This is a genomic window from Lysinibacillus mangiferihumi, assembly GCF_003049665.1.
In the GTDB taxonomy this organism is placed as follows: domain Bacteria; phylum Bacillota; class Bacilli; order Bacillales_A; family Planococcaceae; genus Lysinibacillus; species Lysinibacillus mangiferihumi.
Genome location: NZ_PYWM01000001.1, coordinates 230,687 through 288,357 on the forward strand (window position 1 = coordinate 230,687; position 57,671 = coordinate 288,357).

The 57,671-nt window shown below is 37.1% G+C and carries 57 protein-coding genes, 1 pseudogene and 1 other annotated feature (2 of these 59 running past the window's edge); of the genes and pseudogenes, 34 read left to right on the top strand and 24 right to left on the bottom strand.

Annotation, left to right across the window (positions count from 1 at the left end; all coding sequences use genetic code 11):
* The 5 genes from C9J37_RS01305 to C9J37_RS01325 form a co-directional block, all read right to left on the bottom strand.
* Nucleotides 1–885, bottom strand: the 5' portion of a protein-coding gene (locus C9J37_RS01305) for a glycine--tRNA ligase (protein WP_024363023.1). The gene continues 501 nt to the left of window position 1, outside the view; 885 of the gene's 1,386 nt are visible here — the first part of the coding sequence; the start codon lies at nt 883–885; its stop codon lies off the left edge, out of view.
* A gap of 166 nt (nt 886–1,051) precedes the next feature.
* Nucleotides 1,052–1,228, bottom strand: a binding site (T-box leader).
* 381 nt (nt 1,229–1,609) lie between these two features.
* Complete coding sequence (locus C9J37_RS01310) at nt 1,610–3,316, bottom strand: methyl-accepting chemotaxis protein (RefSeq protein ID WP_107893907.1); 1,707 nt, start codon at nt 3,314–3,316, stop codon at nt 1,610–1,612.
* A 432-nt stretch (nt 3,317–3,748) separates the two neighbouring features.
* Nucleotides 3,749–3,949 (bottom strand): helix-turn-helix domain-containing protein, encoded by a 201-nt coding sequence (locus C9J37_RS29600; protein WP_107893908.1) that lies wholly within the window; start codon nt 3,947–3,949, stop codon nt 3,749–3,751.
* Between the two features lie 259 nt (nt 3,950–4,208).
* On the bottom strand, nt 4,209–4,661 hold the full coding sequence (locus C9J37_RS01320) for a hypothetical protein (protein WP_107893909.1): 453 nt from the start codon (nt 4,659–4,661) through the stop codon (nt 4,209–4,211).
* A 184-nt stretch (nt 4,662–4,845) separates the two neighbouring features.
* Nucleotides 4,846–5,442 carry a hypothetical protein gene (locus tag C9J37_RS01325; protein WP_107893910.1) on the bottom strand — a complete coding sequence of 199 codons (597 nt, stop codon included), beginning with the start codon at nt 5,440–5,442 and terminating at the stop codon, nt 4,846–4,848.
* Between the two features lie 871 nt (nt 5,443–6,313).
* On the opposite strand from C9J37_RS01325, the gene C9J37_RS01330 reads away from it, so the two are divergent.
* From C9J37_RS01330 to C9J37_RS01410, 17 genes are all read left to right on the top strand, one after another.
* On the top strand, nt 6,314–6,946 hold the full coding sequence (locus tag C9J37_RS01330) for a transcriptional regulator CcpN (RefSeq protein ID WP_024363022.1): 633 nt from the start codon (nt 6,314–6,316) through the stop codon (nt 6,944–6,946).
* A gap of 18 nt (nt 6,947–6,964) precedes the next feature.
* Nucleotides 6,965–7,777: a pyruvate, water dikinase regulatory protein gene (locus tag C9J37_RS01335; protein ID WP_107893911.1), complete on the top strand. Its 813-nt coding sequence runs from the start codon at nt 6,965–6,967 to the stop codon at nt 7,775–7,777.
* A 208-nt stretch (nt 7,778–7,985) separates the two neighbouring features.
* Nucleotides 7,986–9,818: a DNA primase gene (gene dnaG / locus C9J37_RS01340; protein ID WP_029747262.1), complete on the top strand. Its 1,833-nt coding sequence runs from the start codon at nt 7,986–7,988 to the stop codon at nt 9,816–9,818.
* Between the two features lie 32 nt (nt 9,819–9,850).
* Entirely contained in the window at nt 9,851–10,978 is a 1,128-nt protein-coding gene (gene rpoD, locus C9J37_RS01345) for an RNA polymerase sigma factor RpoD (RefSeq protein WP_024363019.1), read from the top strand.
* A 286-nt stretch (nt 10,979–11,264) separates the two neighbouring features.
* Complete coding sequence (locus C9J37_RS01350; protein ID WP_024363018.1) at nt 11,265–11,828, top strand: hypothetical protein; 564 nt, start codon at nt 11,265–11,267, stop codon at nt 11,826–11,828.
* A 489-nt stretch (nt 11,829–12,317) separates the two neighbouring features.
* The gene (gene cccA, locus C9J37_RS01355) at nt 12,318–12,668 is read left to right on the top strand and encodes a cytochrome c550 (protein WP_107893912.1); all 351 of its coding nucleotides are present in this window, start codon (nt 12,318–12,320) and stop codon (nt 12,666–12,668) included.
* Nucleotides 12,669–12,826: 158 nt separating this feature from the next.
* Nucleotides 12,827–13,519, top strand: a complete 693-nt coding sequence (locus C9J37_RS01360; protein WP_107893913.1) for a tRNA (adenine(22)-N(1))-methyltransferase — start codon at nt 12,827–12,829, stop codon at nt 13,517–13,519.
* Nucleotide 13,520: 1 nt separating this feature from the next.
* The gene (locus C9J37_RS01365; protein WP_107893914.1) at nt 13,521–14,642 is read left to right on the top strand and encodes a Nif3-like dinuclear metal center hexameric protein; all 1,122 of its coding nucleotides are present in this window, start codon (nt 13,521–13,523) and stop codon (nt 14,640–14,642) included.
* A 15-nt stretch (nt 14,643–14,657) separates the two neighbouring features.
* Entirely contained in the window at nt 14,658–14,882 is a 225-nt protein-coding gene (locus C9J37_RS01370) for a hypothetical protein (protein WP_107893915.1), read from the top strand.
* A 250-nt stretch (nt 14,883–15,132) separates the two neighbouring features.
* On the top strand, nt 15,133–15,324 hold the full coding sequence (locus tag C9J37_RS01375; RefSeq protein ID WP_107893916.1) for a hypothetical protein: 192 nt from the start codon (nt 15,133–15,135) through the stop codon (nt 15,322–15,324).
* Between the two features lie 65 nt (nt 15,325–15,389).
* Nucleotides 15,390–15,704 carry a lactococcin 972 family bacteriocin gene (locus tag C9J37_RS01380; RefSeq protein ID WP_235616988.1) on the top strand — a complete coding sequence of 105 codons (315 nt, stop codon included), beginning with the start codon at nt 15,390–15,392 and terminating at the stop codon, nt 15,702–15,704.
* Between the two features lie 85 nt (nt 15,705–15,789).
* Nucleotides 15,790–15,972, top strand: a complete 183-nt coding sequence (locus tag C9J37_RS01385; RefSeq protein ID WP_107893917.1) for a hypothetical protein — start codon at nt 15,790–15,792, stop codon at nt 15,970–15,972.
* Nucleotides 15,973–16,053: 81 nt separating this feature from the next.
* Nucleotides 16,054–16,473 carry a lactococcin 972 family bacteriocin gene (locus C9J37_RS01390; protein ID WP_201262115.1) on the top strand — a complete coding sequence of 140 codons (420 nt, stop codon included), beginning with the start codon at nt 16,054–16,056 and terminating at the stop codon, nt 16,471–16,473.
* 94 nt (nt 16,474–16,567) lie between these two features.
* Nucleotides 16,568–18,580 (top strand): bacteriocin-associated integral membrane family protein, encoded by a 2,013-nt coding sequence (locus C9J37_RS01395; protein ID WP_107893918.1) that lies wholly within the window; start codon nt 16,568–16,570, stop codon nt 18,578–18,580.
* Nucleotides 18,581–18,601: 21 nt separating this feature from the next.
* Complete coding sequence (locus C9J37_RS01400; RefSeq protein ID WP_107893919.1) at nt 18,602–19,228, top strand: ABC transporter ATP-binding protein; 627 nt, start codon at nt 18,602–18,604, stop codon at nt 19,226–19,228.
* 147 nt (nt 19,229–19,375) lie between these two features.
* On the top strand, nt 19,376–19,624 hold the full coding sequence (locus C9J37_RS01405; protein WP_107893920.1) for a DUF2164 domain-containing protein: 249 nt from the start codon (nt 19,376–19,378) through the stop codon (nt 19,622–19,624).
* 147 nt (nt 19,625–19,771) lie between these two features.
* Entirely contained in the window at nt 19,772–20,704 is a 933-nt protein-coding gene (locus tag C9J37_RS01410) for a PhzF family protein (protein ID WP_107893921.1), read from the top strand.
* Between the two features lie 30 nt (nt 20,705–20,734).
* On the opposite strand, the gene C9J37_RS01415 is transcribed toward C9J37_RS01410, so the two are convergent.
* Both C9J37_RS01415 and C9J37_RS01420 read right to left on the bottom strand, forming a co-directional pair.
* Nucleotides 20,735–20,932, bottom strand: coding sequence for a YwbE family protein (locus C9J37_RS01415; RefSeq protein ID WP_024363006.1), 198 nt, complete (start codon nt 20,930–20,932; stop codon nt 20,735–20,737).
* 50 nt (nt 20,933–20,982) lie between these two features.
* The gene (locus tag C9J37_RS01420; protein ID WP_107893922.1) at nt 20,983–21,519 is read right to left on the bottom strand and encodes a tubby C-terminal domain-like protein; all 537 of its coding nucleotides are present in this window, start codon (nt 21,517–21,519) and stop codon (nt 20,983–20,985) included.
* Nucleotides 21,520–21,802: 283 nt separating this feature from the next.
* On the opposite strand from C9J37_RS01420, the gene C9J37_RS01425 reads away from it, so the two are divergent.
* The 4 genes from C9J37_RS01425 (at nt 21,803) to C9J37_RS01440 (ending at nt 26,502) form a co-directional block, all read left to right on the top strand.
* Nucleotides 21,803–22,651 carry a MurR/RpiR family transcriptional regulator gene (locus C9J37_RS01425; RefSeq protein ID WP_167397237.1) on the top strand — a complete coding sequence of 283 codons (849 nt, stop codon included), beginning with the start codon at nt 21,803–21,805 and terminating at the stop codon, nt 22,649–22,651.
* Between the two features lie 65 nt (nt 22,652–22,716).
* On the top strand, nt 22,717–24,078 hold the full coding sequence (locus tag C9J37_RS01430) for a GntP family permease (RefSeq protein ID WP_107893924.1): 1,362 nt from the start codon (nt 22,717–22,719) through the stop codon (nt 24,076–24,078).
* A gap of 85 nt (nt 24,079–24,163) precedes the next feature.
* Entirely contained in the window at nt 24,164–25,060 is an 897-nt protein-coding gene (garR, locus tag C9J37_RS01435; protein ID WP_107893925.1) for a 2-hydroxy-3-oxopropionate reductase, read from the top strand.
* Nucleotides 25,061–25,065: 5 nt separating this feature from the next.
* On the top strand, nt 25,066–26,502 hold the full coding sequence (locus tag C9J37_RS01440) for a four-carbon acid sugar kinase family protein (protein ID WP_107893926.1): 1,437 nt from the start codon (nt 25,066–25,068) through the stop codon (nt 26,500–26,502).
* Between the two features lie 529 nt (nt 26,503–27,031).
* Here the strand turns inward: C9J37_RS01440 and C9J37_RS01450 are convergent.
* Together C9J37_RS01450 and C9J37_RS01455 are read right to left on the bottom strand one after the other, a co-directional pair.
* A complete protein-coding gene (locus C9J37_RS01450) occupies nt 27,032–28,297 on the bottom strand; it encodes a dicarboxylate/amino acid:cation symporter (RefSeq protein ID WP_024362999.1) in 1,266 nt (421 codons plus the stop codon).
* 259 nt (nt 28,298–28,556) lie between these two features.
* Entirely contained in the window at nt 28,557–29,603 is a 1,047-nt protein-coding gene (locus tag C9J37_RS01455) for a TRAP transporter substrate-binding protein (protein ID WP_107893928.1), read from the bottom strand.
* Nucleotides 29,604–29,688: 85 nt separating this feature from the next.
* Here C9J37_RS01455 and C9J37_RS01460 point away from each other — a divergent pair, with 85 nt between their 5' ends.
* Entirely contained in the window at nt 29,689–31,296 is a 1,608-nt protein-coding gene (locus tag C9J37_RS01460) for an ATP-binding protein (protein WP_428842485.1), read from the top strand.
* Between the two features lie 55 nt (nt 31,297–31,351).
* Nucleotides 31,352–32,053 (top strand): response regulator, encoded by a 702-nt coding sequence (locus C9J37_RS01465; protein ID WP_024362996.1) that lies wholly within the window; start codon nt 31,352–31,354, stop codon nt 32,051–32,053.
* 383 nt (nt 32,054–32,436) lie between these two features.
* Here C9J37_RS01465 and C9J37_RS01475 read toward each other — a convergent pair whose 3' ends face one another.
* Together C9J37_RS01475 and vrrA are read right to left on the bottom strand one after the other, a co-directional pair.
* Entirely contained in the window at nt 32,437–33,405 is a 969-nt protein-coding gene (locus tag C9J37_RS01475) for a 4-hydroxy-3-methylbut-2-enyl diphosphate reductase (RefSeq protein ID WP_069513585.1), read from the bottom strand.
* A gap of 69 nt (nt 33,406–33,474) precedes the next feature.
* On the bottom strand, nt 33,475–34,014 hold the full coding sequence (gene vrrA / locus C9J37_RS01480) for a VrrA/YqfQ family protein (protein WP_107893931.1): 540 nt from the start codon (nt 34,012–34,014) through the stop codon (nt 33,475–33,477).
* Nucleotides 34,015–34,407: 393 nt separating this feature from the next.
* On the opposite strand from vrrA, the gene C9J37_RS01485 reads away from it, so the two are divergent.
* Nucleotides 34,408–36,096 (top strand): methyl-accepting chemotaxis protein, encoded by a 1,689-nt coding sequence (locus C9J37_RS01485; RefSeq protein WP_107893932.1) that lies wholly within the window; start codon nt 34,408–34,410, stop codon nt 36,094–36,096.
* 90 nt (nt 36,097–36,186) lie between these two features.
* Here the strand turns inward: C9J37_RS01485 and C9J37_RS01490 are convergent, their stop codons facing one another.
* The 5 genes from C9J37_RS01490 to C9J37_RS01510 form a co-directional block, all read right to left on the bottom strand.
* Nucleotides 36,187–36,360 carry a FeoB-associated Cys-rich membrane protein gene (locus tag C9J37_RS01490; RefSeq protein ID WP_081769960.1) on the bottom strand — a complete coding sequence of 58 codons (174 nt, stop codon included), beginning with the start codon at nt 36,358–36,360 and terminating at the stop codon, nt 36,187–36,189.
* 16 nt (nt 36,361–36,376) lie between these two features.
* Nucleotides 36,377–38,356 (bottom strand): ferrous iron transport protein B, encoded by a 1,980-nt coding sequence (gene feoB, locus C9J37_RS01495; RefSeq protein ID WP_107893933.1) that lies wholly within the window; start codon nt 38,354–38,356, stop codon nt 36,377–36,379.
* The gene (locus C9J37_RS01500; protein ID WP_024362991.1) at nt 38,353–38,580 is read right to left on the bottom strand and encodes a FeoA family protein; all 228 of its coding nucleotides are present in this window, start codon (nt 38,578–38,580) and stop codon (nt 38,353–38,355) included. The genes feoB and C9J37_RS01500 overlap by 4 nt, the downstream gene beginning before the upstream one ends.
* A gap of 333 nt (nt 38,581–38,913) precedes the next feature.
* The gene (locus tag C9J37_RS01505; protein ID WP_107893934.1) at nt 38,914–39,618 is read right to left on the bottom strand and encodes a response regulator; all 705 of its coding nucleotides are present in this window, start codon (nt 39,616–39,618) and stop codon (nt 38,914–38,916) included.
* Complete coding sequence (locus C9J37_RS01510; RefSeq protein ID WP_235616989.1) at nt 39,611–42,319, bottom strand: ATP-binding protein; 2,709 nt, start codon at nt 42,317–42,319, stop codon at nt 39,611–39,613. The genes C9J37_RS01505 and C9J37_RS01510 overlap by 8 nt, the downstream gene beginning before the upstream one ends.
* A 282-nt stretch (nt 42,320–42,601) precedes the next feature.
* Here C9J37_RS01510 and C9J37_RS29605 point away from each other — a divergent pair, with 282 nt between their 5' ends.
* Genes C9J37_RS29605 through kdpC form a run of 4 tightly spaced genes read left to right on the top strand, consistent with a single transcriptional unit; the run spans nt 42,602 to nt 47,115 of the window.
* Nucleotides 42,602–42,664, top strand: a complete 63-nt coding sequence (locus C9J37_RS29605) for a potassium-transporting ATPase subunit F (protein WP_407656225.1) — start codon at nt 42,602–42,604, stop codon at nt 42,662–42,664.
* Between the two features lie 23 nt (nt 42,665–42,687).
* Entirely contained in the window at nt 42,688–44,382 is a 1,695-nt protein-coding gene (gene kdpA, locus C9J37_RS01520; RefSeq protein ID WP_107893936.1) for a potassium-transporting ATPase subunit KdpA, read from the top strand.
* A 15-nt stretch (nt 44,383–44,397) separates the two neighbouring features.
* Nucleotides 44,398–46,461: a potassium-transporting ATPase subunit KdpB gene (kdpB, locus tag C9J37_RS01525; protein ID WP_107893937.1), complete on the top strand. Its 2,064-nt coding sequence runs from the start codon at nt 44,398–44,400 to the stop codon at nt 46,459–46,461.
* Between the two features lie 12 nt (nt 46,462–46,473).
* Nucleotides 46,474–47,115 carry a K(+)-transporting ATPase subunit C gene (kdpC, locus tag C9J37_RS01530; protein WP_107893938.1) on the top strand — a complete coding sequence of 214 codons (642 nt, stop codon included), beginning with the start codon at nt 46,474–46,476 and terminating at the stop codon, nt 47,113–47,115.
* Nucleotides 47,116–47,202: 87 nt separating this feature from the next.
* Here kdpC and C9J37_RS01535 read toward each other — a convergent pair whose 3' ends face one another.
* Nucleotides 47,203–48,258 carry a 2,3-butanediol dehydrogenase gene (locus tag C9J37_RS01535; RefSeq protein WP_107893939.1) on the bottom strand — a complete coding sequence of 352 codons (1,056 nt, stop codon included), beginning with the start codon at nt 48,256–48,258 and terminating at the stop codon, nt 47,203–47,205.
* 300 nt (nt 48,259–48,558) lie between these two features.
* On the opposite strand from C9J37_RS01535, the gene C9J37_RS01540 reads away from it, so the two are divergent.
* On the top strand, nt 48,559–49,860 hold the full coding sequence (locus tag C9J37_RS01540) for a DEAD/DEAH box helicase (RefSeq protein ID WP_107893940.1): 1,302 nt from the start codon (nt 48,559–48,561) through the stop codon (nt 49,858–49,860).
* Between the two features lie 12 nt (nt 49,861–49,872).
* Nucleotides 49,873–50,769 (top strand): deoxyribonuclease IV, encoded by an 897-nt coding sequence (locus tag C9J37_RS01545; RefSeq protein WP_107893941.1) that lies wholly within the window; start codon nt 49,873–49,875, stop codon nt 50,767–50,769.
* A 314-nt stretch (nt 50,770–51,083) separates the two neighbouring features.
* Here C9J37_RS01545 and C9J37_RS28140 read toward each other — a convergent pair whose 3' ends face one another.
* Complete coding sequence (locus C9J37_RS28140) at nt 51,084–51,242, bottom strand: hypothetical protein (RefSeq protein ID WP_167397238.1); 159 nt, start codon at nt 51,240–51,242, stop codon at nt 51,084–51,086.
* 376 nt (nt 51,243–51,618) lie between these two features.
* Here C9J37_RS28140 and C9J37_RS01555 point away from each other — a divergent pair.
* The 3 genes and pseudogenes from C9J37_RS01555 to C9J37_RS01565 all read left to right on the top strand — a co-directional run.
* Nucleotides 51,619–51,960, top strand: a pseudogene (locus C9J37_RS01555) (lipid II flippase family protein); the annotation flags it as partial.
* A 261-nt stretch (nt 51,961–52,221) separates the two neighbouring features.
* Entirely contained in the window at nt 52,222–52,725 is a 504-nt protein-coding gene (locus C9J37_RS01560) for a DUF6773 family protein (RefSeq protein WP_107893943.1), read from the top strand.
* A gap of 14 nt (nt 52,726–52,739) precedes the next feature.
* On the top strand, nt 52,740–52,934 hold the full coding sequence (locus tag C9J37_RS01565) for a helix-turn-helix transcriptional regulator (protein ID WP_024362980.1): 195 nt from the start codon (nt 52,740–52,742) through the stop codon (nt 52,932–52,934).
* Between the two features lie 70 nt (nt 52,935–53,004).
* Here the strand turns inward: C9J37_RS01565 and C9J37_RS01570 are convergent, their stop codons facing one another.
* The 6 genes from C9J37_RS01570 to C9J37_RS01595 form a co-directional block, all read right to left on the bottom strand.
* Nucleotides 53,005–53,640, bottom strand: coding sequence for an ABC transporter ATP-binding protein (locus tag C9J37_RS01570; protein ID WP_107893944.1), 636 nt, complete (start codon nt 53,638–53,640; stop codon nt 53,005–53,007).
* Between the two features lie 12 nt (nt 53,641–53,652).
* The gene (locus C9J37_RS01575; protein ID WP_107893945.1) at nt 53,653–54,351 is read right to left on the bottom strand and encodes a hypothetical protein; all 699 of its coding nucleotides are present in this window, start codon (nt 54,349–54,351) and stop codon (nt 53,653–53,655) included.
* Entirely contained in the window at nt 54,348–55,085 is a 738-nt protein-coding gene (locus tag C9J37_RS01580; protein WP_107893946.1) for a hypothetical protein, read from the bottom strand. Before C9J37_RS01580 ends, C9J37_RS01575 begins: the two co-directional genes overlap by 4 nt.
* Entirely contained in the window at nt 55,069–55,962 is an 894-nt protein-coding gene (locus C9J37_RS01585; protein ID WP_107893947.1) for an NADH dehydrogenase FAD-containing subunit, read from the bottom strand. Before C9J37_RS01585 ends, C9J37_RS01580 begins: the two co-directional genes overlap by 17 nt.
* Before the next feature lie 238 nt (nt 55,963–56,200).
* Nucleotides 56,201–56,590, bottom strand: a complete 390-nt coding sequence (locus C9J37_RS01590; RefSeq protein WP_107893948.1) for a hypothetical protein — start codon at nt 56,588–56,590, stop codon at nt 56,201–56,203.
* A gap of 272 nt (nt 56,591–56,862) precedes the next feature.
* Nucleotides 56,863–57,099, bottom strand: a complete 237-nt coding sequence (locus tag C9J37_RS01595) for a Nif11 family protein (protein WP_024362974.1) — start codon at nt 57,097–57,099, stop codon at nt 56,863–56,865.
* 108 nt (nt 57,100–57,207) lie between these two features.
* Between C9J37_RS01595 and C9J37_RS01600 the strand changes: the two genes are divergently transcribed.
* A protein-coding gene (locus C9J37_RS01600) for a metal ABC transporter ATP-binding protein (RefSeq protein ID WP_107893949.1) crosses the window boundary here: on the top strand, nt 57,208–57,671 show its 5' portion. Its footprint extends 283 nt past the window's final position; only the first 464 of its 747 coding nucleotides appear in the window; it begins with the start codon at nt 57,208–57,210; the stop codon falls past the right edge of the window.

Here is a 57,671-nt window from a genome sequence, read left to right on the forward strand (position 1 = left end):
ATCAGCTACACCCCAAAGCTCGCCCCAGCCGAATGGGAATTTAAATTCGATATCAGTTGTTGCATTTGAGTAATGCGATAATTCATCTTCCTCGTGGTCACGTAGACGCATAGAATCTTCTTTCATGCCTAAGTTCAGTAACCAGTTTTTACAGAATTCTTTCCAATAGGCATGCCACTCAAGATCTTCACCAGGCTTGCAGAAAAATTCAAGCTCCATTTGTTCAAATTCACGAGTACGGAATGTGAAGTTCCCTGGCGTAATTTCGTTACGGAAAGACTTCCCGATTTGTGCAATACCAAATGGTGTACGTTTACGCATGGAGCGTTGTACGTTTTTAAAGTTAACAAAAATTCCTTGTGCTGTTTCTGGACGAAGGTAAATTTCGTTTGTTGAAGATTCTGTTACACCTTGGAATGTTTTAAACATTAAGTTGAACTGACGAATATCAGTGAAATCTGCTTTGCCGCAATCAGGGCAGACAACATCGTATTTCACCATTGTTTCTTTCATTTGATCGAATGTCATACCATCAACGATAATTTCATCACCTTTTGCTAGCGCAGCATCTTCAATGATTTTATCTGCACGGTGACGCGCTTTACAAGCTTTACAGTCTACCATTGGGTCGTTGAAGTTGCCAACGTGACCAGATGCAACCCATGCTTTTGGATTCATCAGGATAGCCGCATCGATTCCAACATTATGTTCAGATTCTTGGACAAATTTTTGCCACCAAGCTTTTTTGACATTGTTTTTTAATTCCACACCCAGTGGACCATAATCCCAAGTATTTGCTAAACCTCCGTAGATTTCAGAACCCGGGAAGACAAAGCCACGATGCTTTGCTAAAGATACAATTGTTTCCATTGATTTGTTAGCCATAATAATAGCCTCCTTCGTAATTTTTCCTTGCATTTGAGTGAAACGTAACTGTCTGATAGGACGAATAGATAGACAACAATCATGATAGATTACCCTCATATTTGTTGAAAATAACAATTCGCCATATCCAAAATAAAAATAGCACCCGTCTCCGGGCACGAAAATGCCCAGGGACGAGTGCTAATACCCGCGGTTCCACCCTGATTGTTTTAAACGCTTTGTTTAAAACCTCTTTTCAAAAAGTTAGCTCAAGGAGTGCCTTTCTCTGTTGCTATGTAGACTTTCACCATCTTCTACTCGCTAAATAAATGAACAGATACTTTTTTCCTATCATCGCCTGTATAACGCAAGATTGCTCGAAAATACATGGAGAGCAAGCGTCTGTGTCAATATTGTAGCATGTAGTTCTTTTCTTCGCAATAACCATTAAAATAGTATATATTACGTGTGGTGTTTAATAAACCTTTATATATCAAGCTTTACATCTATTTTCACCAATGACTTGCCACAAATATGTTTAATCTAGATGTCTCAGAGGACAATAGTAGCAAGATGAAGCTTCTTACTAAATTAAAAGATCAGGGGGGCTATAAGGAGGAGAAGCGGTTTAGATTAAAAAATATCTAGTCGCTTCTTTTTTATAACTGATATTGTTATTTGTGGAAAAAGTGTAAAATCAGCTTTGGATTATAAATGTTAAAGTAGTGCTGCCATGATAACCGTATTAAACTCGGAATTGGGATGCCAAATCTCTTAACTCTTCTGCCAAGTTTGCAAGAGCATTAGCAGATGAAGAAATTTCTTCCATAGAGGCCGTTTGTTCTTCGGTTGTTGCAGACATACTCTCTGCACCAACTGTAGCAGATTTAGTTAAGGAGTGGATTGCATTCATACTACCGACAATTTCCTGAGTTCCCGCTGCCATTTGCTCGACTGCTGCTGACACTTCTTCTACCTGCGTCGTAACACTTTGAATTGCATTTTGAATAGAAGTGAAAGTTGAACGTGTATTTTCTGTTGTTTTAATACCTGCTGTAACTTCCGCTGTTACCAATTTCATTGATTCAACTGCTCTAAGAGTATCTTTTTGGGTCTCAGAAATCAACACTTCAATTTGGTTTGAAGAAACAGCAGACTGCTCTGCTAATTTCCTAACCTCATCTGCAACAACAGCAAAGCCTTTCCCATGCTCGCCAGCACGTGCAGCTTCAATTGCAGCGTTCAGGGCAAGAAGATTCGTTTGTTCAGCAATTGCTGTAATGGAATCAATAATTTGACCAATTTTATTAGAACGTTTTCCTAACAAGTCCACAATTTCAGATAACCCTTTTACTCGATCTGTGATGTCCATCATTTGAAGATTCATTTGATTTGCGGCATTTATACCATTTATCACCAGGGATAATGAATCCCCAGAAAGTTCGCTTACAGCTTGAGCATTTCCAGCTACTTGTTGAACACCTATTGACAGTTCATTGATGGTATTGAAAGTGGTAGAAACATTATTAAGTTGCTCCATTGATCCTTGAGCAATGGTTTCCATTGTGTTTGCAACCAATTCTGTTGCTTTTGTAGTTTCTGCTGCATTAACATTCAATTCTTCAGATGCTGCAGCGACATGATTAGCAGTTTCGGTAACTTTTGTTACTGTATTATTAATGTTATTAATCATTGAATTAAATGATCGAGTTAATTGACCTATTTCATCTTTTGATGAATAGGTACCTTGCACAGTTAAATCACCCTCGCCAGCCTTTAACATATTAGCCTGCAACTCTTTAACAGGATTTACAATTAAACGTACAATCCATGTTGCCAATGTAATAAAGAAAATAATGGCAAAAATAGATAGAATGACCGAAATAAGCATAGTAGTGGATTGATTTTGCTTATTTATCTTATTCAGTTGATTGGCATGTTCAGAGCAGAGAGTCATAAGATTGCGTGCATCACTCGCCATATTTTCACGAAAATCTACTAAAGTTGTGGTGTATATAGAGTAGCTTTCATCGTTTTGATTCTGACTAGCCAAATCAATAACATCGGTCATAGCGCTCATATAACCATCAGTATTAGTTTTAAGAGATTCTAAAAGTTTTCGTTTTTCTTCGTTTCCAGTGTAAGAGGCTTCGAATTTCGCGATTGAGTCTTTAATACTTTCAACTCTCTGTGAGATGTTTGTCATTAGATCGACATTACGATTTGCATCCGTAGTAATCATGAGCTCTAAAATGAAAGAATCCATCGCACGAATGTCAGATCGAATTTGACCGATATATTGAATGGGCAAAAGTGACTCTTCGTACATCTCGTTAGATTTATTTGCCATATCTTTTATGTAGAAAATAGCGCTACTTGAAATAATTAGCAAAAAAATAACAGCAGATGTAATAAGTGTTAGCATTTTTTTTCTAATTGATAAGTTTTTCAAAAATATTCCCCCATTGGCCCAACTATCTTCAAAAGTTGTTGTAAAAAAAGGTATTTATTTATAACTTTGAATATATTGAGTAATTTTAGATTTAGTAAGAACATATTACATTTAAATTTATTATAAGAGAAGAGAGATTTACGAAAAATTTTTTACTAAATTAAAAGGCTACAGCATATAGCAATTAAGCTTACTTGCAGAAAAAAACTTTAATTGAAAATAATAGAAAAATATAGAGTCTTCAAAGAATATTTTGGAGTACCACAAAACGTGGTACCCCACTCCGTGCAAATTAATAAAGTGTGTTTGGTATAATTAATTACTCAATTAAATGTTCCGATTATGGACCAAGAAAAATCCACATGAATTTATATCAAATCTACACATTTATACATCTTTTTTATAGAAACTTTCAGAGGACAAGTTTTTTAGTTAATATAATATTGTTTTACACCTAATTAAAGGTTCATAAACTAAATCCACAGTAAAAAGCACCCACTCCATAAGAGTAGGTGCTTTTTTGTGTGGCAATTCCTCAATGATCTCTAATAAGACACTAATATTGCAATTTAATACTTTACACAATGCTCCAAGTGTATCAGGTTGATATTGTTTAGATACATCATTGTACATTTTACGGACTGTTTCAAAGTTCACCTACAAGTCTAACAGTTAATGTTTAATGAATACCCTAATGGTGTAGCAATGCAATTTTGAAAAAAATTTTGAAACTTTTCATTCTATCTTATTTGATTTTAACAATAAACAATTAGATCCTGCATGGTTGAGCTGAAAGTGTTTTCTTATTTATTCTTTATTCAAGTTTACAAGAGAGATTATATCATCTGCCTCGCACTCTAAGTAATCACGTAATTTATCTACCACACTCATACTATTTTTTGCCTTTAAAAATATTTAATGTTAAATTACCTATCAAAATAGTCGCTATCAAAGACCAAACATATAATTGTAATTTACCTGGTAAAAATTTCAATAGCCAAATTGATGTAATTAAAGTAGTAATGAAAAGATAGTTTACTCTTTGCTTATATTCAAATTTTTTTAGGTTACTTACTACAATCAAATATCCAATTGGTGGGGTTATTATACAGAAAAACAAAATAGTTTCATTTTTTAAATACCAAGATAGAGCTTCATCATTATCCTTTAAGTTTTTCGTTCTTTTAACCTTTTCTTCACAAAAAATAGACTCAACTGTTTTTGCAATTGACCAAAAAGAAATTGGTGTTATTAAAATCATTAACCAAATTTTATCACTGGGTAGTAAATAGTAAATACTTACAATGAATAGTGTGAAAATTGTTAATGTTATCGCAAACCTCATTCACTCACCCTTTTTACATACTAAAATAAATTTTCTTCACCTTTACTCTACTCTATACCTTGCATCAATTTAACACTTTATACAATGGTTATTATCCTGACACTATTAAATTATAAATTAGATTAAAGAATGGAAAAACCTTACAACTCAAGATTGTAAGGTCTATTATAATATAATTAAATTACTATAAAAGTAACGCAACCAAAGCTCTTGCTACTAAATCTGCTATCCAAGCAGGGCACCCTATATTTTGAAGTTGATTAGATATACCTTCTTCAATTGTACCGCTAAACCCTATAACTACGTCTAGTACCTGCATTACCATCTGATAGCCTAAATATTTTTTCAATGTTTTTTTAGCAGAATCCGATATAGGGAGTTTATTAACGTATTCACGAACTGTCCGATCCCATGCGATGCTTCCAATTCGTTGGATATTCTTAATCATTTGTTTTGCAGCTACTTTAGCAGCTTCAGTTTTAAGGCCATAAGGTGAAACTTGCTCTGTTGAAGGATTAGCAAAGCTTTGAGGTGTATCAACAAGGATGTCATTTTGTGGTAATCCTTCTTGAATTCCAAAAACTATATCTTCCGCTGTTATATCATGTTTTTGTAGTTCATATTGTAGTTCTAATAATTCTAATGTCTCTTGACTTCCTAATTCTTCAATTTTCTCATCATTTTCAGCAGCAGCTTTCACATTAAGATTTGCTGGTGCAACTGCTCCAAATAATAAAGCGCTTGCTAACAAACTACTAACTATTGTCTTGCTTTTTTTCATCAGTTTTTCACCTCATTTTTAATATATTACTAATATTATTTCTTTAAGGCGTTATACGCCACCTTTTTGGTAAAATAAGAATTTTAATGAATTAAATAGAAAAATATTGAAGGCAATCCTATAATTTAACAGATTTTGCAAAGTACCTTGAAGGCGGGGCAACCTCAACAATGATAATTGTAATCTCATAATAAGCTAAACTATTTTCCGAGTGATTGAATTAACGAAAAGGGATTTTCACAATAGATAAATGCTTAAACTAGAGGGCGGAGCTTGGTGTGGTTTTGAGAGCAAAGTAGGTATGGTACATCATGTACTAGAGACACAAAGGCAATAGTTCAACATGAACCAGCAACATTTTGTTTTGAAAAGTGAGTATCGAGCAGTTTCCTCCTTTACTGCTAGGGCAACGGTACTTACTTTTGAAAGCGAAATACATAATAGGTCAGGTTCATCGTGAACCAGACATGATTCTGGAGGTGGTGTTTATGAGATATGGATTATATGTTTCCTGCCATATTAGGCGAATCAGACAGAAGAAAAACTTGGAAAGGTGGGCAGAATTTCAAAATATCAATAATTTTGATGATGGTGGAAATGCTACTACTCTTCTTATATAAAAAAGTGAGTGCTACATTATCTCCGCTTTTCACTCACACATTCCTGTACATACGCTCACCATTTATTAGCCACACTCTGCCACAGATTCATGCTTTTTAATGCCTTATCTTGCATTTTGGATATACTGCTTCAATCATCTAAACCCTTGTTATAACAACATTTCTATAGAATTAGTGTAATACTTTGCATACGTATCACCCTATAGTATATAATAATTGAGCATAAGTATAACACTATTAGATTTGAGGCGGTGAGTCCAATCGAACTCAATAAACGTCAGGAAGACATTTTACAAATTGTGAAAGAGAACGGCCCGATAACAGGGGAACATATTGCAGAACGTCTCAATCTGACAAGAGCGACTTTAAGACCAGATTTAGCCATTTTGACAATGGCTGGCTTTTTAGATGCTAGACCGAGAGTTGGTTATTTCTATTCTGGTAAAAAAACATCCGTAACATTAACGGATAGCATTAACAATTTAAAAGTTAAAGATTTTCACTCTGGACCTGTTGTTGTACCTGAAACAATGACGGTGTATGATGCCATTTGCTTCATGTTTTCAGAGGATGTCGGGACCCTTTTCGTTGTCGATAAAAACGAATTTTTGACAGGTGTTCTGTCTCGTAAAGATTTACTGCGTACAAGTATTGGCACGCAGGATTTAAATAAAATTCCTGTACATATTATTATGACACGAATGCCAAATATCTCGTACTGTGAAAGATCCGATTCGTTAGTTGTTGCAGCTAATAAGCTAATAGAACGAGAAGTGGATTCATTACCGGTAATCGAGCCACAAGAGGGTGGATTGACGATTGTAGGTCGTCTAACTAAAACGACTATTACACGTGCTTTCCTGTCGCTTGCGCAAAATGTCTAAAAATTGAAGGGGAACAGCATGAAAAGACTACGAGTTTTTGTTGTATCTGATTCAGTCGGCGAAACTGGGGATCAAGTAGCCAAAGCCGTAATTAGCCAGTTCCGACCAGGCTTGGAAAATACGATTATTCGGCGCTTTCCACATATTCAAACAGAGGAGCTTGTTCGAAAAATTGTGTGCCTCGCTGCAAAACAGAAGGCATTTGTTGTCTATACACTTGTTCGACAAGACATGCGTACATTACTACATGATTTATGTGAGAAAGAAAAAGTACATGCTGTAGATATTTTAGGACCAGCGTTGAAATCGATGGCAACCTTTATGGAAGAAATGCCATTAGAGACACCGGGCATTGTGCATCAACTCGATGACGACTATTTTAAAAAAATTGAGGCGATAGAATTTGCGGTGAAATATGATGATGGCAGAGATCCACGAGGCTTATTGCAAGCTGATATTGTACTTGTGGGTGTTTCACGTACATCAAAAACGCCTCTTTCACAGTATTTAGCACATAAACGTTATAAGGTGGCAAATGTACCATTAGTCCCGGAGGTCGCGCCACCAGAAGAATTATTTAAAATGGATCCGAAGAAATGCTTTGGTTTAGTTATCTCTCCTGATAAATTAAATTCGATACGAAAAGAAAGATTAATGACGTTAGGGTTAAATGATGATGCCATTTATGCTCAGCATGTACGTATTTTAGAGGAGATTCAACATTTTGAACAAGTTGTTGAGAAAATAGGTTGTAAAGTGATTGATGTAACAAATAAAGCTGTAGAGGAAACAGCGAATATTATTATTGAACAGCTAGCAAGTTGTAAATAAGAAACCAAATTGTGTAAACCACCTCGGGGTAGTAGAGGCGGTTTTTTTGAGTGGGTTTTGAAATTGGTATAGATAAATACTAATTTTTGTTTTATAATAATAAAATTGTGGTAAAAATATTTAAAAAGAGAAAAATCCTATTTTTTTGTCGAGAAATAAAGGATTTTTAAAACGGATATCGAATTGTGTTCTAGAACGTAAATTAAAGATGGTGATGAATTTGGCAGGGAAAATACCAGAAGAAGTGATTGAGCAGATTCGTACACAATCGGATATTGTCGATGTTATTAGCGAATATATGCAGCTAACAAAGCGCGGGCGCAATTGGTTTGGTCTCTGTCCTTTTCATGGAGAACAAACGCCATCTTTTTCTGTGTCAACAGACAAACAGATTTTTCATTGTTTTGGTTGCGGTGCAGGCGGTAATGCCATTACTTTCGTCATGGATATCGAAGGGATTTCTTTCCCAGATGCAGTCGTCAAACTAGGTGAACGTGTGGGTGTACATTTAGATGTTGGTCCAACTTTGCCTCAAGCGACGACAAAGATTTCAAAAGCGGAAGAAAGGATGAAAGAAGCACATGCTTTTGCGGCAGATTTTTTTCATCATTTATTGCTGAACACAGAAGATGGGGAAGAGCCTTTAAATTATTTGCTAGAAAGAGGATTTACAAGGGAACTTATCGAATCTAATAGCATTGGATGGTCTCTCCCAAGCTTTGATGCATTAACGATATTGCTTGAAAGAAAAGGTTATAACTTACAAGAAATCGCAGATAGTGGTCTAGTAATCAAACGTGAAGGAGAAGAACGCTATTTTGATCGTTTTCGGGGACGTATTATGTTTCCAATTCGTGATGAGAACGGTAAAATTATTGCCTTCTCAGGGCGAATTCTGTCATCGACAGGTGAAGAGGCAAAATATTTAAATAGTCCAGAATCACCAATTTTTCAAAAGAGTGAAGTGCTATATAACCTAGACAAAGCACGAACCTCTATTAGAAAAAATCGTCAAGTAGTGTTGATGGAAGGTTTTATGGATGTTTTAGCTGCAACTTCAGTTGGTGTAACAAATGCCGTAGCAACAATGGGTACTTCGCTTACGAATCAGCATATCACAAAGCTAAAACGCTTAGTAGAGCAAGTTACGATTTGCTATGACGGTGATAATGCTGGATTTGATGCGGCGAAACGAGCGGCACAGTTACTACAAACGGAGCGCATGAAAGTGAATATTGCGGTGATACCAGATAAACTAGATCCTGATGAGTATATTCAAAGTCTAGGTGGACAGGCTTTTAAGGAACAGATTTTGGAAAACCCACATACGTATATTGCTTTTATGATGATGCATGCTAGACGAAATAAGAATTTTCAGTTTGAAAATGATACGCTTCAATATATTCAAGAAGTACTCGAACAATTAGTGGGTAGCTCCTCGCCGATTGAACGAGATTTGTATATCCGACAGCTATCGAATGAAACAACGATTTCGGAAGAAGCGATTTATGCCCAATTCCGAAAACTAGAGGCAAATCAGGTACGCACTGCGAAAGTGGAAATGCCAACGCATACACCTTCGATGCCAGTCACGCAGCGACAAAAGCCTATGGACGCAGCAGAACGTGCCGAACGTTTATTACTGGCTCATATGCTTCATAATATAGATGTAGTGGACAGGGTATTACGTAGTGAGCAAAAAGAGCCTTTTGTACGAGATGCATATATGGCAGTTTTTGTTCGATTGGTAGGATTTTATGAGGAATATGGTCATCCAGATTATCAGCGCTTTGTCGAGATATTAGATGACGCTGAATTACGCAAAATTGTGATGGAAGCTGCTTTAGTGGAAAGGGATCCAGACCAAGCAGAGTCAGAGGTTACAGATTCTATTCGACAGCTTCAAAAATATAGAATTGAGCAGGAAATTCATCAAAAGATGCATGAGTCAAAGGAAGCGGAGAAGATGCACGAGTATGCGCGTGCACTTGAAATCGCCCAACAGATTATTCATTTAAGAAAATCGTTATCGGCGATTTAACCCGATTCGGTTGTTTAGAAGGAGGAAGGTTTATGGCGGACAAGTCTGAACGTTCAAAAGAGGTAGAAGTAGAAATTACATTAGATGAAGCAAAAAAATTACTACAAGAAAAGGCGAAAACAGAAGGTGAAATTTCAATGAAAGAAATTTCAGAGAAATTACTGCCTTATGAGTTGGAAAATGAAGAAGTTTTTCATTTCGCTGAAGATCTTGAAAAACATAAAGACATTCAAATTATCGGTAAAGAAGAATTTGAAGAAGAAAGCTTAATGAAAGAAGAAGCTAACGAAGAAACGTTCGATTTAAATGATTTAAGCGTACCACCAGGGGTAAAAATTAATGATCCTGTTCGTATGTATTTGAAAGAGATTGGTCGTGTAGATTTACTTTCTGCCGAGCAAGAAATTGCACTGGCAGAACGTATTGAGCAAGGGGATGAAGAAGCGCGTAAACGTTTAGCTGAAGCGAATTTACGTCTTGTTGTATCAATCGCCAAACGCTATGTGGGCCGCGGAATGTTATTCCTTGATTTAATTCAAGAGGGGAATATGGGACTTATTAAGGCAGTTGAAAAATTCGACTATCGTAAAGGTTTTAAGTTCTCAACTTACGCAACATGGTGGATTCGTCAAGCGATTACACGTGCGATTGCAGACCAAGCACGTACAATACGTATTCCTGTGCACATGGTAGAAACAATTAACAAATTAATTCGTGTGCAACGTCAATTATTACAGGACTTAGGTCGTGAACCGTCTCCAGAAGAAATTGGCGAGGAAATGGATTTAACACCTGAAAAAGTACGTGAAATTTTAAAAATCGCGCAAGAACCAGTATCTCTTGAAACGCCAATCGGTGAAGAAGACGATTCACACTTAGGGGACTTCATTGAAGACTCAGAGGCTCAATCTCCTTCTGATCATGCAGCCTATGAATTGTTAAAAGAACAGCTAGAAGATGTATTAGATACATTAACAGACCGTGAAGAAAACGTACTACGTTTACGTTTTGGCTTAGATGATGGACGTACACGCACGTTAGAAGAAGTAGGGAAAGTATTTGGTGTAACACGTGAACGTATTCGTCAAATTGAGGCAAAAGCACTTCGTAAATTGCGCCACCCTTCTCGCAGTAAACGTTTAAAAGATTTCTTAGAGTAAAACAGAACTTCAAACTTATAAAGAACAAACCCCGCCACTTAAATTTTGTAGCGGGGTTTGTTCTTTATAAGTTATTTTTAAAGTGGCTTTCCTTCTTTGGGGCATTTAGCAGTTTGAACACTATTAAACCATGTAAATTTAAGATAATGATATAAGAGATGTAAAAATACATAATTTGAACGGATGATAAGTTCCGTTTTTTGCGACTTTTTACAGATGTTCTTTCTTTAATTGTGAGATAAAATTGTAGTACAACCATTATTAAGCAATGTTTGGAGAAAATACGATGACAAATCCACGGAAAAAAATTATTTTAAATGAGATATTGTTTTGGAAGCAAAATAAGCTATTACCAGAGCACTACTGTGACTTTCTAGCCACTCTTTATGCAGAGGGAAATGATGTGGAAGAGCTAGAGGAAGCAACTCATAAACAGGCAGTATTGCCTTTAGAAAAACGAAAAATGATGTTCTTCATAGTGGGATTATGCTTGGGTATGCTACTGCTCTTGTATATTTATTTTACAGTCACTTCTTTATTGCTTTTATTAACAGGTATTGTAGCCATTGCTACAATTACATTATTCATAATGGCTTTTCGAGTTGCGACCAAAAATAACTTATTAGCACCTGTCTTTCATATTATTGCTGCTATCTTGTTATTTAGCTTATCTATTCGCATGTATACTACATATTTTAGTGGAAATAATACAGTGCTGTTTGTCATTATCGCTGCAAATTGTGGGGTATGGCTAGTATCAGGTATCAAAATGAAGTTGCTTTATTTCACAGTATCTGGTGGTCTTGGGTTATTAGCACTTATTGGTTATTATTTGTATAATTTTATGTAAAAAATACACCGCTATGAAGAACTTTTCATTCATAGCAGTGTATTTTATTTTTGTAATATAGTAGTATGACTTTTTTAAAAAAAGTATAAATAGAAGAAAAAATAGAAAAAACATCGAATAATAATATATCAAAATAATAGTATAACCTATTTGTGAAATTGTTAGGATAAATCAACAGCATAATAGGACATAAAGGTTTTATACGACAGCTATTTAATTTTTCATTGGACGTATATGATTGCCTATACGGTGGCAAAATATTTGCGAGAAGTGAAAGATTTGAGTTATTAGAAGGTACATTATCAGTCCATATTTTGGGTTTAACAAGACATAATTTATCCAATTGATACAGAAATGTCGAAATTGTTACAAACAAAGGAAAACTTAGCGAATGGGGCTTTTCGTTTCTTGTTTAATGCAGTACAATATTAGATGTTGACTGATTCTATATTATAATAGAAGTAGACTTATTATGAGGAGGGGAAACATATGAAAAACAATCCAGTCGTTCCTTACATCTTGATTCTGGCATTTGGTATAGGTCTTATTTTCTTCATGTCTTTACAAGGCGCAGATAACAAGAAAGAAATTGCTGCTGAACAAGAGGGCGGTGGCGAAACTACAGAAGCTAATGATGATGGTTCTGCATTAGTACAAACTTGTATCGGCTGTCACGGTGGTGACTTAACTGGTGGTGTTGGTCCAAGCCTACACGGTTTAGATGAAGCTCGTATCGTAGACGTGTTAACAAACGGTATTGAAGGCACACCTATGACACCAGGAATGAAAAACGAAGCGGAAGCAAAAGCAATCGCTGAGTACATTTCTACTCTAAAATAGTTTTAAAAAATGGCTGTACTAAAAAGTGTCTTAACGCTTTTAGTACAGCTTCTATTATGATGGAGTTGCTCAAAAATCTGAGACAACTCCATTTGTTTTTTTGTTCAACATCATACATACTAGAGTGGACTCTATATTTATAAGGTAGGCGGTTTAAAATGAACGCACAAAAATTATCAAAACGTTTAGAAACAGTGGCAAAATTTGTTCCAACTGGTGCGGTTGTAGCAGATATTGGCAGTGATCATGCATATTTACCATGCTATTTAATTCATAAGGGGATTGCTGCGAGCGCAGTAGCTGGCGAGGTTGTAAAAGGACCGTATGAATCAGCGCTAGGACAAGTAAAAAAAGAAGGGTTAACGGAGAAAATTACTGTTAGACTGGCAGATGGCTTAGCTGCAGTGGAGGCAACTGATCATGTAGATACTGTAACAATAGCTGGCATGGGTGGACCTCTCATTGTGTCGATATTAGAGAAACATCCACAAAGCTTAAAAGGTGTTACACGTCTGATTTTGCAACCTAACATTCATGCAAAAGTTATTCGGGAATGGGCTTTAACCAATAATTGGGCCATTCTTGATGAAGATATTTTAGAAGAAGATGAAAAAATCTACGAAATTCTTGTCTTACAAAGAGGAGCGATGACGTTATCTTCATCGGAAATCTTATTTGGTCCTAAATTATTGTTACGTAAAGCACCAGCTTTTTTAAAAAAATGGCAACGAGAAAAAGAAAATTGGCAACGTGTTTTACAGTCCATTGAAGGGGCAGAGCCAACTCTTGAAATTGAGGAAAAACGTGCAGAATTAACAGCACTACTTGATTTAGTGGAAGGAGTTTTATAGCATGAAATCAGTAAATGGTCAGGAAATTATACAACTATTTGAATCATGGTCACCAAAGCATCTTGCGTGTATGGAGAATGATCCAATTGGACTTGCCATTGGAACGTTAAATAAACCTGTAAACAAAGTATTAGTGACATTAGATGTCAATGACGCCGTAGCAGACGAAGCGATTGCCCAAGGCTGTGAACTGATTATAGCGCATCATCCGCCTATTTTCCGTCGACTAGCGAATATTCGTACGGACAATCCCGCTGGACAATTATACGAAAAACTTATTAAACATGATATTGCGGTCTATGCCGCACATACAAATTTAGATGTAGCGGAAGGTGGCGTCAATGATTTATTAGCTGATGCATTGCTGCTCGAAAATCGCTCTATTTTAGAAGAAACGTATGCTGAGGATGTTTTAAAACTAAGCGTTTTTGTACCGACTGCCGATGCAGACGTGCTGCGTGAGGCATTAGCAAAAGCGGGAGCAGGTCGTTTAGGGTGTTATGAAGCGTGCAGTTATACATCGAGTGGAGAAGGGCGTTTCCGTGCACTTGAAGGGGCAAATCCGCATGTTGGTTCGATTGGAGAATTACATGTCGAGGAAGAAGTCAAAGTGGAAGTGGTTTTGCCCGCGTCCATTAAAAACCGCGTATTGAAGGCACTGTTAAATGCCCATCCATATGAGGAGCCTGCGTATGATATCATTCGCTTGGAGCAACAAACGAATCGTATGGGATTAGGTCGTGTTGGCTATTTACCAAAAGAAATGCTGTTACAAGATTTTGCAGAGTTTGTAAAGAAACAACTAGATGTACCAACTGTTCGTGTTGTCGGCGATTTGCAGTCAACAGTAAGAAAGATTGCCCTAGTCGGTGGAGATGGCAATAAGTATATTTATACGGCAAAGCGTGCAGGTGCCGATGTCTTTTTAACAGGCGATATGTATTTCCATACGGCACAGGATGCACAAGCAATTGGTTTGCAAATTGTAGACCCAGGTCATCATGTTGAAAAAGTAATGATAGCGGGTGTTGCGAAAAAAATGGCAACATTGTGTGAGACCAAAAAATATAGAGTAGAATTTGTCCAATCGACTATTCATACAGAACCATTTTTATTTGTTTAAGAGAGGGGAATACTTGTGGCAAATGGGAAACCTGCTGGGAATAATGCAGGCAAGTTATGGATTATTATCGGCTTACTAATTGCTGTGTTTGGTGGCGGTATGACACTTATGACAAATATGATGAATGAGAAAAAAATAGATGCCATGACCGAGCAATGCGAAAACGATGGAGGCAAAGCCATCGTGTCAAAAGAAAAGAATTTTCTAGCAACAAACTATTCATTTGAATGTAAAAAATAGTATGATTCACGTATGAATGAACGCAACTTTTAAAGGAAGTTCCTTTAAAGGTTGCGTTTTTTTGTTATGGTCTTAAAGATAAATCTACTATTTTTCCATTGTTATATAAATATTTAAAATATATTGATTTTTCTATTATCTTATGCTATAAAAAAATAATTAAATGAGAATCAATTGAGAATTTAAATTGTAGGAATGTGGAACAGTGTTGACGATAACAAAATGCTAGAAATAGGAGGTATATTTCTATATGAAAAGAGGCGATGAAATTAAAAAGATTCCAGCACTGTATCTTACTCTAATGCTAATTTTTCTTTCGTTAATAATATTAATCAGGAATTATGATAGTCAGCCTACTTGGATAACGGTTTTTGCGATATTTAGCATTTTAGGATTTTCCGTATTCACCTATTTGGATAGAGATAAATTTTTCAAAAAGTAAAGTACTTAATAAAACATAGCTATTATGCAAAATTCTTCCTTGTCAAATGAAAGGAGGTGAGCCATATGTTAGCCAAAAAAACTGAGAGGATAAAAATAGTCGTGATAGCGTTGGTGGCATTATTGTTATGGCCATCTGGGGCTTTGGCAGTGTCACATCATGCTATGACAGCAACAGTTGCTACACAAAGTGATTCATTCAATCGCGGAGATGTTTCTCGTAAATGGCTAGCACCAGGACCAATCACACAATATCCAAATGAAGGTGGCACTTGGCAGTATGGATTTTGGAATGCGAAAGTTTGTTCATACTACAAAGTGGATCGCTGTCATGGAAGCACGGTGATACTGAATTACAGTGACCAGTTAAAATCTACATAGTGTAATTTGAACAATCAAATTAGCAAACATTAATAGAAGTATTGATGTTTGGAGGGATATTTCTGTATGAAAAGAGGCGGTGAAGGTGAAAAAAATTAAAAAAATTCCAGCACCTTATGTTTATCTAATGCTAATATTTATTTCGTTACAATCATTAATAAGAGATTATGAAAGTCAGCCTATTTGGATAACGGTTTTTGCGATATTTAGCATTTTAGGATTTTCCGTACTCACATATTTGGATAGAGATAAATTTTTTAGAAAGTAAAGTGTTCTATCAATTTCTATCCATTACATAATAAAAAATAGCCATAAATTCTTCCTTGTCAAATGAAAGGAGGTGAGCCATATGTTAGCCAAAAAAACTGTGAGGGTGAAAATAGTAGTGTTAGCGTTGGTGGCATTATTGTTATTGCCATCTGGGGTTTTGGCAATGTCTTATAATGCTAATGATCCTCTATTTGCTGCATCATCTAAAGTTGCCACACAAAGTGATCCATTCAACCGAGGAGACATTTCTCGTAAATGGCTAGCACGAGGACCAATCACACAATATCCAAATGAAGGTGGCACTTGGCAGTATGGATTTTGGAATGCTAAAGTTCGTTCATACTACACTGTGGATCGCTGTCATGGAAGCACAGTAGAATTGAATGGTAATCAATCTAGATCAATTGATACTAGAGCAGGCGAAAGATCTATTGCTGAACTTTGGGCAGTACAGCATCCTCGCCACGTTGATCAATATTACTATCGAGTATGCGATTAATTACTAAAGATTCCATACTTTAGAGGCTTGTAATGTCTTTCGCAGTAGGCTTTCCAAGCTTCTCAATGAAAATGAAAGATTAGGGGGAGTGGTTATGCTTAAAAGAGTAGTGCAACTGACATCTTTGATTTGTGTAATGATGCTGTCTCTGCTTATTTTTCAATATACGTCACTTGTCCAACAGCGGTTGCCATTAGGCACTACCAATCAATTTGATTTAAATCTTGCTGAAACTACGATTGCAAAAGATCAATTGATTTCGGATCTTAACCGACTAACAGATCAATATAATGCAATTGTAGTCAAAACTTCAGTAGATCCAGAAAACTACAACAACAAAAAAGATATCATCTATTTTGGTACTGCCAAACCAGCATTTCATGGTTTGCTTATAGAGCAAAAAGAAATTAAGTGGTTCGATTCTTCTTTAACAGGTGACTTGCTTTCAACTGCAGAAATAGGCACCCGTTCTTTATCAGGCACCTATGCTTTTAACGCTGGAAAAGATTTTCAAGTAGCAGTAAATGATTGGGCGCAACAGCATCAAATTCGGATTTTATTTGTTCAAGAACCATCGATATTTACAATCGTTTATGCATTCTTATTTCAAAATGGTACAGGGAATGCAGTGCTCGCTTCCTTGCTGTTATTAGTAACGACCATTATTACGTGGATATTTCAACATGCAAAAGCAAGGTCTATTCGATTATTAGGCGGCGTTAAAGCTGGGAAAATTCATGTGGAGGATACAACAACAATAGTATCTTTTGTCTTTGTCGGATTTTTACTAGGTTTGTTTATGTCATTAGGCTATGTAGGTGTCATAAAGGATATTCGACAAATTCCATTGGTATTCAATCGTCTACTACTTTGTTTAGTGCTATTCTTAATTGTCGTTGGGTTCATCACAGCCTTGCTTTCACTAATGGCTAGCCCCAAAGCTGCCCATATTGCCAAAAGACAAATTCCGTTGAAGCGGTTTTCCGTAATGGGAAAGCTAAGTCATGTTCTTGTTATAATTTTATCGCTCATTGTTATCCCGACCATTATCACATCTATACTAATAACCAATCAACTGTCAAAAGACTATGCGCTTTGGGACAAAATGCACAATATCGTTCGGCTATCCATGTCTGACTTGGATTCATTAGAACAAGAGGCGGTACTTCCCGATGTAGAAGACTTTTTTTCTAAAATGCAAGAGGCTAATAATTTAAGTCTTTCTTTAGTTATTGATAAAGCGATTTTTTTAGAGCCATCTGAGATGAGTGGATATGATCATATTATTATGACAGATCGAGCTTGGATTGATTTGCTAGAAATAGGTGTGGAAACAGAAGGCAAGGGCGGGAAACTCATTGCAAAAAATGTTAAAGATTTACCAGATGAATTGGCTTCGTTTTTAAAAGGGCAAATTCCGCTATGGACGAAACATAATGATGTTTATCCAGCGCAAGGTTTAACTTTTTACGAATATGTGGGAACGAAATTTCTTGCATTACCACCAAATGTTGGTTTAGCAGGGGAAACAGTGCAAGCAGAAAATCCGTTAGTTATACTGATAGATGGTCAGCTAACAGACATTGTAAAAACGAAAGGGTTCTTAATATCTTTAGCTTCTAGTGGAAATATCGTTTTTTTTGATGAGAATCATTTACAAGCAGCTTTAGCTAACTCCGTTATGAAACCTTCTATTACGTCGATTAATGGGATAGCAGACGTTGCTTTGGAAACGGCTCAAAGGTTTAAACAACAATACGTTTACTATATTGTATCGGGAATACTTATTGTCGTAACTATGTTTTTGACTGCTATATTAAATGGCAGACTGTGGGCAGGCACGAATGGTAAACGTATTTTCACCTTGCACACCTTTGGCTACCCATACACATCGATTATTAGACCGGCTTTAAAGCGACAACTAATGACAATCATTTTAACAACAATTCTTGGTTCCATCATTGGTTATTTTATCCACTATATGCAACTTAGCGTTATACTTTTATCTGCATTGCTTGTCGGAATCTTATATTGGCTAGGTAGTTACATTTCCTTTCAAAATTCCGCAAAACAAGCATTTTATCGTACGAGTCATCGGCACAATTAATGTCTTAAAGGAGTAATGAATATGATTATTCAAACGAAAAATATTGGCATTGAAATTAGTGGCAAAACGATTTTTTCTAATATTTCTCTTGAGATCAACCCGAATGAAATGATTGCCATTACCGGTCCATCTGGTAGTGGCAAAACAACACTGTTAAATTGTCTAGGTCTTATTCAATCAGTTAATAACGGGGACATCCTAATAGAAAATCAAAATGCTAGTCAATGGAAGGAAAAAGAAAAAATAAGTTTTTGGAAAGACAAAGCGGCATTTATTTATCAAGACTATGGCATTATTGAGGATGAAAATGTCAGTTATAATGTGACATTAAATAAGCGACAAGCCAAAACACAGGTTGTGGACGAAATCCTACATACAGTTGGACTTGGTGGAAGAGGGCATGATATGGCGGCTGTGTTATCAGGAGGAGAAAAACAGCGTCTAGGCGTAGCACGCGCCATTTATAAGAAAGCCACAATTATCTTTGCGGATGAACCAACAGCCTCTCTTGATCAATCGAACAGAGAAATCATTATTAATCTACTAAGAAAGTGTAGTGAAAACGGTGCTAGTGTGATTATTGCAACGCATGATGAAAGGCTTGTAAGTGTTTGTGATCGAAGTATAAATTTGAAACCATTTATGTAAAAGAAGCGAAACGGTGGATTATTGTTCTGGTGTTCCAGGGCTTCATGACAACCTACCTTTAAATGTGATAAAAATAAAAATTCACTATACAAATTTCTACCTTCGTCTATACTTGATTTAACGCAATGCAGAAGGGAGTGGCGAAATGTGTTTATCCGTTTAACTAAGGAGCAACAAGAACAAATCATCGCCGATATACAACGCTTTTTCTATAATCAACGTGAAGAGGATATTTCCTATTTTGAGGCAGAAAGGGTATTTGATTTTGTAAAAGAGAATATTGCTCCATATATTTATAATGCGGCCATTTCAGATGCAAAATATGTAGTGGAAAGTCAATTATCAGCGCTGGACGAAGAACTGATGGCTTTGGAACGCCCAATAAAAATAAAATGACAGTGCCAGTCACCCAAACAATTATGAAAATTCAAAGAAACTTCTCCATAGGATAATCAAATGCATTATGATAATGGTAGCAGAATTCATTATAAAAAAGTTCTGGCAAATACCTTGATAACATTCTAACAAAAAGTGGGGAAGTTTATGCAAATAGTAACTGTTCAACATTATGATGCATTTAGTACGGAGCCTAATAAGGGGAATCCTGCTGGGGTTGTAGTGGAAGGAAGCCAATACAGTGAGCAAGAAATGCAAGAGATTGCTAGAATGGTAGGCTTTAATGAAACTGCCTTTGCCTTGCCATCTAATCAAGCAGACATACGTATCCGTTATTTTACACCAGGGCACGAGGTGGATTTATGTGGACACGCCACAATGGCAACCATTTATGCTCTACAAACACAAGGGTTTTTAGCAAATAAATCAAGCATTACAATTGAAACGAAGGCGGGGATCTTACCAATCCTGCTGGAAGAAAAACAGGAAAAGCTATACATAACAATGCAACATGCGGCACCACAATTCGTAGATTTTAACGGATCTAAGGCAGCGCTTGCACAGTCTATAGGCTTAAACGAGGATGAATTACATGCAGAATTACCTATTGTCTATGGAAGCACAGGCTTATGGACTTTATTAATACCTGTTCAACACTTAGCCTCGTTTGAAAAAATGAGTCCACAAACCGCTACATTTCCGTCTATATTAAAAGAAATGCCAACAGCATCGTTGCATCCATTTTGTTTACAAGCATTCGATAAGTCGGCAGATATGCATGCCAGACATTTTTCATCGCCATACTCTGGAACAATACAAGATATCGTAACAGGGACGGCTTCAGGAGTCATGGGAGCATATTATGCAAAGTATATTAATCCTGAAGTGTCATATCCGAAAACACTTGTTGTTGAGCAAGGGCAAGAGCTTGACCGAGATGGTCGCGTCCATGTTCATGTAAACAAAGTAGATGGTGAAGTGGATATTTCAATCACAGGAACAGCTGTCTATGTAAAGGAAGTGCCAGTCACTCAAACAATTCTCACACAATTTCAAACAAAAGAGACTGTTCTATATTAGAACAGTCTCTCTGCTATACCAGAAATTTCCTTACTTTTGTAGTATGTCACATACTCTACCTATTTGACCATCTGTTAAACGAACTTTAATACCATGTGGATGGTTCGAGGAATTGGTTAAAATATCTTTCACGATACCTCTCGTTTTAACACCTGTTCGCTGATCTTTTTTAAGAATAATATTGACCTCTAGGCCCGGATAAATATCTTTTCGATTTTGACCGTTCATACTGTACCTCACATTTATATAGCATGACTCAAATTATAGCATATGTGTCGTTAGTTACCTATGGCAAATAGAGATTGAAAAAGTGAGGCTACTAAAGCGACAAATAAAGTATCATCTGATTGAAATAGCTTATAGACAATTCCTTCACGTTGAATCCCGCTATCTACAAAGCTTGCACTCGCAATTTTTTCATCATTGCAATATAAAAATGCCGTTGAAGTAAAGTCTTTCTCAAAGCGAAAGACGAGACCATCCATTGTAAAGGAATAGGAAGATTCCAATAATTGAACTGTTTTTCGCTGAATAGGTATCATACTTCCATCTGGCATGATTAAATGATGGCTTACGCCTTGTGTTAACAATGTGGAACGCACTTGAAAAAGAGCTTCTCCTTTCGTAGTGCGTGTTTCATAGCGATGTGGCAACGATTGTTGTGTTGCTACTAGCGCAGCTACATTCAGTACTTTCACAATATTGGAACGCTTTACAGGTTGGAGAATACAAACTGTTTCATGGTCACTATTTAGGATAGGGTACTTTGACGGTCTATCAAATGCTTGGGAATATGTAAGTGTAAATGTTGCCATAAAAAAACCTCCAATTTACTTACTATACGAGTAAGCAAGACTGGAGGTTTCATTATTTAGTGTTGGGAATCATTTTAACTTTGTGCATGCTGTCTGCTCCGAGTCGATGTTATTTTCCCTGTGAAACGGCATTTTATTTTTTGTAATTTCACTACATTTTTTGATATATATATGATTAAATTGATGTAATAATAACAATATTATGTCTTGTTTTCTAAAAAAACTTGTATCATGCTTTTTTTATGTAGTAAAATTACAAATAAATTTGGGAGGTGATTTTCAATTGTTAAGCTTCGAAGAAAGAATTAATAGCAAAATGAACTCGCTAACTATTTCTGAGAGGAAGGTAGTTGAACAGTTAAAAATGCATGAGCAACCCTTTTTGCTATCAATGAACGAACTTTCACTATTGAGCAAGGTGAGTGAGCCGAGTGTTGTTCGACTGTATAGAAAGCTTGGTTATGCTAGTTACCAAGAGTTAAAAGTAGCACTTGCTCAAGAGCAAGTGAATAACCGTTTCACATTAATAGCGAACGACAATGACATTAAGGATGATGATCTTGCTGATATCGTTTTCGATAAAATGGCCGATCAGCTTGCTACAGCGATGTCGATGACGAAAGAAAAAATAAACGTTCAACAGATGGAAGAAGCGGTTCAAATTATCTCAAAAGCAGACAGGTTGTTTTTTTTCGGACAAGGTCTTTCAGGTAACATTGCAGAAGACGGTGCTCATAAATTTATGAGAATGGGCGGTACGACAATCGCTGTAAAGGATCCACATTACCAAGCAATTTATGCTAACCATATGAGTAAAGATGATGTTGTCATTGTCATATCGCATTCTGGAGAAACAGTCAATATTATAGAGGTAGTGAAAATGAGTCAAAAAAATGGAGCATTTGTCATTGTTATTACATCGAATTCAAACACAACGCTTGCTCAAATGGCTGATACATTGCTTCTTACGCAGGCGCAAGAGACAGAAAAGCGATCGGATGCGATGGTCAGTCGCCTCGTGCAACTTGCTTTAATTGACACCTTATTTACAAGGGTTGTTGCAATCGGAGGGAGTTATGTAAAAGAAGCCATTAATCGTTCAAGATTAGCTGTTACTAGAATGAAGAAGTAAATGATAAATAAAAATGTAAGCGTTGTCACCTTAACTAAATTTTTACTTAAGGAGGATACACTACAATGTTAACAGGTCATACACTCATTTTTGGGTTTGTTCTTGCTTTAATTGTTTTATTTGTCCTTATTATTAGATTCAAATGGGATGCCTTCGTTTCTCTTTTAGTCGTTGCCCTTGGTCTTGGCTTATTATCAGGCATTCCCGCGAAAGAAATCCCTGGCATTATCGCTTCTGGATTTGGCAATACACTAGCTGGTGTTGGTATTTTAATCGGACTTGGAATACTATTTGGTCAATTTTTAGCATCATCAGGAGCCATCAATAAAATTGCTACTGGGATGCTAAGCGTCTTTGGAGTGAAAAAATCTCCCTACGCTATTGCCATGACATCGATTACTGTTTCAATTCCTGTATTCTTTGATGCAGCGTTTATTATTTTACATAAATTAATCCAAAATATTTCCCTTAAAACAAAAATAGCACTTGCTACTTTTGTTGCCATTCTTTCGATTGGGTTAATTACTGCCCATAGTTTAATTATCCCGACACCAGGGCCATTAGTGGTTGCTGACCAAACAGGGTCGGATATCGGAGTATTTCTTCTTTATGGATTGCTTGTTTCAATTCCTGGCGTACTCGTAGGTGGTGTCATGTATGGAAAGTTTATCGGGAAGCGCATTGCAAATAATGGACGTCTTGATGATTATGAAATGTCTGAAGGAAATAGCACAATTGCTGACAGAAAAGAAATTTCAACAGTTCTTTCATTTGGCATACTCGCTTTACCAATCATGTTGATTTTATCGAACACATTCATGAATTTACTGTTCAGAGACAGCCCAGAACATTTCATTCCAACTATATTTTCCATTATCGGAGATAAAAATGTTGCGCTGTTAATTAGTTTAGTTGTCGCGATGTTTGCCTTAAAGCCATACATCAGGGAAGATTCTAAAACTGTGTTTGCCAAAGCATTTGATCAATGTGGTTTGGTCATCCTTATTACTGGAGCAGGTGGTGCCTTTGGTAAAGTGGTTCAAGAGACAGGCATCGGTGATTTACTAATTGCTATGATGCAAGGGCTTAATATGCCTGCCTTATTGCTTGCATTTTTATTTTCGCAAATCCTTCGTGCATCGCTAGGGTCTGCCACGGTGGCGCTTGTGACAACATCTGCAATTATGGGTCCGTTAGCGACGGAACTTGGCGTATCGCCAGTCTTACTGGGTCTTGCAATTTGTGCAGGCGGCGTCGGTTTATCACTTCCTAACGATTCAGGTTTCTGGGTAGTAAGTAAATTTGGACGTTTATCCATAACAGAAACAATAAGAGTTTGGACAATTGGGGGCTTCTTATCAGGTGTAACCGTATTACTATTCGTCTACATTCTCAGCATATTCCAAGGAATTTTACCAGGATTATAATTTACTTGTTTAATAGCGTTGCTTTAGATACGAAAAAGGTATTTATCACTGATTAATGAACAACTAGATTGGAGCTGAAGTCAAAATGAAGAAAAAAATAGGATTTATTGGACTTGGCATTATGGGGGCGCCAATGGTACGCAACCTTTTGAAAAAAGGGAATGATGTGACTGTATTCGATATAAATCCAACCACAGTTGATATGCTTACACAAGAAGGCGCAAACAAGGCAGCTTCTAGTAAGGAAGTAGCATTAACAAGTGATGTGGTGATTACAATGTTACCGCAAGGGGCAGATGTTTACCAAGCTATTTTCGGCGAACAGGGGGTAATGGAAGGTGCTCGTCCGGATATGATTATTATCGACATGAGCTCAGTCACACCTTCAGAATCAAAAGAAATGTTCGAGCTCTCTGCCAAACGAGGCGTTCATTTCCTTGATGCACCAGTGAGTGGGGGGGAGCCAAAAGCAATTGATGGAACATTGACAATTATGGTTGGTGGAAAGGTAGAGATATTTGAAAAGGTAAAAGACATTCTTGGTAATATGGGGAGTAACATTGTCCATGTTGGTGATACAGGCTGTGGCACTACGGCAAAGCTAGCTAATCAAATAATCGTAAATTTAAATATTGCTGCTATTTCCGAAGCACTTGTGCTAGCGACAAAAGCCGGTATTCATGTGGGGAAAATGTACGAGGCAATTCGTGGTGGACTTGCGGGAAGTACCGTAATGGATGCTAAAATTCCAATGATTCTTAATCGAAACTTTCAAGCGGGTGGCCGTGTGGACATTAATCTGAAAGATATAAAAAATGTAATGAATACTGCACATGAGCTAGCGGTTCCACTGCCATTATCGGCGCAACTTTTAGAGATTTTTTATAGTTTAAAGGCAGATGGAAAAGAGAGATTGGATCACGCAAGTATTGTCCAACATTATGAGAAATTAGCGAATGTTGAAGTTTCAAGAGAGGGGTAATCATCATGGTAACGAAAAAAACATCGGAAGTATTATCGAGCCTTCTTGAATCGAATCATAAGCAAATTCAACTAAAATTAAAGGATGAGCTAAGGAGTTTTCATCATAAAATCGTTGTTCTTGATGATGACCCAACTGGTGTTCAAACCGTTCATGGTGTGTCAGTTTATACGGATTGGACAGAAGAAAGCATTCAGCAAGGATTTCGCGAAAAGAATCAGGTTTTTTTTCTGTTAACAAACTCCCGCAGTTTTTCGGCAGAGGAAACAGCCTTCGTCCATCGGGACATCGCACACCGTGTACATGCTATTTCTTTGCAAGAAGGAAAGCCTTATGTGTTGATTAGTCGAGGGGATTCCACATTGCGAGGCCATTACCCGCTAGAGACGGAAACATTGAAAACTTCAATTGAAGAAATTTCTGATACAACGTTTGATGGGGAAATTATTATTCCTTTTTTTGAAGAAGGCGGTCGTTTAACAATCCATAATATTCATTATGTTCAGTATGGAGATGAACTTGTTCCAGCAGGTGAAACTGAATTTGCGAAAGACCGTACTTTTGGTTTTGTTTCCTCTCATTTGGGCGAATGGATTGAAGAAAAAACAAAAGGTGCTTATACAAAAGAAGATACAATTTATATCACGCTTGAAGACTTACGCTCACAAAATATGAAAGCCATACAAGCGCAATTACTAGCAGCAAAAAATTTTAGGAAAATCGTTGTCAATGCAGCAGCTTATAGTGATGTTGAAGTATTTGTTATTGCCTTGCTTCAAGTCATGAAAGCAGGGAAATCATTTATTTTTAGGAGTGCCGCTTCTTTAACAAAGGTTTTAGGCGGTATTTCGGATAAGCCACTTTTATCAAGAGATGAGCTGATGACAGATAAGTCGTCCAGCGGGGGACTGATTGTAGTTGGTTCCCATGTGCAAAAAACAACAGACCAATTATACGCACTTCTGGATAGTGGACTTGTCACAGGGGTAGAGCTTAACGTTCATCTTGTGCATGATGATGAGAAGTTTCAACAAGAGGTTCAACGTGTTCGCACTACTTGCGAAGAGCTAATCAGTGCAGGTAAATCCGTAGTGTATTACACTCGTCGCGAGAGGCTAGATTTAGGAGAAAACCAAGGTGAAAACGAACTTCAATTAGCTGTTAAAATTTCAAATGCTGTGACAAGTATTGTTTACAATTTACAGGTACAGCCAAAATACATTGTTGCAAAAGGCGGAATTACTTCTTCAAGCGTGGGAACAATTGGACTATCGGTTAAGCGTGCGACAGTAGCTGGCCAAATAAAACCCGGAATTCCCGTATGGAAAATAGGACAAGAAAGCAAATTCCCCGATTCATGTTACATCATTTTCCCTGGCAATGTCGGCACAATCAATACGCTAAAAGAAGTGATTGAAGTGTTGGAAGGAGAAATAAAGTAACCATTTTGAACATATTTAACCTTTTAGAGAAAAGATAAACCGAACTTCTTGCTACTAATGAAGGCGTTACGGTTTTTCTTTTTATGTTAAAATAGTTATTTATTCCATAGAAAAGGGAAGTGGAAAAATTGATGATTTGGTGTACATTCTTTCCTATGTTTCAGCTAACTAGGAAAAGTTTATGCTGAAAACGGCTGTGCAGGCATTTTTTTGTTCGTTAGTCCTACATATACTATTCGTTTTCATTATGTATGGATGGTCATATATTAAAGAGATTTTCGGAAAGGTAAAACTAGGGGAGAGATATGTAGCAGAAAGTCATACCGATGTGATGTTCGTTTTTATAGGTTCCCCGATCGTTTTTATAGTGACGTCGTTTTTGGGAATAGCAATAGTAAGTGCTTTTCTGATTCGCTTGACTAAAAAATTTCTTAAGACACGGGGCGTGCAAGAAAACTAGCAAAAGGATTGACTTACTATAAAAAACATCCAATCTACTAACTTTACTAGTAGATTGGATGTTTTATGTTTAAGCGTTGTGAATCATTTCACCTGAAAGAGCGCGTTTTTCTTGGTCCGTATCAAATTCTTTTTCCATCTTCGATACGACAACTGTTGCTACACCGTTACCAATTAGGTTAGTGACAGCACGAGCCTCAGACATAAAGCGGTCTACACCTATTAACAGAGCAATACCTTCTACAGGAATCATCGGGAATGCAGCAAGTGTTGCAGCTAGTGTAATAAAGCCTGAGCCTGTGACACCGGCAGCACCTTTAGAAGTTAACATTAAAATCCCTAGTAAAGTAAGCTGATGCCAAATATCTAAATCTACCCCATAAGCTTGGGCAATAAAAATAGCCGCCATGGATAAATAAATGGAAGTACCGTCCAAGTTAAAAGAATAACCTGTTGGCATAACAAGTCCAACTACTTGTTTTGAACAACCGTAATTTTCTAATTTGCGCATCATAGAAGGTAGCGCAGATTCTGAAGAAGAAGTACCGATTACGATAAAAATTTCATCTTTGATGTATTTAATAAATTTAAAAATATTAAAGCCAAAGTAACGTGTAATTAAACCAATAATGACAACAATAAATAGGAACATTGTAAGGTACACAGAGAGCATTAAGAAACCTAAATTACCAAGCGATTTTAAACCGAAGTTCCCAATTGTGTAACTCATCGCACCAAATGCACCAATTGGAGAAATTTTCATCACCATATTGACAATTTTAAAGAAAATATCTGCAACGTGTTCAAAAAATTTGATAACAGGTTTTGCTGGTTCACCTATAGCAGCAGCAGCTAAACCGAATAATACTGCAGAAAATAAGACAGGCAATAACTCGCCATTTGCTAGTGCACCAACTACATTATCAGGGATAATTTGCATTATAAATGCTCCAAATCCATGCTCAGCAGCAGCAGCTTGCTCTGTATATTGAGCAACATCTGCAGCATTGGCTGCATCAGTATTAAATCCTTTACCAGGTTGAATAATATTTACTACAAGTAAGCCAATCGCAAGTGCGAAAGTAGAGACAATTTCAAAATAAATTAATGCTTTCCCACCAATTTTTCCGACCTTTTTCACATCGCCCATGCTACCAATTCCGATAACGACCGTTAAGAAAATTATAGGTGCAATTAACATCTTAATTAATTTAATAAATATATCAGCTAGTATTTTTAAGCTAGCACCGAACTCTGGGAATGCGGCTCCAACAATAATACCGAGTACGATGGCAATCAGCACTTGTACTGTTAAGTTTTTAAAATTTATACGCATAATACTTCCCCCTTGAAAAATGTATAATTTGTGAACGCTTTCATGTGGTTATCATAGCTGAAATTTTCCGACAATAGTTTTTATGACCGTAAAGTTTCTATTGTTCATTTTGTTCATTTTTCGTTTCGATAGTTTGGAAGTTAGTAATATCAAGGGTTGAAGGCTGTTTTATAGTAGATTATAAATTATTGAATCTATTATAATACAAAAGAAAAAATCCTCACGAAAAGTGAGGATTTAGCCAAAATGACCAAAAAGTTTAGGGAGAAACAATTTTTTGGATTTCAGATAGTATATGATGCTGTTTGACATCTGATTTATAGAAATCATAGACAGGAGCTAGTTTTTCTTGAAAACGTTGTCGTTCTGCATCACTCATTGTGTAAATTTCAAAATCGTTCTCTTGTTGTAGTTTACGTAAATCATTGCTGTTCATAAAAACTGCTTGCTTAAATTGCCAGTCAGTAGTTTCTTTCATCGCTTCCATTAGTTGTTTTTGAACTTTGGGTGGTAGCTGTTCCCAAAATTTTTCATTCATTAAAACCGAATAACCTAAAATACCATGTTTAGTTAATGTCATATTTTTTTGAACTTTGTAAAAGCCTTTGGAAAAAATATTAGATGCCGTGTTCTCTTGTGCATCGATAGCGTGTGCTTCAAGGTCAGTAAAAATTTCACTAAAGGAAATCGATACTGGCGTTGCACCTGCTAAGCTGAATTGTTTTTCAAGTGTTTTGCTTGGCATGGTACGTATGCGTAACCCTTGTAAATCCTCAAATGAATGAATTGGATGCTCGGCAGTTAAATGTTTAAAGCCATTATGCCAAAAACCGAGGCCGCGAACATTAAAAGGCTTCAGCTCATCTAGTAATTGTTCACCGATGGGTCCTGTCAAAACTTCACGTACTTCATCATCTGTATGAAAAAGATAGGGCAGATCAAGTACTTGCCAATCTGGTAGGTAAGAAGTCATTTTAGAAAAAGTAGGGATAATCATTTCAACTTTTCCATCTTGTAACGCTTGGAATTCATTTTCATCGTTATATAGCGAGGCATTTGGATAGACATGTACTTTAACCTTACCATTTGTTTTTTCTTCAACAAGTTCTGCAAATTTAGTTGCAGCTTGTCCTTTCGGCGTATTCTCCGCTACAACATGACTTAAATGGATGGTAATTTGTTTGTCGAGTCCTTTTTGTTCATCATCATACGGCAAGGTTTTCGAAAACAGAAAACCTTGCTGTATACTAAATACAATCGTTAAAACGAAAACAGTGGCAATCGTTCCAAAAATAAAATTTTTCATATAATACACCCAATTGATTCGTATTTTCACATGTTTTTGTTATTCTAACATAGGGAGAAAGCTAATACATAGTAAGAAGGAGGCAATGATATTGAAATTTCAAAAATTATCGATGAAGGGAAAAATCATGTCTCTTACTTTTTTTATACTCATGCTTTCCTTTAGTATTGGTGGTACGTTTTTACTAGGGTTTGTGATGAACGAGCAAAAAGAAAAGTTAGCAGAACAGGCGTTATTGGTAGCAAAAACCGTATCACAGTTACCAGAATTAAAATCGGCCATTGCAAACAGCGATTTTTCAGAAGCAACTAAACATATTAATCCTGTTGTGGAAGAAATTAGGGATATTAACGGAGCACAGTATATTGTGGTTCTCGATATGCAACGACGCAAGTACTCCCATCCGAACTCTGAAGAAATAGGGACAATATCACAGTCAGGTGATTTAAACGCGGCATTTTCGGAGCATTATTATACATCAATCGCGCATGGTGAACATGGCGATATGGTGCGTGCTTTTGTCCCGATTATGAATCATGACGGACGTCAAATTGGCGTAGTGATTGTAGGGTTTAGTGTGTTAACAGTTAGCGAGCTACTATCGTCTATACAAAAAGAGCTAATCATTACATTAGTTATGTCATTGTTATTTAGCGCATGGGGTGCTCAAACTTTAGGGCGACATATGAAAAAGCAAATGTTTGGATTAGAACCACACGAAATTGCTAAAATGTATGTGGAACGAACTGAAACATTTAACGCAATGCATGAGGGAATTATTGCCATTGATAAAGAATTTACAATTACAATCTTTAATGAAAAAGCATGTGATATATTAGGCGTAGCACACCGACCTTCGGCATTAATAGGCAAAAAAATCTTCGAAGTATTACCAGATACACGTCTACCCGAGATATTAGCGCTAGATCGCCCACTATATAATCGTGAACTTTATATCAATAATCATAGTATTATGAGCAATCGGATTCCTATACAGGTAAATGGTGAAACCGTTGGTGCGGTGGCTATGTTCAAGGATCGTACAGAAGTGAAAAAGCTAGCCGAAGAACTTACAGGTGTAAAGGCGTTTGTACAGGCATTACGTGTCCAAACGCATGAACATAAAAATAAATTGCATACGATTGCTGGTCTTTTACAGCTTGGCCATTATGATCAGGCACTTACTTACTTAACGCAAGTAAAAGAAGAACATGATGAAATTACGAAGTTTTTAAATGAGCGCATTAAAAATGAAAATATATCGGGTCTATTGCTCAGTAAAATTGCTCATGCGAAAGAGCATGGGATTACACTTGAAATAGACAGAGCTAGTCGTCTGACAACATTTCCGAAAAATTTAGATCATCACGATTTTGTTATTATTTTTGGGAATCTAATCGAAAATGCCTTTGATGCATTAAAGGATAGTCCGATGGAAGAAAAGGTTGTGCATATATCGGTGGATGAAGATGAAGATGTACTGGCAATATTAGTAACGGATAACGGTGTCGGCATGTCAGAGGCAGTAAAGGCACATATTTTTGATAATGGCTATTCGACTAAAGAAAAAAAGGGTCGAGGAATTGGACTATATTTAATAAAAGAAATTGTCCAAAAAGGACAGGGTGAAATTGAAGTAATAAGTGAGCCGAACAAAGGGACGAGCTTTTTATTAACATTTTATCATTCTTAATATACAGCGATTTTTTCGCTAATGAGTTGTACTAGAGTATATGGAGGGCTTGACAGTGACACAAATAAACGTGTTATTAATAGAGGACGATCCGATGGTGCGGGAAGTAAACCGTCAATTCATCGAAAAAGTAGCCGGATTTGAGGTAATAGGACAAGCCTCAAACGGCGTAGAGGGCATAGAGCAAATTTGTTCGTTACAACCAGACCTTGTATTTATGGATATTTTTATGCCAGAGCAGGATGGCCTAACAAGCTTGCGGAAAATTCGAGAATTGAAAATACCAGTCGACGTTATTACCGTAACAGCAGCCAATGATATGGAAACAGTTAAACAAGTTTTGCACCTTGGTGTCTTCGATTATATCATGAAGCCTTTTTCATTTGAGCGCGTACAAGGAACGCTGGAAAATTACAAGCGCTTTAAGCAACAAATGCAAACAGAAAGAGAATTTACGCAAGGAGAGCTCGATCAATTATTCCATTATCATAATGAACAAGAAAAACGTGAGCTAGCAAATGAAGAAAAGTCTGAAAAAACGTTGCCGAAAGGCTTTAATCGAGCAACACTTGAAAAAGTGGTTCATTATTTACAATCAGTGGACGGTGCATCAGCAGAAGATGTTGCCAGTGGGGTGGGCATTGCGCGTGTAACAGCAAGACGGTACTTAGATTATTTAGAAAAACAACAGGAAATTACGATGGATGTCCATTACGGTGGTATTGGTCGCCCAATTAATTATTATTTTAGTAAATGACACTAAGGTGTGCAGAGCGGAAAGCGCCTGTCATAGCTTAAAGCTGGAAAGCAAGAAAGAAGCTGAGACAAAACTAAAAAAATTTAAGGAACAGAGGAAAGGTGTTCGTAAATTTTTGCTATTATTGGAACTTAACCGTTATTTGCAAAAAAATAGAGGTTTTCACTAGTTGTTGGTAGCGAAGGTGATGACTCCTGCTCAGAACGCACACACCGTAAGACGCGGGCATTCCGCGCGTTAGCGAGGGTTGCGGCTTACTGTGCTGAGCGGAAAGCAGCGCCGAAGCGGACAACAACGGCGCAGCAAAAAAGTGTTAGATTGATGACAATCAATCTAACACTTTTTCGTTTTGTTCAAGTACTTTTAACATCGCCCTAAGTCAATTAATAAGGCATAATTTTATCGACAGGTTTAGGCGTTTTAATTTTTGGTAAAATTTTATCAAGTGTCACCGTACGTTGGATCGTATGCGTTGTTTCGTCATTTTCATCGAATTGCTCAAGGAAAGTAATAACCTCTTTTACAATAGGGGTTGGAGTTGAGGCACCGGCAGTGACAGCAACAGTATTAATTCCTTTTAACCAATCAATTTTAAGCTCCGAAACGTCTGCAATACGATATGAAGGTGTGCCAGCAATTTCTACTGATACTTGTGTAAGACGGTTTGAGTTATTAGATTTTGGATCACCAACAACAATTAGTAAATCAGCTTCCCCTGCTTGTTTCGCAACTGCCTCTTGACGTACTTGTGTCGCTAAACAAATTTCTTTATGAACTTCGATATGTGGGAACTTTTCTTTTAAACTATCCATTAAATGTGCAACGTCCCATTGACTCATAGTCGTTTGGTTCGTGACGAGCAATTTATCATTCGTTAAGTTTAATGCATCGATATCCGATGAAGATTGTACTAAATGAACATGATCTGGAGCAACACCAATTGCCCCCTCTGGCTCTGGATGACCTTTCTTACCGATATAAATAATATCATAGCCCTCAGCTGATTTTTCACGAATTAAATCGTGTGTTACTGTTACGTCAGGACATGTAGCATCAATGGATACTAGGCCTTTGCGTTTCGCAATTTCACGAATTTCAGGTGAAACACCATGTGCTGTGAAAATAACAGTGCCTGTTTCAACCTGTTCAATAATTTCTAAGCGATTATCACCATCTAGTGTAATGATACCATCCTCTTCAAAGGCATCTGTAACATGTTTATTGTGCACAATCATCCCTAAAATGTAGATAGGTCTTGGTAATGTTTTATCGAGTGCGGCGTTACGTGCAATGACCATCGCATCAACAACACCGTAGCAATAGCCACGTGGATTAATTTTTAATACTTGCATGGTTGTGACTCCTTTCAAGCTTACCTACCTACATTATAACGGACAGGCACGGCGAATACAAAGAAACCTTCACTCCATAGGTGGCTGGAAAATGCGCGGCTTCGATGGAAGTGGTTGTCGCGGAGTAGTCGACGCACTTTGTTGTGTTGAACGTCTAGTTCTTGTTGAACCTGCTACATTGCTAGCTGCTGATGCATCAGTTGCAGCCGCTGCCGCACCCGCCGCCGCTCCAGCTGCAGGGAGCCCTGAAAAACCTTTATATAGTTTTAATAGTGAAGGAATGTTTTTTACCATAGGCATTGCTTGTTGTATATAAGGGGTATACGTTTTGGCAGAGTTAAATAAACTATTTGCCTGTTGTAAAAATGAACCGATTTTAGAAGGTTCCTGTACAGGTGGTGTTGGCATTTGCCCTCCGAATGCCCCCCTCATGCCCCCAGACATTGGAAAGCCACCTGGAATTCGTGGTTGTGGAAAGCCTCCAGGCGGGTAAAAGGACTGCGGTGGCATTTGTGGAGGTGTTGGCATCCGCATTTGCATGGGCATTTGCGCAGGCATTTGCATGCCACTTGGATACATAGGGAATTGATAAGGTGGTCTAAATACCATAATGATCTCCTTTCATTGTACGTTTTTCATTGATGACATACCTGATTATAGATATGATATGCAGACGCTGATGTTAGCGTTCGACAACGACTAATAACTAGAAAGTGGAAGAAATCGTAAGGAATCATGAAAGAAAAGCTGTAAAAACATCAGTTCCATCAACTGCTTTGTAAATAAAATTCTAAAAAAATACACAATATTTTTACTTGAGCAAGCGTATAATAATTTGTTGGTAAGTGCTAACTTAGGCAAAAAGAATGTGTATTATGGATTATATTAGTGGAAAAATGAATAATTGCGATTGGATTGTAAGAAATATGTTACAGTTATGTAAATGTAGTTTGTTATTTTTACAAAACTGTAATAGTTGGGTCGAATTGAGGAGGGTTTTTTGTGACGATTAAATTAAGAAGTGTGTTATCGTTTGGTATTATTATATTGCTTGTTCTAGTAATGGGGATTGTTCAACAACGAAATGCATCTTCGCAGCTAGAGGAAATACAAGTAATAAAGGAAAAGACATTTCAATCTACATTGCTAGCAGATGAAATGAAGTTGTCAGTTGTGCAGGTACAACAGTATTTAACAGATATTAGTGCCACACGTGCCCAAAATAATTTAGATGATGGGTTTGACTTGGCACAAAAATATAGTGAAATTTTTTATCGAGACTTAGAACAATTGAAAAGCCTTCATCCCCAACAGCAAGAAAAATTAGATACGATTAAACGTGCATTTGATGCCTACTATAGCACTGGGCAGAAAATGGCAACTAGTTATATAGAAGGTGGCCATGAGGCTGGTAATCAAATAATGCTTGAATTTGATACAACGTCAATAGAAATTAATGAAAAAGTAGATGTATTCCAACAAGATAGCATTGCCGAAATGCAAAAAAAATTAGACAATGTTGAACATCTTGTAGACCATAATAGAGACGTGTTCTTATGGATATTTGGCATTATTTTAGTCATTTGTTTAGCAGTTGGCGTCTTGTTAGTTCGTTCAATCGTTGTGCCAGTAAATAAATTGGCGGCAGCGGCTGAAGTGATTGCAAAAGGCGATTTATGTCAAAAAGATATAGAAGTTCGAACAAATGATGAAATAAGAAAATTAGCAGATTCATTTAATTTGATGAAATCTAATTTACATTCACTTATTCATAACATGACATTGAATGTGGAACATACTACTTCCGCAGCGGAGCAATTAGCAGCTAGTACGGACGAGATATCACATTCTTCAAACGATATTGCCAATCTAGTAGAACGCATGGCATTTAGTGATAATCAATCTGCTGCAACTGGGCGGGAGAGCTCAATTGCGATGGATGAAACTGCACAAGGTGTCCAACGTATTGCAGAAGCTACACAAATGCTTCATACAAAAGCAATTAGTACACAAACTGCTGCAAACGAAGGCGAACAAACCTTACATATTGCAGAAAAGCAAATGTCGATTATTCAACAATCATCCCAATCAACAAGTGATCGAATCGATCAGCTAAGTACTCAATCTGCTGAAATTGTTAATATTACAAAAGTGATTTCTGCTATTACGGAACAAACGAATCTGTTGGCACTTAATGCCGCAATCGAAGCAGCCCGTGCAGGAGAGCATGGGAAAGGTTTTGCAATTGTTGCAGATGAAGTACGCAAACTAGCAGAGGAATCCAAAGAATCCGCAAAACAAATTGTCGAGCTAGTAACGCTTATTCAACAAGATACGCAAGAAGTGGAAAAGGCGGTAGGGGAAACAGTAGGCAATGTTGAGGAAGGCGTGAAATTTATTCGCAATGCCCAACATTCCTTCGATAATATTTTAAAATCTATTGAAGAAATGACGGACCAAATTGAAGATGTCTCGGCTTCAACCCAACAAATTTCAGCAAGTACAGAAGAAATGGCTGCCTCGGTAAATGAAATGTCTTCCGCTGCTGTCCATGCTGCTGAACAGTCAGATGCCGTTGCAGCGACAATTGAAGAACAAGTGGCAACTATACAGGAGATTAACACGGTTGCTAAATCGTTAAGTGAGGAAGCGTTATCAGTGAAAGAAGTTATCAATAAATTTAATATCTAGTAAGTTGTCGTTTCATATGCGAAATACAAAAGGCATGACTCCTATACTTGGGAGCCATGCCTATTTTCATACCTTTGTAAAGTTGCTATGTTAATGTTGATTGGAATCGTTTATTTTAGCCGGAGGTGCGCACGTATTGGTTGTACAACTTTTCTGTAAAGAACAAGCTGCACATTTCCCTTTTTTCTGTTTCTTAATGCTCTTATATAAAGTAACCCCTGCATAGCCAAAAATAATACTGCCAATGACTACATTGATGATTATCGACATCTTCTACACCTCAAATAAATAGATTCCCAATTGTGTAAACAACGAGTGCAATTAAATAGGCAACAACAAACGGATAAATTGTCGCGAATAACGTCCATTTAGTAGATTGTGTTTCTCTTTTAATAGCGCCAACCGTTGCTAAACAAGGCATGTAGAGCAACACAAAAACTAAAAATGTATAGGCACTTAATGCATTAAAATGGGTTGTCATAGTGGATGATAATACACCTTCATTGACACCATAAATAATTGCCATCGTTGAAACAATTACCTCTTTTGCTAAAAAGCCCGATATAAGGGATGCTCCAGCTTGCCATGTCCCAAATCCAAGTGGTATAAAGAGGACCCCAAAAGCGCCCCCAATCATTGCGAGAAAGCTTTCATCCATCGCTACATTTGTGCCATGTGGTCCTATATAGGATAATAGCCAAATGATAACGGAGCCCGCAAAGATAATCGTCCCAGCTTTACGAAGAAATCCTTTCCCTTTTTCCCATGTTGAACGCCAAAGGGTTTTAAGCTGGGGCATATGATAGGACGGCAATTCCACAAAGAAAACCGACGTCTCATTTTTTAGGAGTGTCATAGACAATAACTTTGTGACAATTAATGCGATTACAATTCCTAATAGATATAAAGATAACACAACCAACGATTGATGTTTTGCAAAGAATGCTGCACCAAACAAAGCATAAACCGGTAACCGAGCTGAACAACTCATAAAGGGAGCTACAAGAATAGTTAAAAGTCTTTCCTTTGGTTGTTCAATTGTTCTTGCCGCCATAATGCCAGGAACATTGCAACCAAAACTGATAATCATGGGGATAAAAGCTTTCCCGTTCAAGCCAAAGAATTCCATTAGACGGTCCATAACGACTGCAATTCTTGCCATATAGCCCGAATCCTCTAGTAAAGAAATAAAGAAAAACAAGACAAAGATTTGAGGAATAAAAACGATTACCCCTCCAACACCGGCGATAATACCGTCACAAATTAAATGAATAATAAAAGAAGATGCGCCGATTGCCGTTAACCCATTATAAACCGTTTCACTAAAAGGTCCACCAACAAAGCGATCCAAAAGATCTGAAAGGGGCCCGCCAATCCATGCAAACGTTGCTTGAAACATGAAATACATCAACGCTAAGAAGATTGGGACACCTAAAACAGGATGTGTTAAAACTTTATCTATATGTTCTGTCCATTGTTTTTCACTTTTCTCTTGAATGACCAATTCATTTTTAATGGTTGCGATGTAGCTGTCCCGTTGATTTGTAATGGCGCCACTTAACGACTCGCCTATTTCATTTGCTAGTGCCGTTCGAATCGTTTGTATTTTATGAAAGTAGCCCTCGTTTTGTAAAAAAGCATCGATAGCCTGATTGCCCATTAAAAATTGAATCGCACACCATCTTCTTTGCTCAGCAGCCACATTTTGTAGCAGGTCTTCAATCGTTGCAATGGCTGTTTCGATAGGGGTGTCGTATGTTAACGTAAAATGTTGTTCAAGTTGGGAAGTGCTTTCTAATGCTTGATAAATCCCCTCGATGCCTTTCCCTGTACGAGCGACAATTGGAATAACAGGTACACCTAAAGTACTTTGTAATTTCTCTATGTTAATGGAGATGCCTTTTTTCTTCGCAACGTCCATCATATTTAAGCAAATAATAATAGGCTTTCTTAGTTCTAACAAATCGAGTGTTAGTTGCATATTTCGTTCAAAATTGGATGCATCGATAATATTTAAAAGCCCATCTATTTGTTCTTCTAGTAGAAATGTAGTAACGACGCTTTCATCTCTAGAAATAGGATTAAGTGTATAAACACCAGGCAAATCAATTATTTCTTTATTGAGCTTCTTTACCTGTCCTACCTTTTTTTCAACCGTTACACCACTCCAATTGCCAACATATTCGTATGAATTTGTTAATGTATTAAATAATGATGTTTTTCCAATATTAGGGTTTCCTATTAAAGCTAATCGCCTCATAATTGTTCTACCTTTATGTTCATTAAGTCTTTTTTACGCAGGCCAATTTTCTGACCTTGGCATTCCATAATACAGGCGCCAGAAAACCAACCTTTTTGAACCATACATACTTGGCAGCCCTCTTTTATGCCAAATGCATTTAAACGCTTCATTAAGAGTGCATCGACTTGCTGTAGGTCTTTAACTTTAACTTTTTCACCCAATTGAACCGCATGAAGGTCCATGAAATCTACCTACTTCCTTGTGAGTGATAATCATTGTCAAAATAAATAATATAGTATCACCTTTTGTGCAATCTATCAATAAGAGGTTTACAGTAAGAAAACAATATGAAAGTCGCTTTGTGCAATAAGCATAGTTGGGGGATAGTCATGCTTCCTTTAAAGCAGGTAGAAAGTAAAAAGGAGACAATCCAATAGGGGAAGTTGTCTGTCGCCAATGAAGAGGTGTCATGTCATGTAACTGGCACCTTATTAACAAAGGCATAACGGATCTTTCCCCAATAGGAGTGTGGTTACTAGAGGTAAATGCGCTTGCTAACTTGCCCTATAGTTTTTTTAGTCATCATCATGATAACGAAGCATACGATAGCCAACACGAACGTGTGTCTGAATGTACTTTGGTTGGGATGGATTATCTTCTATTTTTTTGCGCAGGGTCGCCATAAAAACTCGAAGACTAGGAACGTCCGATTGTAGTACATTTTGCCAAATTTCCTTCAATAAGAAGTTATGTGTCAGCACTTTGCCAACATGCTTGGATAGCACAACTAATAGTTTATATTCGATGGGGGTTAAATGTACTTCCACCTCATTGACAAACACTGTGTTAGCCAAGTAATCAATTTTTAAATGACCATTGACAAACACGGCTGATTCATTTTCTATTTGATGTTCGCTGACAGTTCTTCTTAAAGCTACTCGAATGCGTGCAAGTAGCTCTTCGACACTAAAAGGTTTTGTAACATAATCATCTGCCCCTGCATCAAGCGCATTAATTTTATCGAGCTCTGCACCGCGGGCACTAACGACGATAATCGGCGTTTGTGTCCAACTGCGGATTTTGTGAATAAAGTCTATGCCGTCCATATCAGGCAATCCTAAGTCAAGGATAATTACATTCGGTTTGAACGTTATGGCTTTTTGTAAAGCACTTGAACCATCTTGCATAATATCGAATTCATAATTTTGGGTAGTTAAGGTCATTTTAATTAAATTGCCAATTGCTATGTCGTCTTCAACGACTAAAATCCGTTTATTCATCGATACTGACAACTCCTTTTTTTAATGTAAAACGAAAGACGGTTCCGTTCGGGTAGTTATCTTCAACTACTAATTTACTATCGTGTAAGGTTAAAATCGTCTGACATAATGCTAATCCTAACCCTAAGCCTCTTCGACTATCACTGCGCTGCACTTTCCCTGTGATAAATGGTTCAAACAGCTTTTCTTTTAATGAATCGTCAATACCTGGTCCATTATCAGCTATACTAAAATGTACATATTCGCCTTCCTCTTTTGCGATAAAAGAGATGTCACTACCAGCAGGTGTATACGTTAGGGCATTATTAATAATATTAATAAGCACTTGAATAATCAGGCGTGCATCCATCAAAGCCATGACTAATTCGGGCTCTACATGATAAGAAATATGATGCGTATTGTTGCGTGGAATTACATGTAGCAACGCCTCTTGAATAATATCCTCCACTAGCTCCAACTGCATCTCGAGGGCAAATTGTCCATCCTCTAACATCGAAACGGCTAGTAAGTTTTCGACCATTTGCACAAGCCATCTTGAATTTTTATAAATATCTTCATATAATCGAGTTTTTTCTGTATCTGGAATTTGAACTGTATTCGTTAACAATATATCGGCATTCCCAGAAATCGTGGTCAGTGGAGTCCGTAAATCATGTGAGATAGCACGCAAAAGATTCGCTCTCATTTGTTCAAGTTCAGCTTCTCTTGCAACTTTTTCATTTAAGTTTTGCAAATACCATTTATCTAATGCAAACGAAAAATCATTCATAATGGCATTTAAAATATGGCGCTCAAATGCAGGTAATGGGGTTTGCTTTGAAAGCGCAATGCCAACGACACCCTTTACACTGCCACTTGAAAGAACGGGCAAATAATAGCCGTTTACTTCTGGGAAAATGTCAGTTGACACGCCAGCAAAATGGTTATTGTTGATGACCCAATGAATGACGCCTAGTTCATTTGTATTTTTAAATAAGGTAGCTACGTTAGAATTCTCAGTATTGGATAGAGTTGGTGTTGGAAAAAAAACAGATTTAGCAATCATGTTATTTTCTATTTCAAAAAATTGGACAGGTTTCTCTACTAATTTAACAATTTGAGACATGCCTTCTGTAATGATATCTTCGATGGACTTAGCGTGTTGTAATTTGCGATTCGTTTCAAGCAACACTTCCATTCGATAGGATTTTCGGACGGCTACGATGGCCTGCTCTTTTATCTTTTTCGTTAAGCTACTTGTAATAATGCCAGAGAAAAACATAATCATAAATGTCATCGGATAGTCCCGATGATATGCTTCCAGTGAAAATCGTGGCTCTGTAAATAAAAAGTTGAACAGTAGTACAGCTACAGCCGAGCTAATAATAGTCATGAGCCATCCAGATGACCAAATAGCAAGAATTAACACACTAAGAATATAAATTGTAATAATATTCGATTCGCTGACACCCATTGTGAAGAAAAATAAAGCTAAACATGACGCCAAGCTAAACACGATGGACATCTTCAACAAATCTAACCATTCAAAAGTTAGTCGATTGCGAAGATCTGGAAAATAAAATTGTTCGTTTTCTTGGTCTGGCACGATATGAATAGCGAGATTGGGCACATAATCATTGAGTCGATCGATGATTTTTGCATTGGGCTGCCACCATTTCTTTTTCATCACCGTCCTGCCGAGTACCAGTTTTGTGACGCCGCTCATTTGAGCATAATTAGCAAGCGCCGCTGCGACATCATTCTCCTGCACGATTACGACATGTCCGCCAAGTTGTTCGGTCAATTTAATATGCTGTTGTAACCGCTCGGAGTTCGCGTCGTTATCGTCACCTTCTTTCACCTTTTGTACATAAAGCGCCGTGAATTTACCATGTAAGGCTTGAGCAAGCCTGGCAGCAGTGCGAATAACTTTTGCATTGGTTGGGGAGCTACTAATACCAACTAAAATATGCTCTTCAATTTGTGCCGTTTGCCTAATCGATTCGCTGTCATTTATTTGTTTGTAATTAATCGTATCTGCCGTTCTACGCAGGGCAATTTCCCGCAATGCTACTAAATTTTGTTTGCGAAAAAAAGATGCTAACGCTTTTTCAGCTTGTTGTTTGGAATATATTTTTCCTTCTATTAAGCGTTGAATTAACTCATCAGGTTCGATATCTACAATTTTAATAAGCGCGGCTTGATCGATTAAATAATCTGGAATACGTTCGCGGACTTTTACCCCAGTAATTTCTTCTACAACATCATGAAGACTTTCAATATGTTGAATATTAACGGTTGTATAGACATGAATGCCTTTTGCTAGTAATTCTTCCACGTCTCCAAAACGTTTTGTATGTCGCATAACCGGAACGTTGCTATGAGCCAACTCATCGATAAGGACAATTTCCGGTTTACGCTCCAATACCGCATCAATATCCAATTCTTGGAAATTTCTACCTTTATAATGGATTGTTCTAGTAGGTATTTGTTCAAGCCCATCAAGTAATGCTAATGTTTCTGGTCGAGGATGTGGCTCTATATAGCCAATTACTACATCTTTTCCAAGTTTTTTTGCTAAATGTGCGGCATCTAGCATAGCATACGTTTTTCCGACGCCGGCTGCATACCCAATAAATATCTTCAATCTACCGACAGTTGTTTGTTCCTGATGAAACCTTGTTAAAAGCTCTTCGGGAGTGGGGCGCATTTTTTCCATCATCTTTCACCTCATTTGTATTATAGCGTTATCTGACATTAAGAAAGTGTAAAGATTTAACACCTTTATCGTTTCTTAATACAAAGAGCGATTTCCTAACACTACATTAATTTGAAAGTCAGTATGATAAAAACATCAAATAGAGAGAAGGGTGATGCAATTGATGGATTTATATATGGTTGGCTTATTACTCATTAGTTTTGCCAGTCTATATGCGTTAACGACTTGGTGCTACAAGCTAGTCGAAGAGTAAGGGGAGGAATTGCTATGTGGATTGTTATTGGAATGATACTTATATTGCTTTTTGGATATTTAGGGCATGCCCTATTATATCCGGAAAAATATTAATAGGTATTTAGGAGGAATAGAGTATGTGGCAAATAGCCATTGTTTGTATTATTTATTTACCGCTTGTTATCCTGACCGGCCATTATCTTTTTCGTGTGACAATGCATAAAAAAACATGGCTCGATCCATTCATGGATAAAGTGGATCATGTGATTTATAAGGTTTGCGGCATTAAACAAGTGGATATGACAGGCAAGCAATATGTATTGTCTTTAATTATTTCAAATGCTTTTATGGTTTTTATCGGATACATTCTTTTACGCATTCAATCTTTTTTGCTGTTAAATCCAAATGATATAGAAAATATGGAGGCATCACTTTCTTTTAATACCATCATTTCGTTTATGACCAACACCAATCTGCAACATTATAGTGGTGAATCTGGTTTAAGTTATTTGTCACAAATGCTCGTTATTATTTTTATGATGTTTACATCTGCAGCGACAGGCTACGCTGCTTGTATGGCGTTCTGTAGACGGTTAGTTGCAAAAAGTGATACGTTAGGCAATTTCTTTGTAGATTTTGTGCGTGTGATTACACGTGTATTAATGCCTATTTCCATCGTAGTTGCCATTATTTTAGTATCGCAAGGAGCACCTCAAACATTCAGTGCCAATCAAACCGTTCAAACAATTGAAGGAAAAATGCAAGATATCGCATTGGGACCAGTTGCCTCACTTGAATCAATTAAACATGTAGGTACAAATGGAGGTGGGTTTAATGGTGCTAACTCCACAACGCCTTTTGAAAACCCTACGGTTATATCTAATATTGTAGAAATGCTATCTATGATGTTGCTACCAGGTGCTTGTGTTGTTGCCTTTAGTCTAATGGTTGCTTATAGAAAGAAAAAAACAATATTCGGCAAGCAAGGGCTAACGATCTTTGCTGCAATGGGTATGCTATTTCTCATAGGGTTAGTGACAGTGTATATTGCTGAGCGTGCTGGTAACCCCCTTATTAGTGACCTAGGAATTACTCAGGAGCTTGGCAGTATGGAAGGAAAAGAAATGCGCTTTGGGGTAGCCCAATCTGCCCTTTTCACTACAGTCACAACTGCCTTTACAACTGGCTCGGTCAATAACATGCACGATACATTAACACCAATTGGTGGAATGGTGCCGATGTTTAACATGATGTTAAATGTTGTATTTGGAGGCAAGGGTGTTGGGCTGATGAATATGATGATGTATGTCTTACTAACGATTTTCATCGCATGTTTAATGATTGGTCGTACGCCACAGTTTTTAGGAAAGAAAATTGAGGAAAAGGAAATGAAGCTAATAGCGCTTTGTATTTTAATTCATCCTGCAATTATCCTACTGTTTTCTGCGCTTGCTGTTGCCACAACATCTGGGGTAGCTGGTATTACGAATCCTGGAGCACACGGTTTATCGCAAGTACTATATGAGTTTGCTTCAGCATCTGCCAACAATGGCTCTGGCTTTGAAGGATTAGCTGATAACTCAACGTTTTGGAATGTGACGACAGGGTTAGCTATGTTTTTTGGTCGCTATTTAACAATTATCCTTCAATTAGCAATTGCTTCACTACTTGCTAAAAAAATGTGGCACAGCGATTCAGTTGGAACATTGAAAACAGATACCTCAATGTTTACATTTTTGCTTGTTGCCATTGTATTGATGATTGGTGCACTAACATTTTTACCCGCATTAGCACTTGGACCAATTACGGAGCATTTACAAATACATTCCTAATGAGGAGAGAATCAAATGGAAACTGTAAGAAAAGGTTTTATCACGAGCGATTTAGTAAAGAGCTCATTGATAGGCGCATTGAAGAAATTTAATCCAGTTACGATGATAAAAAATCCCGTCATGTTTGTCGTAGAAATCGGTTTTATTTTTGTTCTGTTGTTATCGTTTTTTCCTAATCTACTTGGCGGTGGAGAAGGCGAGCATGCTCAGCTCTATAATGCCATTGTTGCTATCATTCTCTTTGTTACGATTTTATTTGCTAACTTTGCAGAATCCATCGCTGAAGGGCGTGGAAAAGCACAAGTACAAACGTTAAAAAATACAAAGACAGATACACAAGCACGCGTCCTTTTAGCGGATGGTACAGAAGTGATGAAACAGGCACATGAGCTGAAAAAAGGGGATATCGTTTTAGTTCAAGCAGGAGAAGTGATTCCGAATGATGGCGAGGTCATTGAAGGGATTGCCACAGTCGATGAATCAGCCATTACTGGTGAGTCTGCACCAGTTGTAAAAGAACGCAGTGGAGATTTTTCATCTGTTACTGGTGGTACGACTGTCACAAGTGATTGGCTAATGATTGAAATTACTTCACTGCCAGGAGAGTCATTTTTAGATAAAATGATTGCCCTCATTGAAGGAGCAAGTCGGAAAAAAACACCTAATGAAATAGCGTTAAATACACTGTTAGTTAGCTTGACAATTATCTTTTTATTAGTGGTCGTGACGTTATATCCAATGACTACTTATTTAAATGTACACATTTCCATTGCCACATTAATTGCATTGACAGTTTGCTTAATACCAACGACCATCGGTGGTTTACTTTCTGCGATTGGTATTGCTGGTATGGATCGAGTGACGCAGTTTAATGTCATTGCAATGTCTGGTAGAGCTGTGGAAGCGTGCGGAGACGTAGATACACTCATATTAGACAAAACAGGCACAATAACGTATGGTAATCGCATGGCAACTGAGTTTTTACCAGTCAAAGGAGTTGACCATCAAACTTTGATGCAAGCTGCATGGCTTAGTTCGCTGACAGATGATACACCGGAAGGAAAATCTATTTTATCCTTAGCATGTGATTTAGGGGTAAATACAAAGGATGAGCAACAACTGATTCAATATAGTGAGCATATTCCCTTTACCGCACAGACACGGATGAGCGGATTAAACTTGCAGGATGGGACAATAATACGAAAAGGGGCTTACGATACGATTAAACAAGATAGTCTTGCAGCAGGACAACAGATTCCTACAAATTTGGAACAGTTAGTGCATCAAGTATCTGCTGTTGGGGGCACACCGCTTGTTGTGTCGATGAATCACGTTATTTTGGGTGTCATCCATTTGAAAGATGTTGTAAAATCCGGTTTGAAAGAACGCTTTGAACAGCTGCGAGCAATGGGCATAAAAACAATTATGTGCACAGGAGATAATCCACTAACAGCAGCCGCTATTGCTAAAGAATCCGGCGTTGACAGTTTTATTGCAGAAAGTAAGCCAGAGGATAAAATAAAGGTGATTAAAGATGAGCAGGCACTTGGAAAAGTTGTGGCGATGACAGGGGACGGTACCAATGACGCACCAGCTTTAGCACAGGCGAATGTAGGTCTTGCTATGAATTCAGGAACGAATGCAGCTAAAGAAGCTGCCAACATGGTTGATTTAGATTCAAATCCAACTAAAATAATTGAAGTTGTAGAGATTGGGAAACAATTATTAATGACGCGTGGTGCACTTACAACATTCAGTATTGCAAACGATGTGGCGAAATATTTCGCTATTATTCCTGCTATGTTAATGGTAGCAGTACCAGAAATGAATGCGCTCAACATTATGCAACTTCATTCGCCGACAAGTGCCATCATTTCCGCTTTAATTTTTAATGCGGTGATTATTCCAATGTTAATTCCCATTGCGATAAAGGGCGTAAAATATAAGCCGATGAGTGCTACAAAATTATTACAGAAAAACTTGTTTGTTTATGGACTAGGTGGTATTCTTGCGCCATTTATCGGTATAAAGGTGATCGATTTACTAGCAGGGCCACTGTTAACCATGCTTGGTCTATAGGAGGAAAATGATATGAATAGATTTTGGGACAATGTCAAGCAAGCATTAATGGTATCTATCATCATGTTTGTAGTCTGTGGTTTAATTTATCCTGTGACAGTAACGGGTATTGCACAAGGGCTATTTAAGCATCAAGCGAATGGTAGCATTGTGGAAGTTGACGGAAAAGCTGTTGGTTCAGAAAAGCTTGGGCAAGCCTTTACATCAGCAGCGTTTTTTAAGGGCCGTGTTTCATCCATTAACTATAACGTTTATACACAAGAAGATATTGTACCAGATAAAAATGGTGTGATAGCTTATGGTGGAGTGAGCTCTGGAACGTTCAATTATGCTCCGTCCAATCCAGAATTAACAAAACGGATAGAGGGAGATATTCAAGCCTTTTTACAGGCGAACCCGACTATAAAAAGACAAGACATTCCTGCTGATCTTATGACGGCCTCCGGATCGGGTTTAGACCCACATATTAGTGTGCAAGCAGCGCGCATTCAAATCGATCGAATTGCCAATGCAAGCGGGCTGTCAGAGAAGGAAATCGAAAAAATTGTGGAGGCTAATACAGAAGGGCGGGCGCTCGGTCTATTTGGGGAAGAGAAAGTGAACTTCTTAATGGCGAATTTAGCTATTTTTAAACAAATGAAGGACAATGAATAAGTGGTGTAAGGTGTAACTTGAATATGGCAGATAGAGAGAATGGTATAGAGGTATTTTCTCTATCTGCTTAAGATAAAAGTGGCTATGTTAGCTTTGTGAATTTACAAGAATTTTAATATGGTTTTTCTCTTTCATTAACGCTTCAAAACCTTCTGTTACAACATCATCAAGCCCAATGCGCTTTGTTACGAGTTTGTCCGCTGGGAAATATCCTTTTGTCATTAACTCCATAACAGCTGGGAAGATATCTCGATAGGCAATAATACCTTTCACAGTACGTTCAGACAGTACAATATTATTTGGTTGGATAGAAGCGGTTGATTCCCATATCGAAACGATGATTGTTTCACCTTCGAACGTAGTGGAGTCAATAGCTTGCTGTAAAACAACAGGAACGCCAGTGACTTCAAATGCCACATCAACACCGCCATTTGTTAAGGCATGAAGACGTTCAACAGCATCTTCATCTTTTGGATTAATGACAGCTGTTGCTCCTAGTTCCATCGCCTTTGCAGCACGTTCTGCTGAAAGTTCCACCGCATAAATTTCGGAAGCTCCAGATGCCCGTAATGCTTCGATAACGAGAAGACCGATTGGCCCTGTTCCAAAAACGGCGGCTTTATCGCCAGCTTTTAATTTGCTTTGGCGAACTGCATGTAAAGCTACTGCGGCTGGTTCTACAAGAGCACCTTGTTCATAAGAAAGTCCTGCTGGCATTTTGTGAACCATGTGGTCATCTACCACTGTATATTCTGACAATCCGCCACCGCCGCCAGAAAGTCCGTGGAAACCTAGTTGTTTACAAATGTTGTACTTACCTTTTTTACAAGCGGCACATTCGCCACAAGAGAGAATAGGCTCGACAACGACAGCATCTCCAATTTTTACTTTTGTAACACCTTCACCAACTTCAACTACCTCGCCAGAAAACTCATGACCCATCACAATGGGTGCAATATCTTTACTTATAGAGTGGGGCTGTTCAACTGGAATAAAGATTGGTCCTGCTGCATACTCATGTAAATCGCTTCCACAAATGCCTGTCCAATGTACTTTAATTTTTACTTTGCCGGATGCAATGGAAGGCTCCTCGATGTTTTCTACACGGATATCTCTTGCTTTATACCATCTTGCTGCTTTCATAACTATCAACCTCCAATACTATTTTTCATGTTTTATTTTAACATGTGGAAAATATACAAATCATTAGTTGGACAAAAATTGACATAAAAAATACGAAATGTCCATTAATTTTTTTCACATTTTTCACACTTTACATTTTCCATTGCATAATAGTCGTAATTAAAGTAAGTTTGTTAAGGGTTAGCGTTGCAACGATGAAAAAAACAAGAGAATATTGTAAATGCTTATGTTAATAGTACGTAAACATCCCTAAAAGGCCGAATCATGGTACAATGGGAAAGATGTAAGGAGGAACGAATTATGTCAAAATATACTGATTATAATTTTCAGCCATTTTTGCAGGACGCAATTGCAAAGCTTGGCTTCACAGAACCAACACCAATACAAAAGGAAATTATTCCACTAATCCTGAAAGGGAAAAGTGCGATTGGACAAGCACATACGGGTACAGGGAAAACACATAGTTTCCTTATTCCAATCGTACAACGCATTCAAGTTGACAAACAAGAGGTACAAGCGGTTATTACCTCTCCAACACGCGAGTTGGCGCAACAAATATTTGATGCGTTAAATCAATTAATAGAAGGAACAGACATTCAAGCGAAATTATTTATTGGGGGTACGGACAAACAACGCTCCATTGATAAGTTAAAAACGCAACCACAAATCGTTGTTGGTACACCAGGACGTATTCGTGACCTTGTTTCAGCTCAAGCGTTATTTGTGCATACGGCACCAATGTTAGTTGTTGACGAAGCGGACTTAGCGTTCGATATGGGCTTTATCGAAGAGATTGATGGCTTTGCTTCTCAAATGCCAGAAAAACTTGAAATGTTCGTGTTCTCTGCAACAATTCCAGAACGTCTACAGCCATTCCTAAAAAAATACATGGAAGCGCCTGTTCATGTTCATATGAACGATAAACGTCCCGTGGCAGAAGGTATAGACTTTGTGCTTGTGCCTGTGCGTTCGAAATCACGTAACAAACGCTTATTAGATGTTATTGAAGGCATTAACCCATTTTTAGCGGTTATTTTTACCAATACGCGTAAAACAGCAGAGCATGTTGCGGGTTATTTAAATGAGCAAGGAATTCGCTGTGGTCAAATTCATGGGGATTTAAGCCCGCGTGATCGTAAAAAAATGATGAAGCAAATTCGTGATTTGGAATTTCAATACATTGTAGCAACAGATTTAGCTGCGCGCGGTATTGATATTCAAGGAATTTCACATGTCATTAACTACGAAATTCCAGAAGATCTAGAATTCTTTATTCACCGTGTCGGTCGTACAGCTCGTGCCGGCAATAAAGGTACGGCAATTACATTATTTGAGCCTTCGGACGAGGATGCACTAGCACGCGTTGAGAAAATGGGGATACCATTTGAACAAAAAGATGTTAAAGATGGTGAATGGTCTGAACTAAAAGACCGTCATGCACGTAAAAACCGCGTGAAGCACGAAAATGAAATTGATGCGAAAGCAAAATCTTTAGTGCGTAAGCCGAAAAAAGTTAAACCAGGTTATAAACGTAATATGAAATGGGAAATGGAAAAAATTAAAAAACGCGAACGTCGTATAAAAGCACGCGGCAAAAAATAAGGAGGCATAAATATGTTACTTGGCTCACATGTTTCAATGAGCGGCAAAGAAATGTTGCTCGGCTCTAGTAAAGAAGCTCTTTCTTATGGTGCGAACACCTTTATGATTTATACAGGTGCTCCACAAAACACGCGTCGAAAATCCATTGCAGACCTTAATATTATGAATGGTCTGTTGCACATGAAAGAGCACGGCATGACAAATATTGTTGTGCATGCTCCATATATTATTAATATTGCAAATACAGAAAAACCGGAAACTTTCCGTCTCGGTGTAGATTTCCTACAATCTGAAATTGAGCGCACTGCTGCGTTGGAAGCTACACAAATAGTTTTACATCCTGGTGCCCACGTAGGTGCAGGGGCAGATGCTGGTATTGCTAAAATTATTGAAGGTTTAAATGAAGTACTATCGCAGGACTATCCCGTGCAAATTGCATTAGAAACAATGGCAGGGAAAGGAACAGAGTGTGGACGTACTTTTGAAGAGCTTGCCAAAATTATCGATGGTGTGACACATAACGAGCGCCTTTCTGTATGCTTTGATACATGCCATACACATGATGCTGGCTACAATATTGTTGAAGATTTTGATGGGGTATTAAACGAGTTTGATAAAATAATCGGTGTAGATCGCATCAAAGTTCTTCATATAAATGACTCTAAAAACGTTCGTGGTGCAGGTAAAGACCGCCATGAAAATATCGGTTTTGGACATATCGGATTTGACGCATTAAAATACGTGGTTCATCATCCGCAATTAATGGCGGTACCGAAGATTTTAGAAACACCATTTGTTGCTCTAAATAGTGATGCGAAAACCAAAACCGCACCATATAAATATGAAATTGACATGCTACGTAGTGGAGAATATAAGCCAGAGCTTATTGACGCCTTACGAGGAGAGTAAGAGAACCGTAGACCAACACAATGAAAATTGTGTTTGGTCTACGGTTTTTTATGAATCGCGGGTAAACGAGGCCATATCGCGGGTATTTGAACGGCTTCCGCGGGTAAAGAGAACTTTATCGCGGGTATTTGAACACGAATCGCGGGTAAACAGCTTAAATTCGCGGGTATCTCAATCGAGCAAGGGCATTGGCTTACGAGAAAGTGCCGAGACAAACTGTAATTGAACCCATTTTTAGTTGAATATACCATTAAAAAGGGCTAGTATAAATCTTAGTAATCAAAAATTAATGAAAGGGGGATAGCCATGAACCTTCAACTATCGCCTATTCTTAGGTTTGTACATTTACTAAGTATTTCATTTGTTACTGCAAGTCTTTTCGTTGTACTGCTTTCGTTTGAACCAAATCCGAGCGAATCACCAATCCACTTATCCTTTTGGGAAAACATAATATGGATGCCTCTAGTATTCACGATACGTTTCCTTCCGTTCGTGATTGTAATTGGATGCGTAACCCTGTTTGTAAAAGCAGTTATTGAGAAAAGAATGAATGTAAAGCATATCATTTTGGACATTATTGTTTACGTTTCATTCTCAATCATTGTTATCCCTATACTTCCTGATATGATAACAAGCGCAGCAACTTCAACTGGCTATCAATTTTTCATAAATCCCTATTACCTTCTTCCCTTTACAGGAGCCATAATTCTTATATGTTTCGACTATGTAGACAAAAAAATGAGTGCGATGTAGCACTCCCTTTTTATTGCGTTATTACGTTGACCGTCTTTTTTCGTATAATCTTTACATTGCAACGATAGAATCAGATGGACTTAAATCTAATTCTTTCCAGTCAAACTATTTGTGATTAACAATGTTATTACAGCGATTTCTACCATTGGTGTTTTATCAGTTTTATATGCAGGGTTATTAGTCCCTGAGCTAAATAATACTGCTGTCATGGCGTCTGAATTAATCAATGGCGTAGCAACAATTTTGTTAATTATTTTTATTGACCCTAAAATTTCTATACTTGCGGATGATGTTATCAATCAGCGGGGAAGCTATATAGATTTAAAAAGAGCATCTGTTATGATGATGACCTCTAGATTTTTAGGAACGATTTTGGCTCAAGTGTTATTTATACCTGGGGCACATTATGTTGCTTGGTTTGCGAAGCTTATTACTTAGGTGCTAAGACAGAAATAGCTGTTAAAACGAGGCATTTCATCTACTGGAAGAAGTAACAATTACAACATATTGTGAGCTTAATCCTATAATATAGTTTAGATTTCAAGGCACATTTTCTACAAGAAAATGTGTCTTTTTTTATGTCTTCACTGTAAATAACATTGCTTTTTGCAATTTATAAAAAACTAAATGCAATTTATATATTGCAAAAAGCAATATCATTTTATATAATACAATTAATAAAACAAATGGAGGTACATTATGTATAAGAAAAATAAGAAGCAAGTGGATGAACGTGTTAAAAATTTACAAAATAAAATATACAAAGAGATGTATGTGCTGATTATGATTGTCTGTTCCATTTCTATCGTAATAAAGTTCTTTAAAATGGGCATTTCCTTGGACAATGTATTAACAGAGTGGTTGATTATATTTGTGTCATCTGTTTATTATTATGTTAGGACGGCTTATCTAGGTATCTTAACAGATGAAGTAGAGGTTCATGATAGTAACAGTAAAATAAAATTACAGACGAAAAATATCCTTTATGGAGTGGCTACTGGTTTGGTACTGGCGATTTTCTTTGGTCTTAATAGTGCCTTCAACTATGCAGATAGCACACAACAAGCATATAAATATTTCTTCATGGTTTTCTTAGTATCGCTAGTTATCTATGTACCATTTTTTGCAGGATTTTTAGGCTTATCATATATGGCTGCAAAAAAGAAAAGTGACCAAGTCGTACAAAAAAATCTAGAAGATTAACAGTGGTGATAAGCATGAAAAACATCCGTTTAAAAATGGCTCGAATAGAGCATGATTTGTCACAGGAAGATTTAGCTCAAAAAGTAGGGGTTACCCGCCAAACAATCGGTTTAATTGAAGTTGGGAAATATAATCCGACGTTAAACTTATGTATTGCGATTTGTAAAACGTTAAATAAAACGTTGGATGAATTATTTTGGGAAGAGTAAATTAAAGAAACCCTCCATTTTGAACTTTGTCAAAGTGGAGGGTTATACTAATTATGATTCGAAGTGGGTCTCAAGGGGTTTCAGTTAACACACCTTCACGCAATCTATATACTTGATCACATAAGGACTCAATATCAATTTTATTATGGGATGTTAATAAAATAGTTGCTCCTCGCTGTTTTTCAACGTTAATAATGTTATATACATTTTGTACGGAATCTTCGTCTAAAGCATTCATTGGCTCGTCTAGTAAAATTAATTCGGGTGCTTCCATAATGCTTTGCGCGATCGCTAGTTTTTGTTTCATCCCAAGAGAGTATGCTTTAACAGGGCGCTTATCTTCGGGGTCTAAACCTACTTTTGCTATCGCAGCTTTTATATCCTGGTCAGTAATTTCATTTCGAATTGCTGCTAAAAATTTTAAGTTGGAGAATCCTGAGTAGTGCTCTAAAAAACCAGGTTTTTCAAGGATAACACTTGCACTTTTAGGAAATGAAATATCTTGATGTAACACATCCCCAAATAATTTTACAGTTCCGACACTCGGTTTTACTAAGCCACAAATAACGCGAAATAACATCGATTTCCCTGACCCGTTATGACCTACAAAGCCATAAATTTTCCCTCGCTCTAGCTGGAAGTTAATATTTTGTAGCACCGTGCGTTTTTTAATAACCTTGGAAACGTTTAACACTTCAATTGACATAGCGCAACCTCCCTAATGGTAATCATTTTTTAAGCCGATTCGAACAATAAATAAACACATAAGACAAATAAATAGCCCTTCAATCACTAAAATGATTGCAAACATGTTTGCCTCGAAATTTCCCATTAGCCCATAGTAGAATGGAATATAAGGAGCTGATCGTTTAATACCTGCAAAAAATAGAACGATCAGTAAAACAGTCGCTATTTTTGCTGAAAACAATAATTCGATTATTTTCCATAGCAAGGCATGACAGTACATATTGATGCATAGAATGAATGCCTGTAAAACAATCAAGACATCAAATTGTAGCGTCACGTGAGCTTTTAAAAAAAGGAAAAAACTCATGATATAAGTGATTGCGACATAGCACGCCGTGAATATAAGTAGGATTAGTAGCCGATTAAGCCAAAACCAACTTTTTGTTGGATAGCGTAATAGCATATTGTAGGAAAACGAAGTGGAGCGAGGCTTCCAAATAATTTGAATTAAAATCACATAACCAAACCATAACAAAGTCCAATACATCCAAGTAAGATCCTCCACGTGCCCTAAAAGGGCAGTAAATGCTTGGCGCAATGTCAGTCCATCAAAAAGTGATGTCATATGGAGTAGCAATAAAGTAGTACATAATGGATAGACAATACAAATACAACTAATTTTAAGGGCATCATCTCGCAGTAGTTTCCACTCTAACGAAAATGTTGTCATGAATCATCATCTCGCACGTAAAAGTTTAGTTTATTGACTAAATAATGAATGGCGTTAATTAACAATATCATAATGGCAACTAATATAAAGAATGTACTAATTGGTGACGTAAATTCACTTTTATTAAAGGCAATAAACACAAAGTGCTTTATATATCGATCCAACATGCCAAGAATCATAACTATAATCGCACTAATGAAGTTATTTTTGAAAAGTTGTTGGAACACGATATAAAGCAACCCGAAAATAGCCGTAACACAATAAAACATATAGATAAAGTAAAGCAATGAACCGTGTTCTTTAGGCTCAGGCACATATAATAATAGGGCACTGTAATTTGTAATATTGGGATAGAATAGCCACTTCGCTAGCGATGTGCTCAACAAACTACTTCCGAAAACAATCGCTGTGAAAAACGCAGTCACGATAAAAACGAAGCAAATTTTATAAGTGGCAAATTGCCGTCGGTGACGATATCTTCTAAGCAATAGCCAATCATTGTCTTTAGAAGAAAAGGGTGCTAATAATATTAAAAAAATAGGAATATAGAAATACTCATAAAGAGAGGCTAATATAAAGTCTTTCAGCGTATGCCATCTTGTTGCCACTGACATAAAAGGCAATACCTCAAGTAAATGTAGCGTTATCATAAAACATGCCACAATCCAAAAGAGCAATTTTTTCAAGCGAATATCCTGTAGACAATAGGTGCAGTACTTATAAAACATCTTCATGTTTCTTCATCCCAATTAAGTAAATGACAAATGTAATGAAAATTTGCAACACAAATTCAGTAACCATTATCGTCATCGAAACCCCTTTAACTCCAGGGATGGGACTTATGAAATGAAATGGAGCCAAAGCAGGAGTATATGCCGTTAAAAACCAAATACTTGTATAGATAATTTGCGGCATAAAAACTAATAGATAGTAATTTTTAATAAACATAGAAAGTGCTAAACCCATACAAACATACGCACTCGCAAATAAACCTCCGATAATATAAAAGACAATGGTATATATATATGGAGACATGCTTAATAAATCTGAAAAAAGAGATCGGATATCTCCTTTAAAAACACTTATAGCATTATCTGGAATTGCCAATGTCCCTTCTACAAATCCTTTATAAATATTAGCATAAGCCGTATAGTCCCATTGATTTGTAAAAATATTAACAAGAACTACGCCTAGACATAGTGGCAGTAAGAACAAAAAAAAGGCAGTTAAAAAAGTAGTACCAAACTTTGCTGTGTAATATTTTCGTCTATGCATGCGCATAAAGATAAAATGTTGATAGCCGCTTTTTCTTTCACGATAAATGGAATCCACAAGTGCAATAGAAATCAACAACGGAAATATTAAATAATACAATTGAGATGCGAAATTATTAGTAAAACCTAGCCATTGTTTATGCGGAGAAACGAAAATAAGCACATCCTCCACAATATCTTTTTCATAGTATTGACTATAAATTCGGTCAGTTAATAGATACTCTTCTTTATGTTCTTTAACGCCTATCCATACAGCAATGACAACAAGCAATACTAAGGCACAAATACTAAGATAAAAGTTTTTATTGTTAAATAGTTTTTTATATTCAAGCAGCATTGCTATCCTCCTTTCTAAAATAAAGAAAGGGTTGTCCTAAGATAGACAACCCTATCCTAGACGATAGATAAAAGAATAACTATCAATAAGTTTATATCTAAAAATTACAATATTGTATTTTTTCAATAGGTTTTATAGAAAAGAGATACATTACTCTTAGTTACTTATTTCGGCAAAATTCGCAAAGTGAGTAAATTACTATAGTAGAGCTATTTTCAATCTACTATTTGTTTTTATTTTAAATATCTGGATAAAATCTTCCTGTAATATCCACTCTAACAGGCACTCTACTACGATTTTCTGCTACAAGCGTTACGCTGTTGCCAACAGCGCTTTGATCTACTGTAAAGGTACGTGTATCATTGTCACCTACCCTTGTAGCTGTTGCTGATACTTTTGCTCCTCTGGCATCTACAATCCACATATTTGCAGTGTAATTTTGACCAACGATAGAGTTTTCCACCTTTGACTGACTATTTGTATCTTTTGTCCCTGTTGCTAAATTAATATTTCCAGAAAACCTTGGCAGTTCTGTTGCATAGCTGATAGGACTTGTCCCTGCACTTGCTATACCTGCACTAAGCAATAATCCTAAAGCACAAACTGTTGTTGCTAGTCTTTTCTTCATTTAAAATCCAACTCCTTACTTTGTATTTTAAAATGGAAAATAAACCAATGACATCGACAACATCGTAACTAAGAGATTATTTCTTTTCTTATCCATAATTATAAAATTCTCAATATTTAAAATCAACATTTTGTTTCGCAAAGGAAAAAGATTTTCTTAGGTAGGTTTTGTAAGATTGAACTCTTAAATGAGTATGAATTTTTTTGAACAAACTCCCACCTATAGAAGGGAAAAAGCCCGAAAGTCTAAATTGACTTTCGGGCAATACTCTATTATTTAGTAAAAAGTGCAATAAGCTGGCGAGAACGTTTTCGTCCGAGTACTGCTTCCACTTCACTGAGTACATCTTTTGGAATACCTAAAAAGAGCCAAGAAAAAGAGAATTGCTCTAGATAAGGTCGAAGCTTTTTCACTTCAGAAGTGGTAATGTCAAAACCTTCGGCACGGGCAATCGCTACAACTTCTTTATCACTACTTTGAGATAATTGTTGCAAAAATTGAATACTCACAAACAATCCCTCCTTTTAAGTTTTGTTTTCTTTACAAATACTAAACTTTCATTTATACTTACAATTTGTAAATCGTAATGATTTTGAATTAGAAAGAAGCGATCATGCATGAAACAAGCATTAATTGACATTGAAAATGTGTCATTTCAATATGACTATACACAAGTATTAAAAAACATCTCATTTCGTGTGGAAGAAGGAGATTTTTTGGCGCTCCTAGGTCCGAATGGCTCTGGGAAATCAACATTACTGAAAATTATTTTAGGTTTATTAAAACCGATGTCTGGTGAAATTACATTATTTGGAGAGCCAAGTGCAACGTTTAAACATCGTGAATGGATTGGCTATGTTTCTCAAAAATCCAATGCCTTCAACTCTGGTTTTCCTGCAACGGTTCAAGAAGTAGTTATTAGTGGATTATCAAAAAAATTAGGGCTCTTTAAGCGTCCTACGAAGGATGCCAAAAGCAAAGTATACGAGGCATTAAAAGCCGTAGGGATGGACGCTTTTATGAAACGAAATATTGGCGAGTTATCTGGTGGACAACAACAGCGCGTATTTATTGCACGTGC

What these genes read in the sequence shown, in the direction of transcription:
- C9J37_RS01390 (WP_201262115.1), top strand. Translation starts at nt 16,054, where the DNA reads ATGTTAGCCAAAAAAACTGTGAGGGTGAAAATAGTAGTGTTAGCGTTG.
- C9J37_RS01335 (WP_107893911.1), top strand. Translation starts at nt 6,965, where the DNA reads ATGAAAAGACTACGAGTTTTTGTTGTATCTGATTCAGTCGGCGAAACT.
- kdpC (WP_107893938.1), top strand. Translation starts at nt 46,474, where the DNA reads ATGAATAGATTTTGGGACAATGTCAAGCAAGCATTAATGGTATCTATC.
- C9J37_RS01395 (WP_107893918.1), top strand. Translation starts at nt 16,568, where the DNA reads ATGCTTAAAAGAGTAGTGCAACTGACATCTTTGATTTGTGTAATGATG.
- C9J37_RS01585 (WP_107893947.1), bottom strand. Translation starts at nt 55,962, where the DNA reads ATGCTGCTTGAATATAAAAAACTATTTAACAATAAAAACTTTTATCTT.
- vrrA (WP_107893931.1), bottom strand. Translation starts at nt 34,014, where the DNA reads ATGGTATTTAGACCACCTTATCAATTCCCTATGTATCCAAGTGGCATG.
- C9J37_RS29600 (WP_107893908.1), bottom strand. Translation starts at nt 3,949, where the DNA reads ATGTACAATGATGTATCTAAACAATATCAACCTGATACACTTGGAGCA.
- rpoD (WP_024363019.1), top strand. Translation starts at nt 9,851, where the DNA reads ATGGCGGACAAGTCTGAACGTTCAAAAGAGGTAGAAGTAGAAATTACA.
- C9J37_RS01350 (WP_024363018.1), top strand. Translation starts at nt 11,265, where the DNA reads ATGACAAATCCACGGAAAAAAATTATTTTAAATGAGATATTGTTTTGG.
- C9J37_RS01430 (WP_107893924.1), top strand. Translation starts at nt 22,717, where the DNA reads ATGTTAACAGGTCATACACTCATTTTTGGGTTTGTTCTTGCTTTAATT.
- C9J37_RS01560 (WP_107893943.1), top strand. Translation starts at nt 52,222, where the DNA reads ATGTATAAGAAAAATAAGAAGCAAGTGGATGAACGTGTTAAAAATTTA.
- C9J37_RS01460 (WP_428842485.1), top strand. Translation starts at nt 29,689, where the DNA reads ATGATATTGAAATTTCAAAAATTATCGATGAAGGGAAAAATCATGTCT.
- C9J37_RS01440 (WP_107893926.1), top strand. Translation starts at nt 25,066, where the DNA reads ATGGTAACGAAAAAAACATCGGAAGTATTATCGAGCCTTCTTGAATCG.
- C9J37_RS01325 (WP_107893910.1), bottom strand. Translation starts at nt 5,442, where the DNA reads ATGAAAAAAAGCAAGACAATAGTTAGTAGTTTGTTAGCAAGCGCTTTA.
- dnaG (WP_029747262.1), top strand. Translation starts at nt 7,986, where the DNA reads ATGGTGATGAATTTGGCAGGGAAAATACCAGAAGAAGTGATTGAGCAG.
- C9J37_RS01365 (WP_107893914.1), top strand. Translation starts at nt 13,521, where the DNA reads ATGAAATCAGTAAATGGTCAGGAAATTATACAACTATTTGAATCATGG.
- C9J37_RS01380 (WP_235616988.1), top strand. Translation starts at nt 15,390, where the DNA reads ATGTTAGCCAAAAAAACTGAGAGGATAAAAATAGTCGTGATAGCGTTG.
- kdpA (WP_107893936.1), top strand. Translation starts at nt 42,688, where the DNA reads ATGTGGCAAATAGCCATTGTTTGTATTATTTATTTACCGCTTGTTATC.
- C9J37_RS01455 (WP_107893928.1), bottom strand. Translation starts at nt 29,603, where the DNA reads ATGAAAAATTTTATTTTTGGAACGATTGCCACTGTTTTCGTTTTAACG.
- C9J37_RS01565 (WP_024362980.1), top strand. Translation starts at nt 52,740, where the DNA reads ATGAAAAACATCCGTTTAAAAATGGCTCGAATAGAGCATGATTTGTCA.
- C9J37_RS01400 (WP_107893919.1), top strand. Translation starts at nt 18,602, where the DNA reads ATGATTATTCAAACGAAAAATATTGGCATTGAAATTAGTGGCAAAACG.
- C9J37_RS01475 (WP_069513585.1), bottom strand. Translation starts at nt 33,405, where the DNA reads ATGCAAGTATTAAAAATTAATCCACGTGGCTATTGCTACGGTGTTGTT.
- C9J37_RS01510 (WP_235616989.1), bottom strand. Translation starts at nt 42,319, where the DNA reads ATGATGGAAAAAATGCGCCCCACTCCCGAAGAGCTTTTAACAAGGTTT.
- C9J37_RS01450 (WP_024362999.1), bottom strand. Translation starts at nt 28,297, where the DNA reads ATGCGTATAAATTTTAAAAACTTAACAGTACAAGTGCTGATTGCCATC.
- C9J37_RS01320 (WP_107893909.1), bottom strand. Translation starts at nt 4,661, where the DNA reads ATGAGGTTTGCGATAACATTAACAATTTTCACACTATTCATTGTAAGT.
- garR (WP_107893925.1), top strand. Translation starts at nt 24,164, where the DNA reads ATGAAGAAAAAAATAGGATTTATTGGACTTGGCATTATGGGGGCGCCA.
- C9J37_RS01420 (WP_107893922.1), bottom strand. Translation starts at nt 21,519, where the DNA reads ATGGCAACATTTACACTTACATATTCCCAAGCATTTGATAGACCGTCA.
- C9J37_RS01500 (WP_024362991.1), bottom strand. Translation starts at nt 38,580, where the DNA reads ATGGACCTTCATGCGGTTCAATTGGGTGAAAAAGTTAAAGTTAAAGAC.
- C9J37_RS01535 (WP_107893939.1), bottom strand. Translation starts at nt 48,258, where the DNA reads ATGAAAGCAGCAAGATGGTATAAAGCAAGAGATATCCGTGTAGAAAAC.
- C9J37_RS01410 (WP_107893921.1), top strand. Translation starts at nt 19,772, where the DNA reads ATGCAAATAGTAACTGTTCAACATTATGATGCATTTAGTACGGAGCCT.
- C9J37_RS01580 (WP_107893946.1), bottom strand. Translation starts at nt 55,085, where the DNA reads ATGAAGATGTTTTATAAGTACTGCACCTATTGTCTACAGGATATTCGC.
- C9J37_RS01570 (WP_107893944.1), bottom strand. Translation starts at nt 53,640, where the DNA reads ATGTCAATTGAAGTGTTAAACGTTTCCAAGGTTATTAAAAAACGCACG.
- C9J37_RS01505 (WP_107893934.1), bottom strand. Translation starts at nt 39,618, where the DNA reads ATGAATAAACGGATTTTAGTCGTTGAAGACGACATAGCAATTGGCAAT.
- C9J37_RS01360 (WP_107893913.1), top strand. Translation starts at nt 12,827, where the DNA reads ATGAACGCACAAAAATTATCAAAACGTTTAGAAACAGTGGCAAAATTT.
- feoB (WP_107893933.1), bottom strand. Translation starts at nt 38,356, where the DNA reads ATGAGGCGATTAGCTTTAATAGGAAACCCTAATATTGGAAAAACATCA.
- C9J37_RS01575 (WP_107893945.1), bottom strand. Translation starts at nt 54,351, where the DNA reads ATGACAACATTTTCGTTAGAGTGGAAACTACTGCGAGATGATGCCCTT.
- C9J37_RS01375 (WP_107893916.1), top strand. Translation starts at nt 15,133, where the DNA reads ATGAAAAGAGGCGATGAAATTAAAAAGATTCCAGCACTGTATCTTACT.
- cccA (WP_107893912.1), top strand. Translation starts at nt 12,318, where the DNA reads ATGAAAAACAATCCAGTCGTTCCTTACATCTTGATTCTGGCATTTGGT.
- C9J37_RS01545 (WP_107893941.1), top strand. Translation starts at nt 49,873, where the DNA reads ATGTTACTTGGCTCACATGTTTCAATGAGCGGCAAAGAAATGTTGCTC.
- C9J37_RS01540 (WP_107893940.1), top strand. Translation starts at nt 48,559, where the DNA reads ATGTCAAAATATACTGATTATAATTTTCAGCCATTTTTGCAGGACGCA.
- C9J37_RS01415 (WP_024363006.1), bottom strand. Translation starts at nt 20,932, where the DNA reads ATGAACGGTCAAAATCGAAAAGATATTTATCCGGGCCTAGAGGTCAAT.
- C9J37_RS01590 (WP_107893948.1), bottom strand. Translation starts at nt 56,590, where the DNA reads ATGAAGAAAAGACTAGCAACAACAGTTTGTGCTTTAGGATTATTGCTT.
- kdpB (WP_107893937.1), top strand. Translation starts at nt 44,398, where the DNA reads ATGGAAACTGTAAGAAAAGGTTTTATCACGAGCGATTTAGTAAAGAGC.